This window comes from Pseudalkalibacillus salsuginis (assembly GCF_021646685.1).
Taxonomy (GTDB): domain Bacteria; phylum Bacillota; class Bacilli; order Bacillales; family Fictibacillaceae; genus Pseudalkalibacillus; species Pseudalkalibacillus salsuginis.
Genome location: NZ_JAKJHW010000006.1, coordinates 230,686 through 274,445, shown reverse-complemented (window position 1 = coordinate 274,445; position 43,760 = coordinate 230,686). Strand labels below are relative to the sequence as shown.

50 protein-coding genes, 2 pseudogenes and 1 riboswitch (1 of these 53 running past the window's edge) are annotated in these 43,760 nt (G+C 42.7%); of the genes and pseudogenes, 18 read left to right on the top strand and 34 right to left on the bottom strand.

Features of this window, described 5'->3' with window-relative positions; genetic code table 11:
* Positions 1-128: 128 nt before the first annotated feature.
* On the bottom strand, positions 129-368 hold the full coding sequence (locus tag L1611_RS16045) for a hypothetical protein (RefSeq protein WP_236314720.1): 240 nt from the start codon (positions 366-368) through the stop codon (positions 129-131).
* 349 nt (positions 369-717) lie between these two features.
* Between L1611_RS16045 and L1611_RS16040 the strand changes: the two genes are divergently transcribed.
* The 6 genes from L1611_RS16040 to modB all read left to right on the top strand — a co-directional run bounded on the left by L1611_RS16040 (position 718) and on the right by modB (position 7,406).
* Positions 718-2,235: a glycine betaine uptake BCCT transporter gene (locus L1611_RS16040; protein ID WP_236314735.1), complete on the top strand. Its 1,518-nt coding sequence runs from the start codon at positions 718-720 to the stop codon at positions 2,233-2,235.
* Positions 2,236-2,699: 464 nt separating this feature from the next.
* On the top strand, positions 2,700-3,572 hold the full coding sequence (locus L1611_RS16035; protein WP_236314719.1) for a phosphotransferase family protein: 873 nt from the start codon (positions 2,700-2,702) through the stop codon (positions 3,570-3,572).
* 148 nt (positions 3,573-3,720) lie between these two features.
* Entirely contained in the window at positions 3,721-3,987 is a 267-nt protein-coding gene (locus L1611_RS16030; protein ID WP_236314718.1) for an alpha/beta-type small acid-soluble spore protein, read from the top strand.
* A gap of 159 nt (positions 3,988-4,146) precedes the next feature.
* On the top strand, positions 4,147-5,679 hold the full coding sequence (locus L1611_RS16025) for a carboxypeptidase M32 (RefSeq protein ID WP_236314717.1): 1,533 nt from the start codon (positions 4,147-4,149) through the stop codon (positions 5,677-5,679).
* A 287-nt stretch (positions 5,680-5,966) separates the two neighbouring features.
* Positions 5,967-6,743, top strand: a complete 777-nt coding sequence (modA, locus tag L1611_RS16020) for a molybdate ABC transporter substrate-binding protein (protein WP_236314716.1) — start codon at positions 5,967-5,969, stop codon at positions 6,741-6,743.
* A gap of 9 nt (positions 6,744-6,752) precedes the next feature.
* Positions 6,753-7,406: a molybdate ABC transporter permease subunit gene (gene modB, locus L1611_RS16015; RefSeq protein WP_236314715.1), complete on the top strand. Its 654-nt coding sequence runs from the start codon at positions 6,753-6,755 to the stop codon at positions 7,404-7,406.
* A 133-nt stretch (positions 7,407-7,539) separates the two neighbouring features.
* Here the strand turns inward: modB and L1611_RS16010 are convergent, their stop codons facing one another.
* The 9 genes from L1611_RS16010 to L1611_RS15970 form a co-directional block, all read right to left on the bottom strand.
* Positions 7,540-8,817, bottom strand: a complete 1,278-nt coding sequence (locus tag L1611_RS16010) for a purine/pyrimidine permease (protein ID WP_236314714.1) — start codon at positions 8,815-8,817, stop codon at positions 7,540-7,542.
* Positions 8,818-9,609 carry a putative hydro-lyase gene (locus L1611_RS16005; protein WP_236314713.1) on the bottom strand — a complete coding sequence of 264 codons (792 nt, stop codon included), beginning with the start codon at positions 9,607-9,609 and terminating at the stop codon, positions 8,818-8,820.
* Between the two features lie 19 nt (positions 9,610-9,628).
* Positions 9,629-10,816: an NRAMP family divalent metal transporter gene (locus L1611_RS16000; RefSeq protein ID WP_236314712.1), complete on the bottom strand. Its 1,188-nt coding sequence runs from the start codon at positions 10,814-10,816 to the stop codon at positions 9,629-9,631.
* 10 nt (positions 10,817-10,826) lie between these two features.
* The gene (locus tag L1611_RS15995) at positions 10,827-11,597 is read right to left on the bottom strand and encodes a LamB/YcsF family protein (protein WP_236314711.1); all 771 of its coding nucleotides are present in this window, start codon (positions 11,595-11,597) and stop codon (positions 10,827-10,829) included.
* Positions 11,597-12,604 (bottom strand): 5-oxoprolinase subunit C family protein, encoded by a 1,008-nt coding sequence (locus tag L1611_RS15990; RefSeq protein ID WP_236314710.1) that lies wholly within the window; start codon positions 12,602-12,604, stop codon positions 11,597-11,599. The genes L1611_RS15995 and L1611_RS15990 overlap by 1 nt, the downstream gene beginning before the upstream one ends.
* Positions 12,601-13,329 (bottom strand): 5-oxoprolinase subunit PxpB, encoded by a 729-nt coding sequence (gene pxpB / locus L1611_RS15985; RefSeq protein ID WP_236314709.1) that lies wholly within the window; start codon positions 13,327-13,329, stop codon positions 12,601-12,603. Before pxpB ends, L1611_RS15990 begins: the two co-directional genes overlap by 4 nt.
* Positions 13,330-13,347: 18 nt before the next feature.
* Positions 13,348-14,106 (bottom strand): IclR family transcriptional regulator, encoded by a 759-nt coding sequence (locus L1611_RS15980; protein WP_236314708.1) that lies wholly within the window; start codon positions 14,104-14,106, stop codon positions 13,348-13,350.
* Between the two features lie 352 nt (positions 14,107-14,458).
* Positions 14,459-14,776, bottom strand: a complete 318-nt coding sequence (gene sugE, locus L1611_RS15975; RefSeq protein WP_236314707.1) for a quaternary ammonium compound efflux SMR transporter SugE — start codon at positions 14,774-14,776, stop codon at positions 14,459-14,461.
* Positions 14,777-15,002: 226 nt separating this feature from the next.
* A riboswitch (guanidine-I (ykkC/yxkD leader) is annotated at positions 15,003-15,097 on the bottom strand.
* 95 nt (positions 15,098-15,192) lie between these two features.
* A complete protein-coding gene (locus L1611_RS15970) occupies positions 15,193-15,678 on the bottom strand; it encodes a DinB family protein (protein ID WP_236314706.1) in 486 nt (161 codons plus the stop codon).
* Positions 15,679-15,850: 172 nt separating this feature from the next.
* Here L1611_RS15970 and L1611_RS15965 point away from each other — a divergent pair, with 172 nt between their 5' ends.
* Genes L1611_RS15965 through L1611_RS15955 form a run of 3 tightly spaced genes read left to right on the top strand, consistent with a single transcriptional unit; the run spans position 15,851 to position 18,892 of the window.
* Positions 15,851-16,915: a metal ABC transporter solute-binding protein, Zn/Mn family gene (locus L1611_RS15965; RefSeq protein ID WP_236314705.1), complete on the top strand. Its 1,065-nt coding sequence runs from the start codon at positions 15,851-15,853 to the stop codon at positions 16,913-16,915.
* A 22-nt stretch (positions 16,916-16,937) separates the two neighbouring features.
* Entirely contained in the window at positions 16,938-17,936 is a 999-nt protein-coding gene (locus tag L1611_RS15960) for a permease (protein ID WP_236314704.1), read from the top strand.
* Positions 17,937-17,947: 11 nt separating this feature from the next.
* Complete coding sequence (locus L1611_RS15955; protein WP_236314703.1) at positions 17,948-18,892, top strand: TIGR03943 family putative permease subunit; 945 nt, start codon at positions 17,948-17,950, stop codon at positions 18,890-18,892.
* A gap of 177 nt (positions 18,893-19,069) precedes the next feature.
* Here the strand turns inward: L1611_RS15955 and L1611_RS15950 are convergent, their stop codons facing one another.
* The 7 genes from L1611_RS15950 to L1611_RS15920 form a co-directional block, all read right to left on the bottom strand.
* A complete protein-coding gene (locus tag L1611_RS15950; protein ID WP_236314702.1) occupies positions 19,070-19,609 on the bottom strand; it encodes a GNAT family N-acetyltransferase in 540 nt (179 codons plus the stop codon).
* Positions 19,610-19,628: 19 nt separating this feature from the next.
* Positions 19,629-20,075 carry a hypothetical protein gene (locus L1611_RS15945; RefSeq protein WP_236314701.1) on the bottom strand — a complete coding sequence of 149 codons (447 nt, stop codon included), beginning with the start codon at positions 20,073-20,075 and terminating at the stop codon, positions 19,629-19,631.
* Between the two features lie 88 nt (positions 20,076-20,163).
* Complete coding sequence (locus tag L1611_RS15940; RefSeq protein ID WP_236314700.1) at positions 20,164-20,532, bottom strand: VOC family protein; 369 nt, start codon at positions 20,530-20,532, stop codon at positions 20,164-20,166.
* Between the two features lie 20 nt (positions 20,533-20,552).
* Entirely contained in the window at positions 20,553-21,290 is a 738-nt protein-coding gene (locus L1611_RS15935) for an RNA polymerase sigma factor (RefSeq protein WP_236314699.1), read from the bottom strand.
* Complete coding sequence (locus tag L1611_RS15930) at positions 21,218-21,478, bottom strand: RNA polymerase sigma factor (protein WP_236314698.1); 261 nt, start codon at positions 21,476-21,478, stop codon at positions 21,218-21,220. The genes L1611_RS15935 and L1611_RS15930 overlap by 73 nt, the downstream gene beginning before the upstream one ends.
* Before the next feature lie 76 nt (positions 21,479-21,554).
* On the bottom strand, positions 21,555-22,103 hold the full coding sequence (locus L1611_RS15925) for a cysteine hydrolase family protein (RefSeq protein ID WP_236314697.1): 549 nt from the start codon (positions 22,101-22,103) through the stop codon (positions 21,555-21,557).
* 400 nt (positions 22,104-22,503) lie between these two features.
* Complete coding sequence (locus L1611_RS15920) at positions 22,504-22,758, bottom strand: hypothetical protein (RefSeq protein ID WP_236314696.1); 255 nt, start codon at positions 22,756-22,758, stop codon at positions 22,504-22,506.
* Positions 22,759-22,915: 157 nt separating this feature from the next.
* Between L1611_RS15920 and L1611_RS15915 the strand changes: the two are divergent.
* Positions 22,916-23,315 (top strand): annotated as a pseudogene (locus L1611_RS15915) (ferritin-like domain-containing protein).
* 151 nt (positions 23,316-23,466) lie between these two features.
* On the top strand, positions 23,467-23,970 hold the full coding sequence (locus tag L1611_RS15910; RefSeq protein WP_236314695.1) for a GNAT family N-acetyltransferase: 504 nt from the start codon (positions 23,467-23,469) through the stop codon (positions 23,968-23,970).
* Positions 23,971-24,082: 112 nt separating this feature from the next.
* Here the strand turns inward: L1611_RS15910 and L1611_RS15905 are convergent, their stop codons facing one another.
* The 5 genes and pseudogenes from L1611_RS15905 to L1611_RS20970 all read right to left on the bottom strand — a co-directional run.
* Complete coding sequence (locus tag L1611_RS15905) at positions 24,083-24,457, bottom strand: gamma-glutamylcyclotransferase family protein (RefSeq protein WP_236314734.1); 375 nt, start codon at positions 24,455-24,457, stop codon at positions 24,083-24,085.
* A gap of 26 nt (positions 24,458-24,483) precedes the next feature.
* Positions 24,484-24,636 (bottom strand): hypothetical protein, encoded by a 153-nt coding sequence (locus tag L1611_RS15900; RefSeq protein WP_236314694.1) that lies wholly within the window; start codon positions 24,634-24,636, stop codon positions 24,484-24,486.
* Positions 24,637-25,192: 556 nt separating this feature from the next.
* Positions 25,193-25,453 carry a DUF2164 domain-containing protein gene (locus L1611_RS15895; RefSeq protein ID WP_236314693.1) on the bottom strand — a complete coding sequence of 87 codons (261 nt, stop codon included), beginning with the start codon at positions 25,451-25,453 and terminating at the stop codon, positions 25,193-25,195.
* Positions 25,450-26,184 carry an SIR2 family NAD-dependent protein deacylase gene (locus tag L1611_RS15890; protein ID WP_236314692.1) on the bottom strand — a complete coding sequence of 245 codons (735 nt, stop codon included), beginning with the start codon at positions 26,182-26,184 and terminating at the stop codon, positions 25,450-25,452. Before L1611_RS15890 ends, L1611_RS15895 begins: the two co-directional genes overlap by 4 nt.
* A gap of 236 nt (positions 26,185-26,420) precedes the next feature.
* Positions 26,421-26,522 (bottom strand): annotated as a pseudogene (locus L1611_RS20970) (type II secretion system protein); the annotation flags it as partial.
* 171 nt (positions 26,523-26,693) lie between these two features.
* Here L1611_RS20970 and L1611_RS15880 point away from each other — a divergent pair.
* The gene (locus tag L1611_RS15880; protein WP_236314690.1) at positions 26,694-26,954 is read left to right on the top strand and encodes a DUF2524 family protein; all 261 of its coding nucleotides are present in this window, start codon (positions 26,694-26,696) and stop codon (positions 26,952-26,954) included.
* Between the two features lie 43 nt (positions 26,955-26,997).
* Here L1611_RS15880 and L1611_RS15875 read toward each other — a convergent pair whose 3' ends face one another.
* The 5 genes from L1611_RS15875 to L1611_RS15855 all read right to left on the bottom strand — a co-directional run bounded on the left by L1611_RS15875 (position 26,998) and on the right by L1611_RS15855 (position 32,134).
* On the bottom strand, positions 26,998-27,711 hold the full coding sequence (locus tag L1611_RS15875; RefSeq protein ID WP_236314689.1) for a polysaccharide deacetylase family protein: 714 nt from the start codon (positions 27,709-27,711) through the stop codon (positions 26,998-27,000).
* A gap of 87 nt (positions 27,712-27,798) precedes the next feature.
* Positions 27,799-27,993 (bottom strand): hypothetical protein, encoded by a 195-nt coding sequence (locus L1611_RS15870; protein WP_236314688.1) that lies wholly within the window; start codon positions 27,991-27,993, stop codon positions 27,799-27,801.
* Positions 27,994-28,386: 393 nt separating this feature from the next.
* Positions 28,387-29,163, bottom strand: coding sequence for a 3-hydroxybutyrate dehydrogenase (locus L1611_RS15865; RefSeq protein ID WP_236314687.1), 777 nt, complete (start codon positions 29,161-29,163; stop codon positions 28,387-28,389).
* Positions 29,164-29,183: 20 nt separating this feature from the next.
* The gene (locus L1611_RS15860) at positions 29,184-30,503 is read right to left on the bottom strand and encodes a GntP family permease (protein WP_236314686.1); all 1,320 of its coding nucleotides are present in this window, start codon (positions 30,501-30,503) and stop codon (positions 29,184-29,186) included.
* Between the two features lie 260 nt (positions 30,504-30,763).
* Positions 30,764-32,134: a sigma-54 interaction domain-containing protein gene (locus tag L1611_RS15855; RefSeq protein ID WP_236314733.1), complete on the bottom strand. Its 1,371-nt coding sequence runs from the start codon at positions 32,132-32,134 to the stop codon at positions 30,764-30,766.
* Positions 32,135-32,323: 189 nt separating this feature from the next.
* On the opposite strand from L1611_RS15855, the gene L1611_RS15850 reads away from it, so the two are divergent.
* The 5 genes from L1611_RS15850 (at position 32,324) to L1611_RS15830 (ending at position 36,124) form a co-directional block, all read left to right on the top strand.
* Positions 32,324-32,518, top strand: a complete 195-nt coding sequence (locus L1611_RS15850; protein WP_236314685.1) for a hypothetical protein — start codon at positions 32,324-32,326, stop codon at positions 32,516-32,518.
* Between the two features lie 143 nt (positions 32,519-32,661).
* Entirely contained in the window at positions 32,662-33,339 is a 678-nt protein-coding gene (locus tag L1611_RS15845) for a hypothetical protein (RefSeq protein ID WP_236314684.1), read from the top strand.
* Between the two features lie 310 nt (positions 33,340-33,649).
* Entirely contained in the window at positions 33,650-34,231 is a 582-nt protein-coding gene (locus L1611_RS15840; RefSeq protein WP_265738478.1) for a GNAT family N-acetyltransferase, read from the top strand.
* 194 nt (positions 34,232-34,425) lie between these two features.
* A complete protein-coding gene (hpaB, locus tag L1611_RS15835; RefSeq protein WP_236314683.1) occupies positions 34,426-35,865 on the top strand; it encodes a 4-hydroxyphenylacetate 3-monooxygenase, oxygenase component in 1,440 nt (479 codons plus the stop codon).
* 85 nt (positions 35,866-35,950) lie between these two features.
* Positions 35,951-36,124, top strand: a complete 174-nt coding sequence (locus L1611_RS15830; protein WP_236314682.1) for a hypothetical protein — start codon at positions 35,951-35,953, stop codon at positions 36,122-36,124.
* A 257-nt stretch (positions 36,125-36,381) separates the two neighbouring features.
* Here L1611_RS15830 and L1611_RS15825 read toward each other — a convergent pair whose 3' ends face one another.
* From L1611_RS15825 to L1611_RS15810, 4 genes are all read right to left on the bottom strand, one after another.
* A complete protein-coding gene (locus L1611_RS15825; RefSeq protein WP_236314681.1) occupies positions 36,382-37,146 on the bottom strand; it encodes an NUDIX domain-containing protein in 765 nt (254 codons plus the stop codon).
* A complete protein-coding gene (locus L1611_RS15820; protein WP_236314731.1) occupies positions 37,115-37,729 on the bottom strand; it encodes a histidine phosphatase family protein in 615 nt (204 codons plus the stop codon). Before L1611_RS15820 ends, L1611_RS15825 begins: the two co-directional genes overlap by 32 nt.
* 363 nt (positions 37,730-38,092) lie before the next feature.
* Positions 38,093-38,857, bottom strand: coding sequence for an SDR family oxidoreductase (locus L1611_RS15815; protein WP_236314680.1), 765 nt, complete (start codon positions 38,855-38,857; stop codon positions 38,093-38,095).
* Positions 38,858-38,868: 11 nt separating this feature from the next.
* Positions 38,869-39,768, bottom strand: coding sequence for a DMT family transporter (locus L1611_RS15810; RefSeq protein WP_236314679.1), 900 nt, complete (start codon positions 39,766-39,768; stop codon positions 38,869-38,871).
* Between the two features lie 227 nt (positions 39,769-39,995).
* Between L1611_RS15810 and L1611_RS15805 the strand changes: the two genes are divergently transcribed.
* The gene (locus tag L1611_RS15805; RefSeq protein WP_236314678.1) at positions 39,996-40,322 is read left to right on the top strand and encodes an ABC transporter permease; all 327 of its coding nucleotides are present in this window, start codon (positions 39,996-39,998) and stop codon (positions 40,320-40,322) included.
* Positions 40,323-40,650: 328 nt separating this feature from the next.
* Here the strand turns inward: L1611_RS15805 and L1611_RS15800 are convergent, their stop codons facing one another.
* From L1611_RS15800 to nfsA, 3 genes are all read right to left on the bottom strand, one after another.
* On the bottom strand, positions 40,651-42,771 hold the full coding sequence (locus tag L1611_RS15800; protein ID WP_236314677.1) for an ATP-dependent Clp protease ATP-binding subunit: 2,121 nt from the start codon (positions 42,769-42,771) through the stop codon (positions 40,651-40,653).
* Positions 42,772-43,444: 673 nt separating this feature from the next.
* Entirely contained in the window at positions 43,445-43,600 is a 156-nt protein-coding gene (locus tag L1611_RS15795; RefSeq protein WP_236314676.1) for a hypothetical protein, read from the bottom strand.
* Positions 43,601-43,670: 70 nt separating this feature from the next.
* Positions 43,671-43,760: the 3' end of an oxygen-insensitive NADPH nitroreductase gene (gene nfsA, locus L1611_RS15790; protein WP_236314675.1), read on the bottom strand. The gene runs 669 nt beyond the window's last position; the window shows 90 of its 759 coding nt (coding positions 670-759); its start codon lies off the right edge, out of view — the gene reads right to left on this strand; the stop codon is at positions 43,671-43,673.

Here is a 43,760-nt window from a genome sequence, read left to right as displayed (position 1 = left end):
TTTTCTTCTTCCCCATAAGAAAAACACCCCTATATGTCGATATTTGTTTATACGACTTAGGTGGTGTTTTTTCCTGTCTCATTTTATTGGGTCACTCTATTGTACCATCGAAGTCTTTTATTTCTGAGCTAATGTCTTACAGGCTTTGTCCTGTCAATTTTAATTGATGAGCTGAGAATTTCTGCTGATTTGATTTCTTTCACTTTCTTTGCACGTTTATCAACTAATTCTTGTAATTCCCCTGCTGATACTTCTTCTGGTATATCTAGCAATTCTACATAAAATTCCTTGCTTCCCTCTACCATGAAATCGATCGTAATTTTTGCGGTCAATTCCAAGCCAATCACCCTTTCACCGTTTATTATCATGTTTCCATCCGGATATGTATCTCAGTTCCCTTTTAAAGGAGTATTTTAATATATTGTACGTACGAATATTGAAAATGTTTCATAATAGATAATTTTTTAAAAATGCATAATATTTTAAATCTATTGTACGCTTTTTTATGGATGATGACCACAATAGGTTCAGCTTAACCGAAAATTATCAGTAAACTCCTTTTCAGGTATCCTTTCATTTTACAATTCTAATATAATTCTGATGAATTTATACCTTTATCTTATATTTAAGTTAATAAACTTACTGAGTGGGTATAGTTAAATAATATGCACTATTAGTCACAGCAATTGAATAAAGGAGGAGAACAAATTGGAAAATCTGAAAGGAAAAGCTCCCCACAGGAATGTGGTGTTTTGGGCGTCATCCATAATCGTTTTCTTGTTTGTCATATGGGGGGCAGTGTCACCTAAAAGCTTAGGGGATAACGCAGGTAGTATATTTGATTTCACAACCTATGCCTTTGGCTGGTTTTATCTTATCTCGGTCTTTTTCTTTACAATCTTTTGTTTAGTTTTGGCGATCAGCCGGTACGGTAAAATACGTTTAGGTGGAGATGAATCAAGACCAGAATATCCTTTTTTCACATGGATCGGCATGCTCTTCAGTGCCGGGTTCGGGGTCGGACTCGTATTTTGGGGCGTTGCAGAGCCGATGAGTCACTTTTTCAGTCCACCCATGGGCATAGAAGGGCAATCTGAACAGGCGGCCAGAGTATCCATGCGGTATTCCTTTTTCCATTGGGGAATCCATCAATGGTCTGTATTTACGGTTGTGGGACTTGCGTTAGGTTTCTTCCAGTACCGTAGGAAAGAAAAAGGACTGATCAGCACAACGTTTAATCCCTTGATCGGTAAGACGGGAAAAACCACCCTCAGAAAAACGGTCGATATCCTCGCAGTTATAGCGACCATTACTGGAGTCGCTACCTCTCTAGGGTTTGGGATCCTACAAATCAATGGTGGTCTGAAAACCGTATTTGGGCTACCAAATAATGGCATGATGCAATTGATCATCACCGGTATTTTACTTATCCTTTACCTTACTTCTGCAATGACTGGCTTGGATAGAGGGATCAAATGGCTTAGTAACCTGAACCTGGGACTTGCTTTATTCTTGATGCTTGCCATGCTGATCATAGGGCCGACCGTATTCATATTGAACAGTATGACCCTCGGTATTGGTGACTATTTATCCAAATTCATAGAGATGAGCTTCCGACTGACACCTTATACCGGCGGAACCTGGGTCAGAGATTGGACGGTTTTTTATTGGGCTTGGGTAATCGCATGGTCCCCATTCGTCGGAGCATTCGTTGCACGAGTTTCACGTGGTCGAACGATCAGGGAATTTGTGTTCGGGGTATTGATTATCCCTCCATTTCTCGCTATCGTGTGGATTGCAATCTTTGGAGGCACTGCCTTACACCTGGACCTTTTACAAGGGACCGATATCGCAGGGCTTGTTAACGAGGATGTCACAACAGCCTTATTCGTAACCTATGAACAATTGCCTTTTTCATTCTTGTTCTCGCTGCTTTCCATCCTGCTGATCTTTACATTTCTGATCACATCAGCAGACTCTGCGACATTTGTCCTTGGGATTATGACGACAGATGGAGATCTGAACCCTGGCAGATTCGTGAAATTCATCTGGGGTGTGCTTATGGCGGCAATTGCATTGGTCCTTATCATCAGTAGTGGACTGCAAGGGCTGCAGACCGCATCATTGATAGCAGCCTTGCCATTCACCATCATATTGATCGTCATGTGTATTTCCATCATTAAAGTCGTACGGAAAGAACCGAATTTACAGCACAAAAAAAGAAGTATCAAATAATTTGTCACCATTTATGAAAAAAATCAACATAACTATAACAAAGCCAAACAATAAGAAAAGCCTAAACGCCCTGGTTACCACGAAGGGCACTTGAGGTCCGACGAGGAGGCTCTAAAGATCGGTTTTTCGCGTTGTAAGTGCTCCATAAAGGTCTTATGAGTACCTTAAGATCGGTTTTTCACGTTGTAAGTGCTCCATAAAGGTCTTATGAGTACCTTAAGATCGGTTTTTCGCGTTGTAAGTGCCTCACAAAGGTCTTATGAGTACCTTAAGATCGGTTTTTCGCGTTGTAAGTGCTCCATAAAGGTCGTTCGGTTCTGCGTGGGCAAACACTTCGAACTAAATCAATGTGTCGACCGCCGCAGAGAGCTAACCGAAGTAGCAGAAAAGTTATACTTTCTTAACGTATAAAATAAAAGGAATTAATCCCTCCTGGTCGAATCAAGAACTAGGGAGGGATTTTCATGTACTTGGAACAATATTTGAAATGTATCACATCGTTTTATCCTTCACTGGAAATCCGAACCATTCATTGGAACCATTTCGGTGAAAACAACGACATCCTCTTTTTGAATGACCAGTGGGTGTTCCGATTCCCTAAACATGATGAATCTTTAAAATCTCTGCAAATGGAGTGTGCACAACTCTCTTATGTCAGACCTTACATCACCCTTCCCACCCCTGAACCGGTTTTCGTCAATACTGATACCAACATATTGGGCCAAGCATTTTTTGGATACCCGTTAATTCCAGGGGAACCGCTTTATGCAGAGACCGTAAACGGCTCATCCGCTTCTATACAACAACATATCGCCCAAAATTTAGCGCAATTTCTGTGTGAGCTTCATGCCATTCCGACTGAGGATGCTCCTGGTATGGTAATTTCAAATGATACAGCCTATGACTATTGGAAGAATTTATTTGAGAAAATTAAACAATCCCTTTTTTCTTATATCAGGCTCGAAAAACAGCAGTTGATTACCAGGCATTTTGAATTGTTTTTAAACGATCGATCTAATTTTGAGTTTGCACCCGCCATCATTCATGGTGATTTTGGGATTTCCAATATCCTATACGATGATGTAGAAAAGGAGATAAGCGGGATTATCGATTTCGGCAGTAGCCATATAGGCGATCCTGCGATTGATATTGCTGGATTGTACAAGCAGTATGGATCCCAGTTCGTCGACAAAATGGCCAACTTTTATCCAGACCTGGAAAAATTGCTTCCGAGGGCAAAGTTCTATGCAGGGACATTCGGTCTTCAAGAAGCATTATATGGCTATCAACACCACAATCAGGAATCACTGGAGAATGGTTTGAAGGAATACGTATAGGATAATAGAAGGCGTCACTAATTTGTTTCTTTACTGTGCATACTAATAGCATGGAGATTGGCTTGTTGCGCAGTCTGAAGCTGGATAGCCAATTACATGATATGGAAGAGAGCATCCGCTTTTTCCATCAGAAAAGGAGGCGAATTTAGTGGCGGGAAGACGAAAACCCTTAGTTCCTGAAGCGAGGGAAAAACTGGATCAGCTTAAAGTCGAAGTCATGAAAAAGAAGGGTTACCACGTTGAAGAACCGGGTCAGACCAAGTTTGAAGTCGCAAAAGGACTTGGTATTCCTTTAAAAGAAAAAGGCAATCAAGACTTAAGTTCTCATGATGCCGGCCGTATCGGGGGCCAAATCGGCGGTAGTATGGTCCACGAATTGATTCAACGTGCAAAAGATCAATTGGATAAACAGTAAATGGTAAGAGGCTGACCTGGATGTCAGGCTCTTTTTATGATTCGTTATATCCTTTACATAGGATTTCAGAAAGTCTGTTTCATGCTTCAAAGGACTTCGGCTTTTTAGAAAGAATATCATATAGTAGGTAAATTCATTTTCATATTAGGAGGTTTTTGGATGGCGCAACAAGTTTTGGACGAAACAGCACAACGAGCGATCGAGCAGTTTATGGAAATTGATCAAAAGATTTGTCATTTCAATAATATTCTAGGACTTCTTGGCTGGGATGCACGTACCTATGCTCCAAAGAAGGGGAAACCGATTTTCGCTAAGGCGAAAGGGACACTCTCCACTGAGACTTTCAAGCTTTCCGTATCGGATGAAATGAGAGGATGCATAGAAATACTTTCAAGGCCGAATGTTTTCAATCAGCTTGATCCTGAAACAAAAGCTTGTCTGAGAGAACGTAAAAAGGACTATGAAAAGTCAAAACGGATCCCGGCTGATGTATATAATGAGTATGTTGTTCTTGCCTCAAATGCAAATGATGCTTGGGAAGAAGCACGGGCAATGGATGATTTTTCCCACTTCGAGCCTTATTTAGAAGAAATGATTGCAATGAAACGTCGGTTTGCAACGTATTTCGGATATGAAAAACATCCATATGATGCATTACTTGATGAATTCGAGCCTGGATTGACCGTTGAGAAGCTTGATCCTCTTTTTTCAGATTTGCGCCAAAAGAGCATCGACCTGTTGAACCGTATTCAGCAATCGTCCCGAAAACCTCGCACTGATCTTTTTAATCAAAATTTTAATGTGGAAAAGCAAAAAGAATTTGCGCAATTCATCATCGGTAAACTTGGATACGATTTAGAAGCTGGACGCTTGGATGAAACGACTCACCCGTTTGCTATGGGTATCAATACTGGAGATGTACGGATCACTACTCGTTATGAACCGGATAACCCTCGTATGGCTGTATTCGGAACCATTCATGAAACTGGCCATGCCCTTTACGAGCAAGGCGTAAACCCTGAGTATGAAGGTCGGGTCATCCGCCGCGGGGCATCCTTTGGAATCCACGAGTCACAGTCCCGTTTCTTAGAAAACTTCGTCGGCCGTACGCAAGAGTTTTGGACCTATTTTTACGATGACATTACGGCTCACTTCCCTCACCAATTGAGCGGTGTGTCCTTGGATGAATTTTATCGAGCGGTGAACAGTGTGGAACCATCCCTGATCAGAGTCGAAGCTGATGAATTGACATATAACCTGCACATCATGCTCCGTTATGAAATCGAAAAAGGCCTGATCGCCGGAGACATCGCAGTGAAAGATCTACCGAAGATTTGGAATGAGAAGATGGAAGATTATTTAGGCGTGACACCTCCATCAAATCGTTTAGGCGTCCTTCAGGATGTCCATTGGTCCCATGGTGGTGTCGGATACTTCCCTTCCTACTCACTTGGAAACCTGTATGGAGCCCAGATATTAAATACGGTTTTGAAGGCCATGCCAAACTTCTACGAGTTGATTCGAAGAGGAGAGTTTATGAAAATCCGTGAATGGCTGAGAGAGAATGTCCATCAATACGGAAAACTCTACACACCAGCTGAGCTGATCAGGAAGGTGACAGGTGAAGAACTTGATGCCAAATACCTCGTCGACTACCTCGAGCAGAAATTCACAAAATTATACGATCTATAAGATTAGGATTCGACAACGACCGGGAAGGGTCTTCCTACCTCCTTTCCTGGTCGTATTTTTATTGGGCAGTGGCATTGAGCGGTGCCTGGTACATTTTTGAATCCCTTCTCCCCCAACGACTCTGAGACGGTGCCTGGCACCTTTTTGAATCCCTTCTCTCCCAACGACTCTGAATTGGTGCCTGGCACAGCGTTTCAGGCACAGCGTTTCGCAATATCTCCTAGAGGCAGTGCTTTTTTATTTTTGATATAGTAGATGGTAAGATTGCGTTTATGGATGTGATGGGTATGAGGTATTACAAACTGGTGCTAATGGTTCTATTGTTGGTGCTCACTAGCTGCCAAGGTGGTTTAAATCAAGGGAATGAAAAGGTGGAGCTGCATGTACACGCAGCTGCAAGTTTAAGCGATGCTTTACAACAGATTAAAGAGGACTTTGAGGATGCTTATCCTGAAATGGAAGTCATCCTGAATTTTGCCTCTTCTGGTACATTGCAACGTCAAATTGAACAGGGGGCTCCGGCGGATCTATTCATTTCTGCTTCTGAAAAGGAATTTAACCAATTGGATCAAAAAAATCAGTTCCATCCTGAATTCACCAAAAATATTTTATCGAATCAATTAGTGTTCGTTACGAATAAGTCCAACAAATCAAATATACAGATTCCTAATGACCTGAAAAAAGATCAGGTCGAAAGAATCTCAATTGGCGCTCCAGAATCCGTACCTGCTGGAAAATACGCAAAAGAAACATTAGAAAACATGGAACTTTGGAAGCAGGTTAAGGACAAGATCATCTATGGTAAAGATGTTTTACAAGTCCTCTCCTATATTGAAACCGGAAATGTAGACGTCGGTTTTGTTTATGCATCGGATGCTAAGTCGTCTTCTAAAGTAAAGGTCCAAACCCTCATTGACAGCGACCTACATTCGCCCATCATATATCCTGCTGGTGTACTGAAGAACACTCAAAACCTTGATGGAGCAAAACAATTTTATGATTATCTTCAAAATCAGCAAGCAAAAGACACTTTTAAGAAATTCGGCTTCAAGCCTATAGATTGAGGTTATCTTATGGTCCAATCCTTTTGGTCTCCCATTTTTCTATCGATCACGATCGCTGTTACAGCTGGGATTATTGTCGTTATTCTAGGAATTATTATTGGTCGATTGATGGCAAGGAAATATTTCACTGGAAAAACGGTAATTGAAACCTTGCTGATGCTGCCACTCGTCTTACCGCCGACAGTTGTCGGTTTTTTACTTATCGTCATTTTTGGAGTCAACAGCCCAATCGGTCATTTGATCACACAATTATTTGGCCAATCATTGATTTTTACATGGTTTGCAGCGGTCATTGCTGCAATCGTCGTCTCATTTCCACTAATGTATCAGTCTGCCAAAACCGGTTTCGAATCAGTTGACCACGAGATTGAAGATGCGGCAAAAATTGATGGTGCAGGAAACATGCAGGTTTTCCTAAAAGTGACGATGCCCCTAGCGATTCAAGCCCTTATTACAGGCGGTGTGTTGAGCATTACGCGTGCCCTCGGAGAATTCGGTGCGACATTGATGTTTGCCGGAAACATCCCAGGCAAAACACAAACTGTACCAACCGCTATATACCTCGCGATGGACTCAGGTAACATGGAAATGGCCTGGTTGTGGGTCGGCTCAATCATCATACTCTCCTATATCATGCTTTTTGCAATTTACCGGCGTACCTGACACACAAAAAGAACCCTTGCAGCACAAAGGGGCCAAATCAGTGCCTGGCACCCTTTTAAACCCCTTCTCCCGCAAGGGTTCCGAATCGGTGCCAGGCACCCTTTTAAATTCCTTCTCCTGCACCGGTTTTGGATCAGTGCCTGGCACTTGCTTTCTTTTTCATTCCTTGTTCGAGGAAGATACAGATGAGGACGCCGACGATCAATCCGTTATTCAGTATTGAAGCTATTGCTGGATGGACTCCTGAAAGTGATGCTGGTGTCAGGAACATCACCCCTATACCGATCATGAGGGATAGACTGATGATGAACAGGCTTTGTTGATCCCTGTCTATCTTCATATAAGCTTGCAATCCTATGACCAGCATATTTGAAAAGGCAAGCAGCATACTGGCATATCCGACCGGAACAGGGATTGATGCAAAGAACATCGTAATGGTCGGGAAGAAGCTCAATCCCAGCAATATCAGACTACCTAATACAAATGGGAAACGTTCTTTCATCCTTGTCGATAAAATGAATCCTGCTGTATAAGAAAGCGGAACCATCCCAATGGTTGAAAACACGCCAGAAAGGAGTTGACTGATCCCCATCACTATTCCGGATTGATTGTAGCGAGAATCTGAAGAATCCCCTAACACTTCTTCAACAACATCAATGCTTGCAACAAAATTAATTAACAGGAGAAGTGTGACTACCGCAGAAGTAATCATAATACCCAGATCAAGTGCAGGTGTGCCCCAGACGAAAACCCCAGGGAACGTGACCCAGTTTTCAGCCTCGAACGGAATCTTCTTCTCTAACCCGAACAATATGAACAACAGCCAGCCAACCGCTATCCCGAACAACACCGAATAACTCTTCAAATAGAACCATCCGCTTGTTGCAAACCATATTGTCACAAGAGCAGTCACTATTCCAAGCACCGCAACAGTCCCGTGCACTCCATCTGAAAAGTAACCGACCCCCAGGATTCCTTTCATGAATGGCCCGCTGATCTGTGCCACTAAAAGAATGAAATACGTTCCGGTGACAATCGGTGTGAAAATCCGTTTTATGCGATGGACCACCCGGAACATACTAAGTAGAATGAACAGCACTCCGCTGAAGAGCATTCCCATCTCGATACTGCGCAAAACTTCAAAACCGTCTGAGGAAACTGCAGAACCGAGCCCGGCAAACAAAAGGAAAACTCCCCACCATAAAACAGCCGGTCCTTCAACAATCGGTTTTTTATGACCGAACCATGCTTGAAAAAGAGAAATGATTCCGATCACAAAAAAAGTCCTTTGGACAAAGCTGGAGATCTCCGGAACAGACATGCCAAAAGCAGCACCGATCGTCAATGGAGCCACGACACTGCCAGCAAGAATAAAGATGAACCATTGGAAAGAAGCTAACGACACTCTCACTTAAAGGACCTCAAATTCCTCATCCGTCCAGTCTGTAATGAACATGTGTCCCGGGGAATGTGTGATCATCAAATCAGGTTTCATGTTCATCGCAATATTCTGAGGGGTGACACCACAAGCCCAAAAAACAGGTATTTCTCCCTCTTTTACCGTTACTGGATCTCCGAAATCAGGCTGGGTGATATCATTGATCCCGATCTGTTCGGGGTGGCCGATATGGACAGGCGCTCCATGGACCGCTGGAAATCTTGATGTTATCTTGACGGCGTCAGCCACATTGCTTGCGGGAATCGGCCTCATGCTGACGACCATGTTCCCATCAAATGGACCTGCTTTTATACACTTCAGATTCGTTTTGTACATTGGTACATTGCATCCTTCTTCGATTTGACGGACAGGAATGTTCTTTTTCAATAGCGCACTTTCGAAGGTAAAACTGCAGCCTAAAAGGAAACCGACCAAATCCTCATGCCATAATGAGGTGATATCTGTCATCTCTTTTGTGAGGACGCCTTTTTCATACACGTTGTACTTCGGCAAATCTACTCGTAAATCTGAATCCGGGGCTGCCACTTGCGGCACTGGAGAGCCTATGTCCGTTACATCAAGGACCGGACACGGTTTCGGATTTCGTTGACAGAACAATAGAAAATCAAATGCCATCTCCTTTGGCAAGACGACCAGATTTGCTTGTGTATATCCTCTCGACATACCAGCCGTCGGTTTAACCCACTCATTCGTGCGGAATAACCCTCTAGCCTCTGATGGATTTAAATCACTAATTCCCTCCACCTCTAACCCCTCCTAAAAATTACTGGAACAATTTCGGGATCTGATCGATCATTGTGATGATACCCATATAAGACATCGCAATCACGATGAGTCCCCCGAAAATCGTAAGCCATAACGGATGTCTGTAATCTCCGACGATCTTTCGGTTGTATGCCGCAACCAGCATTACACCAAGAGATATCGGAAGGATCAATCCATTCAATGCTCCCACAAGAATCAATACATTGACCGGTTTCCCGATTAATACGAAAACGAATGTGGATACCGAAATGAAACCGACAATCAGCCACTTATGATATTTCTCAAGTTTTGGATGGAACGTACGTATGAATGAGACAGATGTATAGGCGGCACCGATTACAGATGTGATAGCAGCCGCCCACATGATCACACCGAATATTTTATACCCAACGTTTCCTGCAGCCAATTGGAATACAGAAGCTGGTGGATTTGAGGGATCCAAGGACAATCCTTGTGCAACGACACCTAATGTAGCTAAAAACAGAAAAATTCGCATGATCGAGGCGATCCCGATCGCCGAAACTGAACTTTTTGTCACTTCCGAGAGGTTATCTACCCCTTTTACACCGGCATCAAGTAACCTGTGTCCTCCTGAAAATGTGATATATCCTCCTACAGTACCGCCGACCAGGGTAACAATGGCAATAAAATCGATTGTATCCGGTACAAACGTCTTCACTACTGCTTCACCGACTGGCGGGGATGCAGAGAACATCACATAAACGGTAAGTGCGATCATGATGAATCCCAATACCTGGGTAAATCGGTCCATGACCTTATTCGCTTCACGCAAAAGGAATATTCCGACCGCAATGATTCCACTGAAAAGTGCTCCCATTTCAGGGGAAACACCTAGTAGTACGTTGGAGCCTAACCCAGCACCTGCGATATTTCCGATATTGAAAGCCAGACCGCCAATGACGATCAGTACCGCCACGAAATAACCGAGTCCTGGGAAAACCATATTCGCGATATCCTGTGTCCTTCTCTCAGACACAGCAATGATCCGCCAAATATTCAGTTGTGCTCCAATATCAATGATGATCGAGACTAAAATGACAAACCCGAAACTTGCTAATAATGCTTCAGTGAAAAAAGTGGTCTGTGTAAGAAATCCTGGTCCGATTGCAGACGTTGCCATCAGGAACGCCGCGCCAAGCAAAATACTCCTGTTCGACTGCTTCATCTTGTACCCCCTATTTGTCGATCTTACCGACCGTTTCTATTGTAATCCCTGTTTCTTTTAAGCCTGCTCGGATATTACGGGCAAAGGATAAGGCATTGACGCCATCGCCATGGATACAAATGGTATCTGCTTCAATCGGGATATCGATTCCTTGTAGACATTTCACTTTCCCTTCCTTTACCATCCTGACCACTTGCTGAAGGGATTTCTCCTCCTCTTCAATCAATGCATTGACAAGTGTACGAGATGTAAGGGAACCATCCTCCTGGTACGTCCGATCCGAAAAAACCTCGCTTGCTGTACGAATTCCTGTCTTTTTACCCGCTTTGACCAGCTCACTTCCAGATAATCCGAATAGGATCAATTCGGGATCGACTTTATAAACCGCTTCTGCAACGGCCTCTGCAAGTTCCGAATTTTTCGCTGCCATATTGTAGAGTGCCCCATGCGGCTTTACGTGCTGCATGATACCGCCCTCGGCTTTTACAAAACCATAAAGTGCACCGATTTGGTAAGTGACCATGTCATAAGCTTCCTGTGCTGAGATGTGCATCTCACGCCTTCCGAACCCCACTAGATCAGGAAGGCCCGGGTGTGCACCGATCCCGACGTTTTTTTCCATTACCAGTTGGACGGTTTTCCTCATGACTGAAGGATCACCTGCATGAAAACCACAGGCAATATTGGCTGAGGTTACATAATCTAGAATATCTTCATCCGCTCCCTTTTTATAAGTCCCGAAGCTTTCTCCTAAATCGCAATTCAGATCTACTGTGTTCATTATGACTCTCCTCCCTCTCTCAGCTTTAATGAAATGCCCTGTTCAAGCTGTTGAAGATGCCTTTCCTGTTCAAGGTACAAAGACTCAGCTTCTTTATGGGTTACGAGTTTGAAGCGTACCTTTGCTCCTGGCTTCAATTGAGCGACCTTTGAAAAATCAACCGAAGCAATTTGAGCAATTTTAGGGTAGCCCCCGGTCGTTTGCCGGTCTGCCAACAATGTGATCAGATTTCCTTCTGAAGGGACCTGGATCGTTCCAAACGAAACAGCCTCTGAAATCATCTCCACTTGTTCTGAAAGCTCCAATCGCTCACCTTTGAACCGGAACCCCATCCGATCAGATTGAGGTGTCAGTTCGTACTCTGTATTTGTGAATTTCTCCTGGCTTTCTCTCGTAAAACGGTTCCACTCACGACCTTGAATGACTCGGATGACCCCATTCTGATCCGCTTCCGTGCCCCATTCTGCAGCCGAAAACCAATCGGACTCCATATATGGAGGCTCAGAATCAGAAAGCTGCTGAAAAATATGATCCGCTCTCTCCGAACGTTCTCCCATCGTCAATGAGTCTCCTGAGTCAAGCGCCCTCCCTTCAAAACCACCGATTTCTGCACGTAGATATGTTGAACGGCTCTCCATGATTTCCGGTACGACAATACCGCCTGCAACAGCTAGATAAGATCTGAATCCAACTGTGCATGCACCAAATTTTAAAACACTGCCTGCTCTGATATAGATCGGACGCCACATTTTTACTGGTTCATCGTTGATTTTCGGGGAGAAATCCCCGCCTGTAATCGTAATCAGGACATCCTTTTCAAACTCGATTTCGGGTCCTTTCATCGTCATCTCCAAACATGCTTCCCCATTACTGTTGCCTACTAATAGGTTCCCGATCCGATAGGCTAGTTGGTCCATAACACCGCTTACGATGACGCCAAAACGTTGATATCCATAACGACCTGCATCTTGGATAGTCGTCTGAAGTCCTGGCTTAACGATCTTCATTCTTGTCCCCCCTTCAATTTCTCGAATTCTGTTGTTGAGATCGGATGAAAACGTATCTTATCCCCTGCTCTTAATAATGTCGGGGGATCCTGATCAAGATCGAATAGTTTGAGAGGGGTTTGACCGATCAACTGCCAGCCACCTGGCGTTTCAATCGGATAGATCCCTGTTTGAGAACCTGCTATCCCTACTGAACCTGCAGGAATTTTTAAACGAGGCGATTCTTTCCGGGGTGCGGCAATTTTTTCAGACATTCCTCCTAAATATGGGAAACCTGGTGCGAAACCGATCATATACACTAAATATTCAGCTTCGGTATGGATTTCAATGACCTCGTCGGTTGTAAGGTTGTTATGTTGTGCCACCAACTCTATGTCGGGGCCGAGCTCTCCTCCATAACAGACTGGGATTTCCACATTTCGTGCTTCGCTTTTGTTTTCCGGTCCAATTTTATGAATAGCCGATTCGATTTCCCCGCAAATCAACTCATAAGGGGAATCTGGTTTTCGTTTTCCATTTCTTTTACCATTTTGGAGTACTTTAAGTGGATTATAAAACACAGTCACGCTCGTAAACGCGGGTACGAATTCTATCATTCCCGGCAGTGGTTGTTCCTCTAGGAGAAGCGAAATATTCCGTACAAGGACATTCGTTTCCTCTGAGATTTTGTCACCAAGATGTACAATGACCGCTGAATCTCCTAGCGGATGCAGTTCATACTTCAAAATAGCACCTCCATATGATCAGCCTTCCCATCCGATCAATCTTGAGATTTCATCGGCTGCTTTTTTCACCCGCCCAGTTAAACTCGCAAGTATTTCAGGATTTCGAAATCGGTTTTCAGGCCCTACGATACTAAGACCAGCAAAAATGTGATGACCATGATCAAAAATCGGTGCTGCAATAGCAGAAGAATCATCGTGTAATTCAGCATGGCTTACCGTATAACCCTTGGCCCTGGTCTCTTTCAATCGTTCCTTCAGCTCTACTTTGTCAGTAATGGTTCCAGAAGCAATCGGCTCCAGCTTTACTGAATCGATGTATTTTTCCCGTTCCTCCTCCGGCATAAACGCTAAAAGGACCCGAGGACATGCACCAGCATATAAAGGGGCACTGCGACCGATTCCCGTAAAAACCCGTACAGGTTTATCCGTTTCTATCTTCTCAATATAAATGGCCTCTTCGTTTTCCTGGACAATTAAATTGACGGCTTCGCCAAGTTCATCCTTCAGCTGCCTCATAACCGGTATAGCAACCTTCCGGATATCCAGCCGTTCTCTGACGAGTTGTCCATATTGGAGGAAGCCTAGTCCCAATTCATATTCACCATGATGGTTTTTCTTCAGGAACCTTGATTCCGCAAGTGATAGGACCATACGATAGACAGTTGTTTTCGGCATTCCTGTCAGCTTGCTCAATTGCAGGAGCGAGAGACTCTCGTATGTTTTGAAAAGTGTCAGTAACTCCATTGCTTTTATGACTGTAGTATTCTTGTCTTTCATCTATACACCCCGAAATTCCGATATTCGGACTTATTGTTCCGAAAATTAATACTTTCATTAATTATAGATTGAATTGTCGAAATCTTCAATATCTATTTATTAGTCTTAGCGCTGACTTCAATCCTGGTGATCCGCAATCCTCCTCGCTCGTGCATCCTTAAAAAGAGAGACCCTAAAGACTTTGAATCTTCAGGGTCACTCCCTTGGACTTTTCGAGATAATTTTAGAGTTGTCGGGATAATTCCGTAGTTGTTGAGATAATTTCTTAGTTGTTGAGATAATTCCAGAATTGCAAAGAAAATTTCGGAGTTGTCGGGATAAACGTCCCATACAATTGATGTAGGTGCTATTTTCAAGAGGAAGTGAACTTCAAGCCAATGATTCCGACCAAAATCATCCCTAAAAAGAGGATTCTTGTAAAATCTTTCGGTTCGTTGAACAGTAATATCCCAAGGAAAACAGTTCCAAGAGCCCCGATGCCTGTCCAGACGGCATAAGCAGTCCCGATCGGCAACACTTTGATCGCAATTGATAAAAAATAAAAACTTATAACCATCCCGACGACTGTAATGATGGAAGGAACCAGACGGCTGAATCCTTCTGTATATTTCAGTCCTGTCGCCCAAACCACTTCAAAAATACCTGCGATAAAAAGATAAATCCACGCCATTGCTCATCCCTCCTACTATAAGAAAAGCGTAAACGCCCTAATCAACCACAAAGGTCACTTGAAGTCCAACGAGGAGGCTTGAACCAAACAAAATTCGGTTCTGAGTGGGTAGACACTTCGATCTAAATCAATGTGCCGACCGCCACAGGAGGACTGAAGTGAGCCAAATGGTTTGGCGTTGGGGCTAGATATTGGATAAAAAAACCGGGAAAATATCGTAATGATATCCTCCCGGGCTTTTCTCCCTCCGTGTACACAAATCAATTGTGCGGTTTCTCTCGGACCAGGCCATACACATGCGGAACCCTAGAAACCAATGATTCTATGAAATTCACTATATTATGCCAAACCAAATCATTGCTTGTCAAACCTAGCTTCTCGATAAAAACTCCAGCTAACGATCAGCCGGAGTTTCGTCATTTCATCTCTTCTACTTTCAGTTCTTTTTGAAGGAAATCTTCTATCTGGTGTTTATGGTGACGATCATGCTCACAAAACTTGATCAGGCATTTTCTTAACGTTTCAGGGTGCCCCCGATCATAGAAAGTAGCGTCCAATTCTTCCTCTGAACGGGCATTTATGGCCTTGGTCAACAGGTCTCTCGTTTCTATAAATTCTTTGATGATCTTCTTCTTGGGTACACCGCTCTTTGCATATAACGAAGCCTTTTGGTTCATTACGTGGACATCAATTGATCTTGGCAGCCGTGCTCCAGCTTTTATCTTTGGATATCTTTCTTTTAAAAAGTACCGATCCCAGTAAATAAGGTGCGTAATGATCTCTGCAATCGACCATTTACCAGGCTTGACCGGACTCAACCATTCCTCATCGGTCAAAGATTCAAGACTTTGTACCCATTGACTGAATCGTACATTTCTTTGGATGATCTCTGTTTTAGTCATCGTTCTCCTCCATCGTATCCTTGTTATCGTTCCTGTTCCCTAAAATCATATGAATTAACAGTCAAATTTATATTTTAATATTTTTTTAGATAATCGTAATAATTCCAGTTTGAAAATCGTAACCATTACGATATACTGTTGTTTGTATAGAAAGATTCGGGAGGTTGTCATTATGAAAAAAATCTTTACAGTATTACTTGCTGTTCTTACCATATTATCTGCATGTGGTCAGGATACTCAGACTTCAAAAGAAGGTTCCAGTTCCGACCAAGTGAAAGTGATGACTACATTATTTCCATTAAAGGATTTTACAGAACGGATTGGAGGAAAACATGTTGACGTTGAGAGTGTGTTGCCTCCAGGTGTGGATGCCCATACATATGAACCCACACCAAAAATGATGATTACCCTAGCTAAAAGTGACATTTTTATCTATAATGGAGCTGGGTTGGAAGGTTTTGCTGATTCAGCAGTCAAGACATTGAAAAATGATGATGTCAAAATCGTTGAAGCAACCAAAGGGATAGACCTTCAAGCTTTCACCGATGAAGAACATGACCATGAAAATGAACACGAAGGCGATCACCAGGATGAAGCCGATCATGAAAACCATGATGAGAATGAAGATCATTCAGACCATGGACACGGTGATTCAGAAGGCGAACATCCAGAAGGTGAAGAGCATTCTGGGGAAAATCATAAACATGGGGATGTCGATCATCACGTCTGGCTCGATCCAGTATTAGCTGTCAAACTGGCAGAAAACATCAAGAACCAACTTATTGAAGTAAAACCTGAGGCAAAAGACGAATTCGAGGATAACTTTGAAGAGTTGAAGGCAGATCTCATTGAGTTGGATCAGTCATTCAAGAAAACGATTAATCAAACCGAGAAGAAGGAAATCCTTGTTTCCCATGCTGCGTATGGTTACTGGGAAAGCCGTTATGGAATTGAACAACTAAGTGTTTCGGGGTTATCACCTACGAATGAGCCTACACAAAAACAGATCAAAAAATTGATGGAAGAATCCAAAGCCCACGATATCCAATACATCCTATTTGAACAGAACGTGAATACGAAACCTGCAAAAACGATCAAGAACCAATTGGATCTCGACATCCTTTACCTTCATAATCTTTCTGTCCTTACAGAAGAAGATATCGAAAATGAGGAAGATTATTTCTCTTTGATGAAAAGGAATATCGAAACGTTGGATAAGGCTTTGAACAATTATTAACATAAAGTGATGTGACTGATTCATGTTCCAACAATCTACACGGGAAAATATCATGATTTTTCTATTATTCTTTCTTTTCCTTTTCGGTTTTCTTTTTATCGAAGAGATCAAGAGTTCTGCTGTCCCACTGAACATCCCAGGTAGCCTGATAGATTTAAATACGATTTTTTTAAGTATTGTATTAGAAGCGTTCCCTTTCCTATTATTAGGCGTATTCGTTTCGGCAATCATCCAATCGTTCGTATCGGAGGAAACAATCAAACGATTCACACCGAAGAAAGGATACATCGCTTTGGTTCCTGCAACAGTGATGGCCGCACTGTTTCCGGTGTGTGAATGTGCCATCATCCCTGTTGTCAGAAGGTTGATCAAGAAAGGGATGCCTTTGCATATTGGCGTTGTCTTCCTTGTTGCAGCCCCGATTTTAAACCCAGTTGTTTTCTTATCTACCTTTTATGCGTTCAGATCGGATATGACAGTGGTTTATGCGCGGATGGGTTTGGGATTCATCTTAGCGATCGTTATCGGTGGAATCATCTATACCATTTTTAAAAATAAAGATATGCTTAAAATAGTCAAAACTCATACACACGCCCACAATCATGGTACCGAACCCTCCAAATGGAAAATGACGATGTACCATATGTCTGACGAATTCTTTGATACAGGTAAATATCTATTATTCGGTGCTTTACTGGCTAGTTCGTTCCAAGCTTTTGTAAGTCGTGAGTTCATCGCTTCGATCGGAACAGAAACGTGGTCTTCGAGCTTAATCATGATGGGATTTGCATACCTTGTATCACTCTGTTCTGAAGCGGATGCATTTGTAGCTGTCTCGTTCCAATCAACTTTCAGTACGGCTTCTATTGTGGCTTTTCTTGTATATGGGCCAATGCTTGATATCAAGAACACTTTGATGCTTCTTGCGTACTTTAAGAAGAAATTTGTACTTACCCTTATGTTAGTCATTACTGTAACTGTGTTTATTGCGATCCTCTTGTTTCAACTATTATTCTTATAGAGGTGGATACCTTGAATAATCAATTCTATATCAATCTGCGATCTATCATTCTATTTGGATTTGCATTCTTGATGAGTGCCCTTATCTATACCGGGCAAATCCAATATTATATTGCGCCACAGATGATGAAGTTCATGTATTTTGCTACGGGGACATTCTTCATACTTGGGATCATCCAATTGTTTCGCTCTGAGGACTCAGAAGAGCATTGTCTTTGTGGACATGATCATCAGGAAACAAAGCATCCATTCATACGGTTCTTTGTATATTCCCTTTTCATTTTGCCTCTGCTGACGGGATTTGTTTTTCCTGAAAAGATTCTGGATAGTTCGATGGCGCAGAAAAAGGGGGTCTCCCTCAATGGCAGCGTAATGCAGAAAGATCGACCTGCCCAGCAGGCAGACTCTGAAAGTTCCAAAAGTTCCACACCTAATGCAGATGAGTTTCTAGAAGACCCTGAGGGATATATGGAAGATTTGGAGGAGGAAGTTTCTGATTCTTCCAATAGCCAAACGGCAGATGATGGAGTCTATGATTACGATGAGTATTATGCAGACCTTGCCGATCAATATAAAAACAAAGATAAAGTGGTCGTGACGGATGATAAATATTCCGATCTCCTTGATACCTTGAGTATTTTCCTTGATCAGTTCCAGGGCAAGACGATTGAAATTGAAGGCTTCGCCTATCGTGAAAACGACATGGGTAATGATGAGCTGGTAGTAGCACGATATCTTATGAGTTGTTGTTCAGCTGATACTTCTGTAGTCGGCACCATGGCGAAAGGAACCGACCTTCAGAAAATAGAAGATGATCAATGGGTGAAAGTGACAGGTACAATAAAGAAAACGAATTACAATGATTCTACGATTCCGATGATTGAAGTGACAAATGTCGAAAGAATCAAAAGTCCTGATTCCCCTTACGTTTATCAGGATGTTGGAATATTTAACTAAAGAAAAGCGGAATCGCTCTGTTTAGCCACGAAAGTCGCTCTCGCTTGGCTCGCTTTTCCCGCTGGAGTGTTGCGAATATCACTTTAGAAAACATGAAAAAATCAACATTACTATTTAACAAAGCCTAATAAGGAAAAGGCTGCCCCATCTGTCACTTATGGGGCAGCCTTTTCATGTTTATTCATACTCTTTTTTCAGCATGCTGTAAAGCACACAGTCATGGAAATGATCGTATATGTATTCTGCATCTCGCAGTACACCTTCTTTTACAAATCCCAATCGCTCTGGAATTGCCCGGCTTTTTACATTCTTCATTCCGCATTGGATCTCGATACGGTTGAGATGTAAGGTGTTGAATGCATGATCGACAAGTGCTCTAGTCGCTTTTGACATGATGCCTTTTCCTTGATGATCTTCTGCCAGCCAATATCCAATGGATGTTTTTAAGTTGGCATGATCGATCAGATGATAACCGATCATTCCGACAAGCTCCCCTTCGTACATGATTCCAACCTGGAACCCATTATCCTCAGCGAATTGTTTCAGCCACATGTCAATGACAGGTTCATAATCTTCTTCTTTCTTCATTCCATCTACCCACGGCAACCATTCTCTTAAGTAATCTCGAGATCGGTCGACGAGAGCGAATAATTCAGGAATATCCCTTTTTTCTAATAGTTTTAAAGATAGGACTTCATCGATAGGATAAATGAACATCCATGACTCCCCCTAGTCTTTATTTGTACGGATTGATTTTAACGTCAATGATATCCCATTCGCGGAAGCCGACTTTTTTCATTCTTATCACTAGGCTCCCATCATAAGATTCAATGACTTCCGAATCTTCATCCTTGTATTCATAGGCTTGGAATTGTGCAGTGACCTCATAAGCCTGGTCAATGTTCTCTGCAGAATTAATAACCATTCGTGTATTTTCCAGGTCATTCCTCTCCCCGAACTGGATGAATTCCTCCAACTCCGACTTTTGGTCTCGACCGGATTCATCATTGATCTTACCCGCTTCAAGATCCTCTATGAAATTTTCGGCTGTTTCTTCTGGTGTAACGATTATATAAGAGGTCAGTACAATAAGGACTATACCTGAGACGAATGCCCCTGCAAAAATCAGGATCAACTTCTTGTTAATTTCATCATCCCTGCTTTCTATGTATGTTCTTTTCAAATACTATCACAATTTAAAAGAAAAAGGGAATTGCCGAGGTAACAATTCCCTTAATGATTATTCCTCTGATGTGTCACCCTTAAATTCCTTATTTGTGTTCTTCACAGATCATCAGTACATTCCCATCTGGATCCTTGAAATTGAAAAAGGAAACGTCAGGGTGTCTTTCAATCTCCCGGACTATCGTTCCTCCCTTTTCTTTTACAAAAGCGTAAGCTCCATCGATATCATCAGTATGAAGCATGAGGTTCGCTTCAGTACCTGGTTTGTTGTTACGATCATCATCAAGTAGAAACCCGCCATTCCCTAAATCGACATAGTGTACAGGGCTCTTCGGATCAACCTGTGGTTTTTCTTTTCCTAGCAGCTCAGCATACCACTCAGCAGTCTTCTGTAGATCCTTTACATGAACGAAAGTTGATCCGACCCGATTAATCGGGCTTTTTGTGATTTTCATTTTTCATAGCCTCCTAATGCTTATTCCCAGTTTATCGGTGGTTTCAATTTTTGCAGTCGAATGTCTAGCGTATCTGCGATCGTCGTCAGCAATTCTTTGCAGAAGAAAAAACTCTTATGGCGTACGATTTTACCCTGTGATACTTCTTGATATTGCACATCATGCAGCTGCATGCCATCTTCGGTTTCCGCTTCCACAATGATGACTTCCTTGCCCCATAGGTTTTCTCTGTAAGCCTTCTTTCCCATGATTCCTGCCCGCAAGGAACCCTTTTCGACATCGCCTTTGGAAAACTCCTGGAATCCAGGGGAGACTTCCATATGGATCGTATCACTTGTCAGTCGAAGTATTTGCTCTACATCCCTCTTATTGAATGCCTCCAGATAAGCATCGACAACTTCGGTATGGTCCTGGGATTTCTCACAGGTGGAATGCTTTTTTTCAAATGAATCAACCTTCTGAAGCGTCTTACGGGCACGGTGCACAATCCCATAGACCGCTCCTTCTGTCGAGTGAACCATATTCGCAATCTCTGTCGCTTTGAATTGAAATACATCCATCAACAAGATTGCTGTAACTTGCTTTGGGGTAAGATGCTGCACTAATACTTCCAATGCTTCCCGAATATCGAATGCATTGATGGATTGAGGATCCATTTCGAGAATCGGTCCTTCATCCTCTACCCTTACCTTTCTTTTACGGCATTCATCGATCCAGTGATTGGTTGCAATACGGAAGAGATATTGAGCGGCTGCCATATTTGGGGAAGCATGGCAAATGCCTTCAAGAGCGTTTCTTGAAAAAGATCTTCACCTTCCCATGGAGAGCAGGTTACATAGCGGCAATAGTTCCATAGATCTTTCCTGAAGGGTTCGATTTCTTTTTCAAAATAGTTATGTAGTGACCGGGTGTCTTTGACAATTGTGCACAGCGATTCAGTTATCACTTTTTGACCCTCCTTTTTTCCTCCTTACCTATATAACGTAAAAATCGAGAAAACCTTACGGGGTTTTTATCGTTTTTTATTTTTCTATTATTTCTTTCATCCAGGGTACTTCCGAAGCGGTTTGCAGTATGATGGATGCGTTGGAACTCCAGAAGTTGGAGAGGGTAATATTGGTATGATCGATGATCTGGACTGCTTTAAAATGGTCGTTGTCCATGGTCGTATGAGCGTCCTTGATTAATGTGACATCATAATCAGCATCAAAAGCCCCACGGCATGTGGAATCGACACAGTAATCCGTCTGAGCCCCGCATATGAATAGATGCTCCGCTCCCAGCTCCTCGAGGACAGTTTTCAGGCTAGTGCCAGCGAACGAATTGGGTTTCGTTTTATAAATCACATGGTCTGTTTCCTGCGGCTTTTCCAATAAGGCATCTAACTGCCAACCAGTTTCCCCGCGTTTAAGTGGTCCTGCAGAATCTTCATGCTGTACATAGATTACAGGCACTCCGTTCAAACGTGCTTTGCGGATCAGCATAGAGATCCGGTTGATGATCGTTTCTTTTTCATATGCATGCTCCATAACTGCTTGCTGTACATCAATGACAATCAATACTTCCTTCATATTCTAAATACCTCCTCATTTGTAAACAAACAAAAGGAACCCTTGTTCGCTTCTTCATATATATTTCTCTAATTAACTTGAAATTTCCTGCAACTTATTTTAAAGTCCTCCGTCTATATTAGTAGGAGGTTCCTTTGAACTTATATTTTGAAGTCAGGTTCCCCCTAACAATTATCCTACCTCCCCTTTGAATGGACTGGCTCCTCTTGAGCCGGTCTATATTTTCCGTTAAAAAAATTATAATTTTTCAGCGATGCAGCTAACCGGCGCAGCAGAAAAGTTTACGAACGAAGTATCAGTGCAACTGAGGCTCAGCTTTCCACCAAGGCTTGGCTATGGCAAGTTTTCTTTATTCCACTATAAATAAGAGAGCCCCACCTCTGGAACCCTCTCATACAACTCAATTCACCTTTAGCGTTTTCTGGACACGTTTTTTCTTTACGATAAGTTGATAGGCTTTGCTTACTTTTTCCTCGACATAATCCAGTGAGACACATTTACTAGGATCTGCAAACATCCCCACCGCTCTCGATAAGTAATCCACTGCGGTCTTCAGATCTTTTTCATTCCTTGGTGTCTTGTTCAAGTGAATATCGTCCATCACATGAAATGCCATAGCTTGAATGTCACGTAAGCGCGCTTCTTCAGTTTTCAATGCGTTCCCTCCTAGCCAGTACTTTTTGCATAATCTAATTTATGGGAAAATTGAAATGAACATGAGTGATTTTTATAGGGAACCATGGAATATCACATAAGATGGGGCATGGGCATATGATACCAAAGAAAATTTCGGAGGTGTTTGTCATATGTAAATGTATCGACAACCGATGGAATTGATGGAGTTAATAAAAGATATACAAAAAGCGATCAATGGTGAATACAGTGCCATCCAATGTTATGAAAAATTAGCTAGGAATGCACCCGATAAGACAGAAAGGGAGCAAATCAATGAAATCAGGCACTTTCAGACGTTTGTGCAGATCTACTCTGACAGGCCGGCAGCCAGAGCCAGAAATAACAGAGGAATGCCCCGATGATTATCAGAAAGGTCTCCGTGCATCTTTTGTTGATGAACAGGAAACAGCAGACTTTTACCAGGACATCGCTGACAAAGCCCGCTCACCTTACCTGAAAGACATATTCCGTCGAGCATCTGCAGACGAACAAAACCATGCTGTCTGGTTCCTCTCCTTCCTCATCTTACGCGGTTGATCATCGGTGCCTGGCACCATCTCAAAACCGTTGCCGCTGTTGAGGTTTCATTTGGTGCCTGGCACTGCTGTAGGCACTGCTGTATAGTATATTGGTGCTGACGTATAATGAGTTTGGCGGACTATATTGTGAGTATTTTAGGGGGGAGTCTATGTTTGAACTACGGACTGAGCGGTTGAAGCTACGTCCTATCCGGAAAAGTGATCTCTCAAATTTAATGAAAATCTTTTCCGATCCAGTGGCGATGAAATTTTATCCTTCTACTAAATCCGAACAGGATGCAAAAGAATGGATTGCTTGGAATCATAATAACTACAATGCTTACAACGTCGGTTTATGGGCAGTGGAGTTGAAGGAAACCGGTGAATTTATCGGTCAATGCGGTATCGTCCCTCAGAAAATCGATGGGGAGGTAGTGATGGAAATCGGCTATTTGTTTGTAAGGGACCATTGGGGGAAAGGCTATGCTACAGAAGCAGCATATGCTTGCCTCAAATACGGCCTTCAAAAATGCAAGTACCCGAAACTTGTTTCACTGATAGCGCCAGAAAATGCCCCATCGGCAGCTGTGGCCACCAGAATTGGTATGCAGAAGGAAACACGGATCACCAAGTGGGATCGTCAACTTGATGTGTATACAATCAAGTCCATTTAATTTACGCATTGCTAATAAACCCTGGAGATATCCAGTACTAACCTACCTTTCCTCTGGGATATTCATAGGTTTCTCCATTAAAAAACCACCCGGTATCGGATGGTAATCTAGTCTATCGTCTAAGCCAATCGCCACTCGAAATCACCTTTTTACATAAATCCCGGTTATGATCGACAGTGTAAATGATCACTTCGACTGGTCCCCCTTCAGTCATGACTAAGCAATTTTTACGTTCGTACAGGTTGTCAGCTCCAGGTCCTATATATCCCTCAAGTTCATCCAGCTTTGGGAGATCTTCAGCCTTCACCTCATAAATCTCTCCGTAAACTTTACCCGAATCCGATAAAGTTATTGCTGGATACCCGAATCCAGTATCAAATAATGTCCCATGGATCCAGGCATTACTGGAAATGCATTTCGCATTCCCCAACACATGGGCATTACATTCATTCTTGCGGAGTGTTCCGTAAACAAACACCAAATGCAGCATCTCATTCTTCACTACTTTTACCTCTATTTTCTACGGGTGCTTTTTCTTTGTTTCGCTTCCCGAAAATATTTTTCATATGTTTTTCTGTGAAAAGCTTCAATTTCTTTATCAGTCATGGCACGAATCACTTCTTGGTCATGGTCCGGTCTTGGTGTTTCAGAATTCTTCTTTCTCACTAAAATTCCTCCTTAAAGATGGATTCCCTTTTAATGGAATGTTGCGATGACCCTCTTCAGTTCCGTTACCTTATCCCTTTTTCAGGTGGATTGACTGTCATTTCAAGGCTGGAAACTCATCCAGCTTCCCTAAGCTTTATGAAATTTGCTGCAATTATAGATGGGTATGGAAAGGATGTCAACAATTCTGAAAATCATTTTAGATAATTTAGGACTGAAAGGGCAATCTTCATTGCAATTGCAGTATTTTTTCGTTATTTTATTTATTACATGCCTGACAGCCAAGGATTATTCACAATGGTTATCTGACAACAATATCCTGACCTGTGATTCGGAGAAATGCACTACGTTGTAAAAACAAATTCAGCAGGATTTGTCCCGACAAACATGGATCAAGTAGTGGAAGCCCTCGATACATACAGGATGGTTGTTCTTCATGAGAGACCTCTACACATGAAAAAGACCGTCCCATCAAAGTGGCCGGCCTCTTGAACTTCATTATTCCATATAAAAATAAGTTGGAAAATGGAAGATTTAATCCTATTCAGTTTTTGAATTAATAACGTTTATGTAATTCGATCGGTCGCTGGAGGGCGTCCATATCTTCTTCAACATTGAACATTTTCTCTTGAACGAGTTTTTTCGCATCGCGTACACCCTGGTTATACAAATAAGGCCCGACATCTTTCAGAATAAAGTCCAGCATGAGCCCAGCAGCAAGGTCTCCAATTTCTTCTCCACGTTCATCGATGAAATATCCCTGAATGTTCTTGACCAATTGATCGCGCTCTTCCTTCGGTATTTTAAGACCCATCATGTAAGCTCCCCTCCTTTCATTTGCTTATTGATCACTTCGAGAACGTCCCCAGCTCTTCCTACAAGCTGTAAATCGAATTGATCATGTAAAAGTGTTGCCTCATTATTTATGATCACCTTTTTTCCATCTGTTAAAAAAGGCAGTTCGTTCGCGGGGGAAACTTGAAGGCTCGAGCCGATGACGATCAATAGATCTGATTCCTCGATCAATCGGATGGCTTGTCCCCATACCTCTTGCGGCAGCATTTCACCGAACAGGACAATATCAGGCCGTAAATGCCCTTGACACTCTGAACAAGCTTTCTGATTCAAAAAAGCTTCTTCATCAGCAGGATGTCCACAGGTTGAGCAAAAGATCGATCGTAGGGAACCGTGAAGTTCATGAACCGTTTGGTTTCCCGCTTCCTGGTGAAATCCATCTACATTTTGTGTAATGATCCCGCTAACAAACCCTTGCTCCTCCCATTCAGATAAAAGCTTATGACCTTTATGTGGTTGACAGGTTGTCAAATCTTCCAACCTTAAGCTGTAAAAGCCATGGAACATCTCATATTCGTTTTCAAGTGCCTCTATTGTAGAAACTGTCATCGGGTCGATTTTCTTCCACCAGCCTTCTCTGGATCGGAAATCCGGTATACCACTTTCCGTCGACATCCCGGCTCCAGTAAGGATGACTGTATGATGAGCATTTTTCAGCCAATCAGCAACAAGTTCAATCTTATGTAATTCCATGAACAGGTCCTCCCATCTTCATTGGAAATAGTTTTATTATACTTTTCAATAGTTAAGATGAAAAGGGCGACCGCTGTGGTCAACCCTTGACTTCTGGTAAATATGAAAATACAGCTGAACAGATGGCGGCAAATAGCCATCCATCTGTTTTTTTGTATTACAAATTACCAGCCAAAGCCGCCGCCATATCCATATCCGTCACAGCCACAGCCACCGCCATAGCCACCGCCATATCCATAGCCGCCGCCATAAGAAGCTCCTACAATAATCAGTAGGATAAATAAAACCACGATTAAAGTGAAACCTTTACCGCCTCTTCTGATTTTTCCATCGCTCATGTTTTCAGCCTCCTTATTATCTAGTCACTAATACATTATGTTCTGAAAAACCTTGATGATAGGGACAAATATGGAAGTCTGAAAAATTATGCGAATGTCCAGAACCCTACACATATTATTCGACTTGCTATAACACACTATATGTACAACTTTTTGAAGGAGGAAGCCCAAATGACAGAACATGAATCTTTACGGACTTTCCTAAATCGCGCAGAGCAAGTGATCGAACATGCATCTGAACAAAATGAATTATACAATCGGCAAGAGCCTCAGATTGAAGCAGCTGCTTATTCTAGTGCCCAGCAGCAGCTTGAAGAAGTATATCTGGAGCTGCAAAAGGTTTCGCATAGTTCAACTCCACAACAACGCGAAGTGATCCAGCGTGTAATGGCCCGTATTTTAGATCTTCAGAATGATATGATCATCGACTGAAAGGGAAAGGACTGGTCCGCCGTGACCTGTCCTCTCGTTTCTTCTATTCATACTCCAAAAGCTCAGTCACAGTTTTGAATGTGTATCCTTGCTCATGTAATGAATCGATTATACCTTCGACTGCCTCGAGGGATTCCCTTTTTTCGTTGTTATACATGACGTGAAGGAGGATGATCGACCCAGGTTCGATCCTTTCGTCCACGTGATCGACGATTTTAGTCGCATCCCCCGCAATTTCGGCATAGGAGTCAGGCTCGATATTCCACATGATGGTTTTCATATCTTTCTTGTTCAAATAATACGGCAGTAACAGCAGCTTCTTCCCGTATGGAGGTCTGAAATGGGTCTTCTCTTCATATCCGGCGGCTTCGATCAATTCTTCCGTCCGATCGACTTCGGCTTTCACTGTTGAATAGGATTTGAACACCATCCTCTGATGCGAATAGGTATGGTTCCCGATTTCATGTCCTGCATCGATGATTGCTTTCGTTTCATCAGGATATTGTTCGATACTGTCGCCATTCAAAAAGAAGGTTACCAACACATCTTTTTTATCAAGGATCCGTAAGATTTCATTGGTCTTTTCAGTTGGTCCATCGTCGAATGTCAGCGCTACAACTTTTTGATCTGTTTCAACTTTGTCCACAAGATCCCCGAACAATTGGAAACTCCGTGCATTTGACAATTCCCATGTACCGTAAAGCAATGACACTACGATGACGAAACAAGCAATGATAGTCACTATAAGTTTTTTCATGACTGCTCCTTATTACAGTTGATTTTTATTAATATATTCCTCATATTTGAACGGCTAAATCCTTCTGGGTCCTACATAAAAAAACCTTTAAATCCGGAAATAGGTATAGTTCAGAAACATTTTCTTCATCAATTTACGTGAGATCTTCCCTATTCCGTAATAAAACTGTTCATAGGTCGGTTCGAGAGAGGAAATGTCATGTTGGTGAAAAACAATCCCCTCTTGATCCACTATATATGTGCGGTCTGTTATCTGTCCATCAGGTTCCTTTTCAATCTTCACCCAGCATGGAAACCCTTTAGGTAAAATAAAAGATATTTCTCCCGAGCTGGATCCAGTTTTGCTATGAACTTTGAATAATTCGGCTCTTCCTTTTCTCGTATTCTTCCTTTTCTCGTATTCTTCCTTGTATTCAGGGTCTCATGACGCTCTTATGAGTCCCTCAAAATTGTTCTTTCGTGGTTTCAGGGTCACATGACGCTCCTATGAGTCCCTCAAAATCGTTCTTTCGTGATTATAGGGTCCCATGACGCTTTTATGAGTCCCTTAAAATCGCCTTTCCGTGTTTTCAAGGTCTCATAACGCTCCTATGCGTGCCTCAAAATCTTGTTTTCGTGGTTACAGGGTCTCATAACGAAAAGAACACTTCATAATTGAAGTGTCCTTAACAAAAGGCTATTGTGCTGTGTATCCACCGTCAATGACGGCTGCCTGACCTGTAATTCCTTTTGCTTTTTCACTAGCCAGGAACAATGTGTAGTCTGCGACTTCTTTTACGGATAACAATCGTTTTTGGGGGACAAGTGGATAAATGACATCCTCCATCACTTTTTCTTTCGTCACCCCGCGATTTTTCGCAAGATCCTCCAATTGATTCTGAACGAGTGGCGTATCAATGTAACCTGGACAGATAGCATTCACGGTCACGCCATGTTCTGCCGACTCTATAGCCGTCACTTTAGTCAGACCGATCACACCGTGTTTCGCACTGTTGTAAGCTGCTTTGCCAGCAAACCCTACTAATCCGTTTATTGAGGACATATTGAGGATCCGTCCGAATTTTTGCCGTTTCATGATGGGCATCGCATGCTTGATTGCAATAAATGGTGCAACGAGCATGACTCGTGTCAACAACTCGAACTTTTCTGTCGGAAATTCCTCTACTGATGCAATATGCTGCAAGCCTGCATTATTGATCAGGATATCCAGACTTCCAAACTGCTCGACAGTCTGATCGATCGACTGTTTTACCTCTTCTTCAACTGTTACATCACAGCGTAAACCGATTGCTTGATACCCTTCTCCATTCAATTTTTGAGCCGCTTCCTTAACCCCATCTTCATTCAAATCAACGAGAGCGACCTTTGCACCTTGTTCAGCAAATAATAAGGCAAGTTCATAACCGATTCCGCTCGCTGCTCCTGTGATATAGACAACTTTATCCCTAACCACAAATGCTCCTCCTTTTTATCCTAAATGCCAACTCCGAGTGAGAATAGAATCACTGCAAGCGCCAGTCCAATCAACGGAACGATGACTGTCAAAGCACCGACAGCTCCATATGCTGCACTATGGGATTCTCCACAAATCGCCCGTATAGTGGTAACGACATACCCGTTATGCGGGAGTGAATCCAAAGCACCGGAAGAGATGGCTACTGTACGGTGCAGGGCTTCAGCGTTGACCCCCATGTCCATGTAATGAGGTGCCAGGATCGGCAAAGCGATGGCTTGACCACCTGACGCAGATCCGGTCATACCTGCAATCACACTGACCGCGATTGCCCCGCCGATCAATGGACTTCCCGGAATGCTTGTCATAGCGCTGACCGCCATTTCAAATGCAGGAACTGCTTTTGCAACGCCACCGAATCCAACAACAGCAGCGGTGTTGCCAATAGCAATCAAGGCTCCCAGCGTACCGGCGGATAAAGCCTCCCAAAAATCGGTGAAATATTTCCTGTTCAAGAAATAAGCTGAAATGACACCGCCTAACAAAGCGACAATCAATGCGGATTGCTGTAAGGAATCATGAAAAATGAATGAAATGATTAAAACGACCACTAAAGGAATAAGTCCTGTGATTGGATGAGGAAGTTCCTTTTCCGCCACCTTCGGATCGTCTTCACGTGCTTCGAACCGCTCTCCTTTCGAAACTGCTTTTCCAATCATCCTCCTTAGCCACCAATACCCGAATACAGCCATGAAAATCGCAACGATCAGGCTGACTTCCCAACCAGCATATGGTGAAGTACCCAGGTATTCGATTGGAATCCAGTTTTGGATTTCCGGTGAACCGGCAGACGTCATCGTGAACGTTACTGACCCGAATGCGAGTGCAGCCGGGATAAATCGCCGCGGGAGATCCGCTTGCTTGAACAGACTGAGTGCCATCGGATAGACTGAGAAGGCAACGACGAACAAGCTTACCCCTCCATATGTCAAAACAGCACACGCAATAACAATCGCTAGGACAGCCTGTTTCATGCCGAGCTTTTCAACAATCCATTTCGAAACACTGTCAGCAGCACCGCTATCCTCCATCACTTTCCCGAAAATTGCTCCAAGTAGGAACATCAAAAACCATGACGCGACAAACCCTGAAAATCCGGCCATATAGTTACCGACCAGATTCGCTCCACCTTCCTCTACCAATTGCGGAAAAAGCGGCAGACCGCTCAAAACAGCAACAAACAATGCACAAAGCGGGGCTACCACAAGAAGGTTCATTCCCCTCATCGTCAGTATAATCAATAAAATAAGACCACCGATCAAACCGATCATGCTTAACATCCCATATCCTCCCTTAACTCTTCAATTTATTGGTATCGCTTTCATTTTTTCGTTTATATTTGAAAGCGTTTTCCAACCCGCTATCAAATAATTGCAAGTTCCATGCCAAGTTTCAAAACACTGGTATAGATGGATTTCCATACAATTCCTTGATGTTCTTTTCCGAAAAGTCGGAAAATACAGAACCTAAATCAAGCCTGACCCCATTGATAGTAAAAATTCCAGAAAACCGGAAAGATTCCGGAATCCTGGAAAACATTTTAAATAAGCTTATATTTTTTCATTTTTTCATAGAAACTTGATTTTCCGATGCCAAGCGTTTTTGCTGCTGCAAGCTTATCACCGTCATTTTGTTGAAGAGCTTCTTTGATGGCATTGATTTCAGTCTGTTCAACCAACTCTTTCAACGATTTACTCCCAATGTTCAGCCTGTCGTTTTCCTTTAAGTATTCTGGAAGGGAATCTTTCGTGATCGTCTCGCCATAAGCCAAGTGCACGGCTGCTTCTATAACATTCTCCAGCTCTCGTATGTTTCCCGGCCATTTATGATAGAACAATACTCGGCTGACCTCTTCATCCATATTTTTGATCCGCTTGCCTGTCCGTCTGGTCACCTTTTCCAGGAAATGTTCTACCAAAGGCTTGATATCTTCCTTCCTTTCACGTAATGAGGGTATTTGAAGCTGGAAGCCATTGATCCGATAAAATAGATCTTCCCGGAACAACTTTTCCTGGACCATCTTTTCAAGGGGGCGATTCGTGGCTGCGATGACACGTACATTGACTTTCTCCGTTTCATTCGCCCCGATCGGCTCGATTTCTTTTTCCTGTAACACCCGTAAGAGTTTTGCCTGCATTTTCATAGGCATATCGCCGATTTCATCCAAAAAAAGCGTACCATCATTAGCCAAAATGAACTTCCCGACTTTACCACCTTTTTTGGCTCCAGTAAAAGCTCCTTCTACATATCCGAATAACTCAGATTCCAGGAGGTTGTCGGGTATGGCAGCGCAATTCACTTTTACGAACGGGGCCATACTACGTTCACTCAGCTGGTGGATACTATGGGCCAAAAGCTCCTTTCCTGTACCGCTTTCTCCTCGGATCAGAATGGAAATATCACCACTGGAAATTTTCTTCACCTGGTTCTTCAAATCCTTGATTGGGTCCGAAACGCCTACTAGATCGTTTAAAGTATATTTTGCTCCGTTATTCGCGGTCCACTCTTTACGGTAAAATTCCAGTTCGGAAAACAGGCTTTTCACATGACTGTTCATTTTCTTCCATTGTTCAGTATCACGGAATATGACCGTTCCAAGGGCCGCGACCACTTCTTTTTCATGAAAAATCGGGATTCTGTTGGCGATCATATAACTCCCTTTGATGTATTGGAGGTCAGCAATTTCCGCCTTCCCGGTTTTGGCTACAATATGCATTCTGGTGTTTTCAATGACTTCTGTCACGTGTTTCCCGATGACTCTTTCAGAATTGACCTCAAGGAAATCACAATAATTCTTATTCATGAAACGTACGATACCCTCTGTATCAACCACCACAACCCATTCGAAGGCATTATCGATAATGGCTTCCAATATACGTTTATCTTTGAATTTGAAATCTGCTTGCAGCATTTGTTCTCCGCCCTCTCCCTCTCTCTTTATTAACTGTACCATAAACTTTTGAATCATTATAAGAGGATTCGGACGAAGAACCTGCTTTCTATTCAATCTTGCTTATTGGTATGACCGCTTTTTGACATGAAACTGTAATGCCATCCCGACATATATATACTGTACTAGAAATTACCTGGAGGAATTGTTGTGATGGACCGTATTCTGCTTATCTTGTTGCTGCTGTACCTGCTGTTGATCATTATTTTACAAAACCCGCTTTTCAACGACTTTCGTTCGAATTCGAACCCGATTACGATAGTCGGCAACATAGGGCCGATAACCTACGAGGATGGAACCTTGAAAATCCAGTATATCGGTTACCCTTTTGTTCCCTTTCGATGAGGAATCTTAAAGGCTGACTAAGGGTGTCAGCTTTTTAACATCTTTAAAATTTTGTAAATAATCCCAAAATGTGAATGCTTTTTTAATTGTGGTAAATACTTTTAAAAAAACAGATCATCATCACATTCAGGGAGTGTATAACAATGAAGAATAAGAGGTTTTGGGCCCCTGCTATAGGACTAGCCATCATAGGAATGCTTTTACCACAATCTGTAGACGCGGCTGCAACAAACATGAACGAGTCGAACATGGTTAATGAAGCCCAGGAAGCAGAAGGACACAATGGACATATCAGTCAAAAACCAGCCATACATCATAAATCTGATATGAGGGAAATTCACTCCTTATTGGAAAAAGGTCATTCGAAAGAGGATGTTTTCCAAGCAGCACATATTGCCCGGCTTTCAAAAAAACGAATCGAGGAAGTGCTGACTTACTATAAAAAATCAAAGTCATGGGAACAGACGGCTGAACATTTCGGTGTCAGTCCAGAAAAAGTGGCTGAACATAGAGCAAAGTGGAAAGCCCACAAAAAGCAATTCGAACAGCACAAAGAGGAAATCCTCGGTTTTCTTGAAAAATATACCAATAAAGATGTTTCGGAATTAAAGGGCTACTTGAAGGAGGATGTACGATTGCACCATCTAGTCAAAGCGGCAGTCGTGGCGAAATTGAGCGATAAGGATTTGAAAGCAGTCATCCAATACAAGAAACAAGGTCATTCACGTGAAGAAATGATGAATCATTTCAATGTGAACCATGACGAAATGGACGCTGAAATGAAAAAGGTCTGGTCAGAAATCAAATCTATCATGGAGTGAAAGATGGGCTCGAATCAGAGCCCATCTTTTTTATTTGGCTTTGTTATAAACATCGCGATACCCCAGTGAGAAAAGCAAGCCAAACGAGGAACACAGCAATTTTAAGGATCTTCGACTAACAACCACCATGTCCTGTGGTGAACGTCGAAGCTAGCACATCCTTTGCAAGTGAACGAAATATGCTTATTACACCGGAAAGAGAGTGAGTTTTGCATATATAACAGAACTTTAACAAGTCATTTTATTAAAGGATTTTTCTTTTCTGAAATGGAATATAGTCAGCAGTCAGAAAAGAAGGAGCAGATGAATAATGTGGATCAAGCCAGTAACATTGACAGGAAACCATGTAACCATCCGTCCAATGGAAGTGGAAGATATAGAAGAATTGTATGCAGCGGCTCAGTATGAAGGCATATGGGATTACATGCCTATGCGCATTGATTCGTTAGAGGATATGAAGACCCTCGTACATCAGGCTTTGACATCAAGAGAAAAGGGGGCTGAATTTCCTTTTGTCATATATGATCATAAGCAGAAGCAGCTTGTCGGAAGTACCCGTTTTCTTGATATTTCAGAAAAGGATCGGCATCTTGAGATCGGTTGGACGTGGCTGACTCCATCCGTTTGGCGTTCACCTGTGAATACAGAATGCAAATACCTGCTTTTCCAGCATTGTTTTGAAGAGTTGGAAACCATCAGGGTCCAACTAAAAACGGACGGTCGCAATAAGCGATCACAGGTTGCTATTGAGCGGATCGGCGGGGTAAGAGAAGGTGTTCTTCGTAAGAGCCGCCTCACCTATACAGGCTATGTAAGGGACACCGTCTATTTCAGCGTTCTGGAATCAGAGTGGCCTGGCGTAAAAAAGAAGCTTGAAAGGAAGCTCGCTTAACACGATCCCATCAATCAATGTCGATTGCGGTTTTCAATAAGCCCCCATTCTGTTTCACGATTTTTATCAAGTACTTGTAATCCAGAAATCCCCATCAATACAATGATGTTAAAGGACATCCGCATTCTTTCGTACCGTTGCGCCCTCTTTTGCATATTGTATATGTATGATTGGATGGCAAAGGGGTTAGGTTTATGGGACTAATATCTGGTCAACAATATATCGACCGTATCAACAACTTACATCCAGAGATATGGATCGATGGTGATCAAGTAAAAGAAAAACTTTCAGAACATCCAGCTCTGAAAGGGATTATGAAAACGAAAGCAAGCTTATACGACCTTCAATTGGAAGAAGAGAAAATCAATAAGATGTCCTTTCATTTGGGAAACGGCGAGCGTGCAGGAATCGCCTTCTATCCTCCTAAGACGAAAGAGGATCTGGAGAAAAGACGGCTTGCATTCCAGGAGTGGGCAAAAGCTACTGGGGGCTTGCTTGGTCGCTCACCAGACTACTTGAATACGATTTTGATGACATTTACACAATCAGCAGAGCTGTTCAAAACACAGGACCCTAAGTTTTGTGAAAACATGAGGAACCTATATGAAAAAGCAACGAGGGAGGACCTTTCCTTCACCCATACTTTCGTCCATCCTCAAGTGAATCGAGGCAAGTATCATTATGATCTTGCAGACGACCAGGTCGCGGCGCGTATCAAGGAAAAGACGAAAGATGGCCTTATAATAAAAGGAGCCCGCCTGTTGGCCACCCAGGGTGGTTTGACGGATGAATTGATCGTATTTCCACAAGGCGGAATCAAGGAATCTTCTATGGCGAATGGGTTCTCCCTCCCAGCCAATACACCTGGTTTGCGTTTCATTGCACGTGAATCGTTCGATTATGGAAAATCCCGTTTCGATCATCCTTTGGGATCACGATTCGACGAGCTTGATTCGGTAATTGTTTTCGACGATGTGCTTGTCCCTTGGGAAAACGTGTTTTTTCACGAAAGTACGGAACTGTCGGGACAGGTGTATTCACAAACAAGCTTTTTCCCGCAAACTGTCCACCAAGTGGTCAGCCGTTGCATCGTAAAAACCGAATTCATTCTCGGAACGATCCAATTGATGATCCATACGATCAATATTGGCGGATATGATCTTGTCCAGGATAAGGTTGCTGATGTGATTATCGCATTGGAAGCCATGAAGGCGTTCCTCCTGTCTTCAGAAATACAAGCAAAAGTCGATCGCTGGGGAACGATGACGCCGGCTTCAGAGCCTCTTCATGCTGCATTGTGTTATTATGCAAAAATTTATCCGACTTTCAGTGAAGTCATCCAAAGTCTTGGAGCAAGCGGACTCGTGACTATACCGAGCGAGAAAGATTTCAATTCCCCGATCCGAGAGGACCTGAATGGTTATCTTCAAGCTGCAAATGCGAATGCTGAAGACCGCGTCAAAATATTCCGTTTAGCATGGGACCTATCGATGAGTGCATTCGGAACACGGCAATCCCTGTATGAACAATTTTTCTTCGGCGGCCCGCTCAGCCTTTCTAAACGGTTGTATTCAGGATACTTCCGTGATCCCCAAATTGAGTGGGTCAAGGATTTTCTCTCGAGCAAAGATTAAAGCAGCTGATCATTCAGCTGCTTTTTGTCTGTTTCAAAGGGAAGTTCTCACGTCATGTTACAATTGTTAGAAAAGGAGGGATTGGATGGGGCTATATCTATTGCTTGGAATAGGGATAATCGCGTTTGTGATCTTCACAGTTTCGATTTTTTTTATGATTGGAAATCGGCTTTCCTCTAAAGGTGATGTCCGAAAGGAAGAGCTGGCACAGCTTCGAAAGAAAGTTGAAGAGCTGGAAACGAGATTGGAAGAGAAGTAAAGCATCGCGTCGTCTCGGGATCAGGTCCACTGATCTCGACAATAAAGCCCACATGCTACTAAAGGTGAGCTTCTATCTTCCTATCTCTTTTTATTTTTGTTTGTTATTTCTATGATGATTTTCTCGATTTCGTAAATGTTGAACATGGTACCCGCTCCCTTTCGAATTGTTACTCTTAGTTTACGGGTTTCCACACGTTCTTTAACCGGCCAGCAGAATGGAATTCACTCGGTCTCTGGTTTGATTTTCTTCTCCGTCTAATTTCCAATCCGGTGCAGCCGTTCATACGGTTTCACTTTGACAGATTCAACTGGTACTGATCCTTCAGATTTTAACGCATCAATTGCTCTTGTAGCGATATGAAAGCGTGTAATGTACTCGGAAGCATTCTCCTCAGTAAGCATGACAAATTTCGCCTCTTGGATTTCGGAATCTTGTTTTACAATCTCGGTATTAAGTGCCATCCCTTTGAACACGACGCTGACAATCCTACTCGTTATGTTTTGATAGACTCCAGTCGTCTTCGTCAGTTTCACGTTGATCGCTGTTTCTTCTAGTATCTCACGGACCAATGCAGTTTCAAGCGGTTCTCCCTCTTCCACTTGACCGCCGGGAAGCTCCCACGTATCGTTACGCCAATTCGTTTTGACAAGCAGCGTTTCCCCTGCCTCATTCTGAATAAGCCCAGATACAGCGACAATATGGCGGGGAACATGGTAATCACCTGTCGATTCCATGAATTCCTGACTGCTGGATAGGATGAATGGTAAGATCAATGGTTTCTTCGCTTGTGCTTGCGTATGTAATTCATCCGTGCGTACCCGCTTTTCAATCTGTTCATAGGCTTCATAGCTTTCATATTGCCAAACCGCTGTAATGTTACATTTATCTTCACTCACCCATCTTCCGACCAGCTTTGCCCCATGTTTCCATTGGTTGGGGAGCAGATATGTATGAAAAAAATCAGTGACAGCCTCAAGACCTTCTGGTTTAATATGGTAGGTCTTTTTCCGAAAAATCATTTATTTTCCCCTCTCCTTTACCCTCATCTAATCCTTTCCTAATCCTTTTTACGTCAACCAACCTTTCATGTTCAAAAGTCAGCTTGTAAATATCCGGTATCGTAAGCCGTTTCCAAAAGTCAAAATTATATTTTCTGTCAAAATGATTCATGACCAAAACCATGATATTTCCATGTGTCCCGATGACGATCCCTTTCCCCTCGTATTTTCGTAACAAATTAGAGATACTAGGAATTGCCCTTTTTTGCGCCTGGATGTTAGACTCGCCACCCTGAAAGGAATAATCAGGCTGAGCCCATACTTTTTGGATTGCATAGTCGAAGTAATCAACAGAATGCGCCGCTAATTTACGTTCCTTCAAGTTTTCGATCGTCTGTACCTCAAGCCCTTTAAAATCCGCAATTCCTTGTACCGTTTCAATCGCCCTTTTATAAGGACTAGAGAATACAACATCTATATGCTCTCCTTTAAATCGGTCTGCCACTTGTCCAGCATCTTCTTTTCCGCGTTCAGACAATCCACGTCCATATTCATCAGTCGAGTACACAGAATGGGCATGGCGGACAAAATAAATCGAGGTCAAGGGAATATCCCCTTTTGTAATAACCGTTTCCATTTTCGATCCTCTTTCCTTTAATAGAAAGCACTGCTATTCTTCCTTGATGATTTCTGCGAATCACTCCTTTTCCGAGGGAGTACCGCAAATTTCTCCTGAAGACATTTCCCTATTGAGATCAACAGAAGGATCTAAGAGCGCTTATAGAAAAATGATAATAATGTGATCGCAATCCCGATCGTCAAATAAGCAGTAGCCATAGATTTAGTAATAATAAACGTTTCCGCAGCCAATTCTTAAACGAATAAATAGACACCCATCAAGAAGAGAATGATTCCAAATTCCCGAATCCAGATAATTTTTTCAACTGATCCACCGCCATTTATAAAATTATGCTCGCTGAAATCCACCTTCAGAATGGATGATTTGACCAGTTATCCACTCGGCTTCTTCACCTGCCAAAAACCGGATCAATCGCCCTACGTCTTCAGGCGTACCCAGCCTTCCCATCGGAAACTTCGGTAATAGTGCTTCTTTTAAATCAGCATCCATCCACCCGGTGTCATTCGGACCAGGATTTACTGCGTTGATCGTTATCCCTTTTTCCGCAAGATCAGGCACAAGCGTTTTCGTCAGATGTTCTACCGTACCCTTGGTAATCGCATAGGAAAGCTCGTTGCGCATCGACTCGAGTGATTGACCTGAAGTCAATGAAATGACACGGCCACCCTTCCCCTTCTTAAAACCCCTCGCAAAATAGGAGGTCAACAAGGTGACAGCCCTTACATTGATTGCGTAATGCAAGTCAAGGCTTTCTTCCTCAATCGTGGCATATGAGTCATTCGTCGAATAGCAGGCATTGTTGATAAGGATATCAGGGTAACCTAGCGAATCTTCGACTTGTCTCAATAACAAGTTGAGATTTGATGTATCTGACAAATCCATTTCCATCCGTTCACACCTTACACCTTTGTCCATTAGTTCAGCCTGCAAAAGTGCAGGTTCATCGTTATGGATCCCCCATTCCATTTGCCGATCATAAGCTGTCCAATACGTAAAAAAGACATCTATACCGGAATCAGCCAGAGAGCGACATGTTGCTGCTCCGATTCCTTTCAAGCGGCTGGCTCCGGTTACCAGGGCTATTCGATTCATTTTTACTCCCCCTATTTTGCTAATGATTGTTTCAGCCTCGCTTTTTTCGATTCTTGCACGATCATGACAGCACTGAGCACCAGGAAGATCCCGGCCAATTGCCAAACTGTCAGTTGTTCCTGGAACAGCACAACGCTTACCAAGGTCGCGACCACAGGCTCGACCGTAGCTGTAATCGAAGCCCGGCTCGATTCCACGAATTGCAGGCCGGCTGTATACAGCATGTAGGCGAGAACAGTGGATACAAAACCGATCCCGACTGCATTCAAAATAACACCTGGTTCTTTCAGCTCGCTTGTCATCCTCCATAAACCTGTGGTCGGAATCATGGCCACTGAGGCAAAAATGAACGTGTACGTAATGACGGTCAAGGATGAATATTTCGACAGGGCATACTTCCCAAAAATACTATAAAGTGCGTAACCCAAGCCTGAGCCAAGTCCCACAATGACGCCGTATAACGAAACAGAGCTCGAACCTCCGGGAATCAGACCGATCACAAACGCACACCCGAACAATGTCATGAATAGTGCGGCAAGTTTTCTCTTCGTGAACCATTCTTTAAACAAAAATCTTGAAATGATCGTCACGATCGCAGGAGCTGTATAAAGTAAAATGGCTGCTACCGCAATTGAAGTTTCCCGGATCGCAGTGAACAGGCACCAGTTAAAGAAGACAATGCTGAATATGCCGGTTCCGATGAAATAAATGCTGTCCCGCCAATGAACCTTGAAGAGCTTGGGGTCTTTCAAGAGTGCAAAGCCAATTAAGATCAGTGCTGCTACAATGACTCGGATCGCGACGACTTGGAGCGCTGTAAAACCATAAGCATACAGACCTTCCACAAAAATCGCGATAAGGCCCCATAATGCCGCGCCGAGTGCGATCAATACAAATGCCCAGTTTTTCATTGATGACTCTCCTTTATAAATCTATGCATCCTCATCATTTCGATAGAGCCCTATGAATTCCTTTTTAGAGTTCATTTAAAATATATCGGTGCTCATTCAATTTTTATCGATGAACATTTAATTTATATCGGTGCTCATTCAATTTTTATCGGTGCAAATCAAAAATATATCGGTGATTTTAAAGAAAGGTTCAGCGATCTTATTGATGGTTTTCGGCATGTTGATGTATGATCTTACCTTGCCACAGTATATCGGCAGTACATTGCTGGCATTGCTCGTTTGCTAAAAATACACAAAGTGCTGCAGCGATCAGTTCTCTTTTTCTTAATCTAATGCTGTTCCTCTCAGGGGCAACCTTCCCGTTAGATATAATGCCAGATATTTTACAATATGTAGGTAAAGCGCTCCCGCTTTATTATACGATACAGTTGTTGAGAGGAACATGGACTTCCGGGCCGATCACTGACTACGGACTCGAAGTCGGAGTCCTGCTAGGGATTTCAGTTGTATCCCTGTTTCTTGCTTCACGTTTTTTCCGTTGGAGCGGTCAATAAAAATTTCCCTGGTGGTGTAAAGTTACACTATATATCGGTATTCACTGCAAATATATTGGTAAACGGTTCGAAAATATTGGTAAAAGCATTAATATTATTGGTAACACCCAAAATCGTATTGGTAAATCTAAGAAAAGCGCAAACGCCCTGGTTAACCACGAAGGTCACTGGAAGTCCGACGAGGAGGCTGTTGCCGCCGCAGGAGGTCTGAAGTGATCCAAAGTGGTTGGGCGTTGAAGATAGACATCACTTCACCGCAACCAAAATTTTTATATTTTCTTATCCATCTAAAAATGGGAAGAGCCTGTCAGCTCTTCCCTTCTGTTCGTCATCCTTTTTGGACAACGATTTCGTCATCGATATAATCAACTCTGATCTTAGTTATATCTTCCTCATCCAGTAGTAGATCAGCAATGCCGTCTTCCACTTTTTCTTGAAGGACACGGCGGATTGGACGTGCTCCGAAACGAGGATCGTAACCAAGATGGACGATTTGTTTTTTCGCTTCTTCTGTCACTTCGATTACACGACCATCTTCCTTCACCATTCCACGGATATCATCCAGCATCAAATCAACAATTTGAACAAGATGTTCTTCATTCAACTCGTTGAATTGGATGATCGTATCAAAACGGTTCAAGAATTCTGGCTTGAAGTAGTCACCAAGATTTTCAAGGATGGAGATCGCTTCAGTTTCTCGATTTTCGAACCCGACCTTAATTTTCTTGACTCCTGTACCAGCGTTACTTGTCATGATGATGACGGTGTCTTTGAAGCTGACTGTACGCCCTTGACTGTCAGTCAGTCGGCCATCTTCCATGATTTGAAGGAACATGTGCTGAACATCCGGGTGCGCTTTCTCGATCTCATCCAATAGAATGATGCTGTAAGGATTTCTACGCACACGTTCTGTCAACTGTCCGGCTTCATCATGTCCGACATAACCTGGTGGCGAACCGATCAGTTTGGATACAGAATGTTTTTCCATATACTCACTCATATCCAAACGGAGCATAGCATCCCTGGAGCCAAACAGCTCTTCTGCAAGTGTCTTCGTCAGTTCGGTTTTACCTACACCGGTAGGCCCGACGAAAAGGAATGAACCGATCGGACGTACCTTTGATTTCAGTCCTGCACGGCTACGGCGGATTGCTTTAGCCACTTTTTGAACGGCTTCTTCCTGTCCAATGACCCTTGAGCCGAGGCGTTCCGCAAAATTCTTCAGCTTGTTTTGCTCTTCATTTTGAAGTTTACGCACTGGAATTCCAGTTTTCTCTTCAACGATCCATTGGATATCTTCAAGTTCGACCCAAGGTTTTTCTTCAGTAGCTGTTGCTGTCTTTTCTTGCAGTTTCAACTCTTCATCACGAAGTTTAGCCGCACGCTCATAATCCTCTTGTCGAGTTGCTTCCTCTTTCTCCTTTGCAATAGCTGCAAGCCGTTCTTCAATGTCTTCTGAAGTTGTCATTCCTGCATGCTTCAAGTTCATTTTAGAACCGGTTTCATCCATAAGGTCGATCGCTTTATCTGGAAGGAACCGATCCTGGATGTAACGTTGGGATAATGTGACACATGCTTGAAGGGCTTCGTCTGTGTATCGGATATCATGATATTGTTCATATTTTTCTTTTAATCCTTTTAAAATCTCCACGGCTTCATCGATTGTCGGTTCTTTTACCATGACTGGTTGGAAACGGCGTTCGAGTGCCGCATCCTTTTCGATTTGACGGTACTCTTTCAATGTCGTCGCACCGACAAGTTGAAGTTCCCCGCGGGCAAGAGCTGGTTTCAAGATGTTCCCTGCATCCATGGAACCTTCAGCTGAACCTGCTCCTACCAATAGATGGATCTCATCGACGAAAAGGATGACGTTCTTACGTTGTTGCACTTCAGAAATCAATTGTTTCATACGCTCTTCAAATTGGCCACGGATACCTGTATTGGCAACAAGGGAAGAAACATCCAACAAGTATACCTGTTTATTGAGAAGCTTCTTAGGTGCATCTTGATCAGCGATTTTCAAAGCAAGTCCTTCAGCAATCGCTGTTTTACCAACACCTGGCTCACCGATCAGTACAGGGTTGTTTTTATTTCGACGGTTCAGAATTTCGATGACTCGATTCACTTCCTTATCCCGACCGATGACCGGATCGATCAATCCAGCTTTAGCCGCATCGGTAAGGTTACGTCCCAGATCATCAAGTAGGCCGCCTTGACCGCGTTTTCCTGCAGTGCTTTGGCCCGCTTGCTGTTCATTCTGCATCATGAAATCCTCCATATTGAAGCCCATTGGATTGTGGGAGAAACCATCCAAACCGCTTGGTTGCTTCATTTCATTTTGGATTTCTTTATAACATGAAGGGCAGAGGCGTAGTTGTTTTGTAATCCCATTTATGTGAAGAGTCATTCTTACATTGGCTTCGTTTACTTGACATTTTTGACAACGCATTTCAATGACCTCCTTTTAATAGTAAGAATCTATTTTGATCAAAGTTGACTTTGACTATCTTTGACCTTTAACTATAGTATAATTTGACCTTAATTGACTTTCAAGTATTTTGTTTTTAAATTTTCCCATCTATTCATTTGATTTTAGAGGATAACAGATGCATCTATATGTTTCAAAGAAAATGATTAACAAGCGTTTGATTGCTCGCCATTCACGTGTATAACTACATTTTTTGTTTCCTCGTAACAATCCTGAAGAAGTGGCTGGTGATCAGCATGCACTACAGCAAGTGCGCATACCGAATAAAAAATCAAGGTAAAGGAAAAATAAATCACCCTATTTTTAAACTCTAATTGGGAGGCGTACAAGGGTTTAACATCGTCCGGCTCGTTAAAAACATGCTGAGGATAGATTATGCATGACTTTTTATGATAATTGCACCGTTTTGTGAGACAATTGCGCGATTCCGTAAATCAATTGCATCAAAATAGAAATAAATGCACGAGCGACTTATGGATTGAAAATTTGTGCGCTGGAATTCGAGTAATTGCACGATTCCGTAGATGTTTACGCGGATAACTTAGGAATTGCATCACAAAAGCAAAACGACCTAGCAAAAAAAGCCCGCTGGATCATCGATCTGATGTATCCGAGCGGAGCTTTTTCGATAAGATTAAAATTCTTGTTCTTTTCGTTTTGGTAGATCCTCTTCCCGAAGTTTATTCGGACCTTTTGCTAGGTCTTCTGCAATTTCCAAGTCCGGAAGACTTTCCTTCGGCGTCTGGTTATGATGCGTCGTTTTATCTTGCCGCTGCTTTCGTTTCGTCATCTGGAACGACCTCCCTCTTTTATGATATAGAGGTAGTTTTCGCAAACACATTAACCCGTATTCGCGGCTCTTATTTCAACGGCACTTTTATGCTCTTCAAAAAGTCCTTCATGTACATTCTCATCGGCTTTGTCATTTTACCAGCGATGATTTCTGTCCA

Excerpts from the sequence above, each read along its gene's own strand:
- L1611_RS16045 (WP_236314720.1), bottom strand. The coding sequence starts at position 368 with ATGATAATAAACGGTGAAAGGGTGATTGGCTTGGAATTGACCGCAAAA.
- L1611_RS16035 (WP_236314719.1), top strand. The coding sequence starts at position 2,700 with ATGTACTTGGAACAATATTTGAAATGTATCACATCGTTTTATCCTTCA.
- L1611_RS16025 (WP_236314717.1), top strand. The coding sequence starts at position 4,147 with ATGGCGCAACAAGTTTTGGACGAAACAGCACAACGAGCGATCGAGCAG.
- modA (WP_236314716.1), top strand. The coding sequence starts at position 5,967 with ATGAGGTATTACAAACTGGTGCTAATGGTTCTATTGTTGGTGCTCACT.
- modB (WP_236314715.1), top strand. The coding sequence starts at position 6,753 with ATGGTCCAATCCTTTTGGTCTCCCATTTTTCTATCGATCACGATCGCT.
- L1611_RS16000 (WP_236314712.1), bottom strand. The coding sequence starts at position 10,816 with ATGAAGCAGTCGAACAGGAGTATTTTGCTTGGCGCGGCGTTCCTGATG.
- L1611_RS15995 (WP_236314711.1), bottom strand. The coding sequence starts at position 11,597 with ATGAACACAGTAGATCTGAATTGCGATTTAGGAGAAAGCTTCGGGACT.
- L1611_RS15990 (WP_236314710.1), bottom strand. The coding sequence starts at position 12,604 with ATGAAGATCGTTAAGCCAGGACTTCAGACGACTATCCAAGATGCAGGT.
- L1611_RS15980 (WP_236314708.1), bottom strand. The coding sequence starts at position 14,106 with ATGAAAGACAAGAATACTACAGTCATAAAAGCAATGGAGTTACTGACA.
- sugE (WP_236314707.1), bottom strand. The coding sequence starts at position 14,776 with ATGGCGTGGATTTATCTTTTTATCGCAGGTATTTTTGAAGTGGTTTGG.
- L1611_RS15970 (WP_236314706.1), bottom strand. The coding sequence starts at position 15,678 with ATGACTAAAACAGAGATCATCCAAAGAAATGTACGATTCAGTCAATGG.
- L1611_RS15965 (WP_236314705.1), top strand. The coding sequence starts at position 15,851 with ATGAAAAAAATCTTTACAGTATTACTTGCTGTTCTTACCATATTATCT.
- L1611_RS15960 (WP_236314704.1), top strand. The coding sequence starts at position 16,938 with ATGTTCCAACAATCTACACGGGAAAATATCATGATTTTTCTATTATTC.
- L1611_RS15950 (WP_236314702.1), bottom strand. The coding sequence starts at position 19,609 with ATGTTCATTTATCCTATCGATGAAGTCCTATCTTTAAAACTATTAGAA.
- L1611_RS15940 (WP_236314700.1), bottom strand. The coding sequence starts at position 20,532 with ATGAAAATCACAAAAAGCCCGATTAATCGGGTCGGATCAACTTTCGTT.
- L1611_RS15935 (WP_236314699.1), bottom strand. The coding sequence starts at position 21,290 with ATGGCAGCCGCTCAATATCTCTTCCGTATTGCAACCAATCACTGGATC.
- L1611_RS15925 (WP_236314697.1), bottom strand. The coding sequence starts at position 22,103 with ATGAAGGAAGTATTGATTGTCATTGATGTACAGCAAGCAGTTATGGAG.
- L1611_RS15910 (WP_236314695.1), top strand. The coding sequence starts at position 23,467 with ATGTTTGAACTACGGACTGAGCGGTTGAAGCTACGTCCTATCCGGAAA.
- L1611_RS15895 (WP_236314693.1), bottom strand. The coding sequence starts at position 25,453 with ATGATGGGTCTTAAAATACCGAAGGAAGAGCGCGATCAATTGGTCAAG.
- L1611_RS15890 (WP_236314692.1), bottom strand. The coding sequence starts at position 26,184 with ATGGAATTACATAAGATTGAACTTGTTGCTGATTGGCTGAAAAATGCT.
- L1611_RS15880 (WP_236314690.1), top strand. The coding sequence starts at position 26,694 with ATGACAGAACATGAATCTTTACGGACTTTCCTAAATCGCGCAGAGCAA.
- L1611_RS15875 (WP_236314689.1), bottom strand. The coding sequence starts at position 27,711 with ATGAAAAAACTTATAGTGACTATCATTGCTTGTTTCGTCATCGTAGTG.
- L1611_RS15860 (WP_236314686.1), bottom strand. The coding sequence starts at position 30,503 with ATGTTAAGCATGATCGGTTTGATCGGTGGTCTTATTTTATTGATTATA.
- L1611_RS15855 (WP_236314733.1), bottom strand. The coding sequence starts at position 32,134 with ATGCTGCAAGCAGATTTCAAATTCAAAGATAAACGTATATTGGAAGCC.
- L1611_RS15845 (WP_236314684.1), top strand. The coding sequence starts at position 32,662 with ATGAAGAATAAGAGGTTTTGGGCCCCTGCTATAGGACTAGCCATCATA.
- L1611_RS15840 (WP_265738478.1), top strand. The coding sequence starts at position 33,650 with ATGTGGATCAAGCCAGTAACATTGACAGGAAACCATGTAACCATCCGT.
- hpaB (WP_236314683.1), top strand. The coding sequence starts at position 34,426 with ATGGGACTAATATCTGGTCAACAATATATCGACCGTATCAACAACTTA.
- L1611_RS15830 (WP_236314682.1), top strand. The coding sequence starts at position 35,951 with ATGGGGCTATATCTATTGCTTGGAATAGGGATAATCGCGTTTGTGATC.
- L1611_RS15825 (WP_236314681.1), bottom strand. The coding sequence starts at position 37,146 with ATGATTTTTCGGAAAAAGACCTACCATATTAAACCAGAAGGTCTTGAG.
- L1611_RS15815 (WP_236314680.1), bottom strand. The coding sequence starts at position 38,857 with ATGAATCGAATAGCCCTGGTAACCGGAGCCAGCCGCTTGAAAGGAATC.
- L1611_RS15810 (WP_236314679.1), bottom strand. The coding sequence starts at position 39,768 with ATGAAAAACTGGGCATTTGTATTGATCGCACTCGGCGCGGCATTATGG.
- L1611_RS15805 (WP_236314678.1), top strand. The coding sequence starts at position 39,996 with ATGATCTTACCTTGCCACAGTATATCGGCAGTACATTGCTGGCATTGC.
- L1611_RS15800 (WP_236314677.1), bottom strand. The coding sequence starts at position 42,771 with ATGCGTTGTCAAAAATGTCAAGTAAACGAAGCCAATGTAAGAATGACT.
- L1611_RS15795 (WP_236314676.1), bottom strand. The coding sequence starts at position 43,600 with ATGACGAAACGAAAGCAGCGGCAAGATAAAACGACGCATCATAACCAG.